Annotated in this window: 58 protein-coding genes, 1 tRNA gene and 1 pseudogene (2 of these 60 cut by a window edge); 24 read left to right on the top strand and 36 right to left on the bottom strand. The window is 69.5% G+C overall.

The features are described 5' to 3' along the window. The 5 genes in view from BKA24_RS06840 to BKA24_RS06820 are tightly spaced (at most 7 nt apart) and all read left to right on the top strand, a layout consistent with a single transcriptional unit that may run on beyond the window. Window positions 1-275, top strand: the 3' end of a protein-coding gene (locus BKA24_RS06840) for an SDR family NAD(P)-dependent oxidoreductase (RefSeq protein WP_184216394.1). 499 nt of this gene lie to the left of the window's left edge; the window shows 275 of its 774 coding nt (coding positions 500-774); its start codon lies off the left edge, out of view; its stop codon occupies window positions 273-275. Beyond that, entirely contained in the window at window positions 275-922 is a 648-nt protein-coding gene (locus tag BKA24_RS06835; RefSeq protein WP_246367051.1) for a TetR/AcrR family transcriptional regulator, read from the top strand. The genes BKA24_RS06840 and BKA24_RS06835 overlap by 1 nt, the downstream gene beginning before the upstream one ends. Next, window positions 912-1,688, top strand: coding sequence for a hypothetical protein (locus BKA24_RS06830; RefSeq protein ID WP_184216392.1), 777 nt, complete (start codon window positions 912-914; stop codon window positions 1,686-1,688). The genes BKA24_RS06835 and BKA24_RS06830 overlap by 11 nt, the downstream gene beginning before the upstream one ends. A 7-nt stretch (window positions 1,689-1,695) precedes the next feature. Continuing rightward, window positions 1,696-2,979: an aminotransferase class III-fold pyridoxal phosphate-dependent enzyme gene (locus tag BKA24_RS06825; RefSeq protein WP_343065992.1), complete on the top strand. Its 1,284-nt coding sequence runs from the start codon at window positions 1,696-1,698 to the stop codon at window positions 2,977-2,979. A gap of 1 nt (window position 2,980) precedes the next feature. Next, complete coding sequence (locus tag BKA24_RS06820) at window positions 2,981-4,129, top strand: MFS transporter (protein ID WP_184216390.1); 1,149 nt, start codon at window positions 2,981-2,983, stop codon at window positions 4,127-4,129. A 25-nt stretch (window positions 4,130-4,154) separates the two neighbouring features. On the opposite strand, the gene BKA24_RS06815 is transcribed toward BKA24_RS06820, so the two are convergent. Further along, window positions 4,155-4,799: a TetR/AcrR family transcriptional regulator gene (locus tag BKA24_RS06815; protein ID WP_184216388.1), complete on the bottom strand. Its 645-nt coding sequence runs from the start codon at window positions 4,797-4,799 to the stop codon at window positions 4,155-4,157. A 47-nt stretch (window positions 4,800-4,846) separates the two neighbouring features. Here BKA24_RS06815 and BKA24_RS06810 point away from each other — a divergent pair, with 47 nt between their 5' ends. Genes BKA24_RS06810 through BKA24_RS06800 form a run of 3 tightly spaced genes read left to right on the top strand, consistent with a single transcriptional unit; the run spans window position 4,847 to window position 7,913 of the window. After that, window positions 4,847-5,521 carry a class II aldolase/adducin family protein gene (locus tag BKA24_RS06810; protein ID WP_184216386.1) on the top strand — a complete coding sequence of 225 codons (675 nt, stop codon included), beginning with the start codon at window positions 4,847-4,849 and terminating at the stop codon, window positions 5,519-5,521. Beyond that, window positions 5,518-6,354 (top strand): aminoglycoside phosphotransferase family protein, encoded by an 837-nt coding sequence (locus BKA24_RS06805; protein WP_184216384.1) that lies wholly within the window; start codon window positions 5,518-5,520, stop codon window positions 6,352-6,354. The genes BKA24_RS06810 and BKA24_RS06805 overlap by 4 nt, the downstream gene beginning before the upstream one ends. Beyond that, window positions 6,351-7,913, top strand: a complete 1,563-nt coding sequence (locus BKA24_RS06800; protein WP_184216382.1) for an FAD-dependent oxidoreductase — start codon at window positions 6,351-6,353, stop codon at window positions 7,911-7,913. The genes BKA24_RS06805 and BKA24_RS06800 overlap by 4 nt, the downstream gene beginning before the upstream one ends. A 48-nt stretch (window positions 7,914-7,961) precedes the next feature. Here BKA24_RS06800 and BKA24_RS06795 read toward each other — a convergent pair. The 4 genes from BKA24_RS06795 to galU form a co-directional block, all read right to left on the bottom strand. Further along, a tRNA-Ala gene (locus BKA24_RS06795) sits at window positions 7,962-8,034 on the bottom strand. Window positions 8,035-8,085: 51 nt separating this feature from the next. Beyond that, window positions 8,086-9,114 carry a large exoprotein gene (locus BKA24_RS06790; RefSeq protein WP_184216380.1) on the bottom strand — a complete coding sequence of 343 codons (1,029 nt, stop codon included), beginning with the start codon at window positions 9,112-9,114 and terminating at the stop codon, window positions 8,086-8,088. 96 nt (window positions 9,115-9,210) lie between these two features. Continuing rightward, complete coding sequence (locus BKA24_RS06785) at window positions 9,211-9,840, bottom strand: GNAT family N-acetyltransferase (RefSeq protein WP_184220543.1); 630 nt, start codon at window positions 9,838-9,840, stop codon at window positions 9,211-9,213. A gap of 22 nt (window positions 9,841-9,862) precedes the next feature. Continuing rightward, the gene (galU, locus tag BKA24_RS06780) at window positions 9,863-10,738 is read right to left on the bottom strand and encodes a UTP--glucose-1-phosphate uridylyltransferase GalU (protein WP_184216378.1); all 876 of its coding nucleotides are present in this window, start codon (window positions 10,736-10,738) and stop codon (window positions 9,863-9,865) included. An 81-nt stretch (window positions 10,739-10,819) separates the two neighbouring features. Between galU and BKA24_RS06775 the strand changes: the two genes are divergently transcribed. Genes BKA24_RS06775 through mscL form a run of 3 tightly spaced genes read left to right on the top strand, consistent with a single transcriptional unit; the run spans window position 10,820 to window position 12,201 of the window. Continuing rightward, window positions 10,820-11,410 carry a 5-formyltetrahydrofolate cyclo-ligase gene (locus BKA24_RS06775; RefSeq protein ID WP_184216376.1) on the top strand — a complete coding sequence of 197 codons (591 nt, stop codon included), beginning with the start codon at window positions 10,820-10,822 and terminating at the stop codon, window positions 11,408-11,410. A 16-nt stretch (window positions 11,411-11,426) separates the two neighbouring features. After that, window positions 11,427-11,711, top strand: coding sequence for an FmdB family zinc ribbon protein (locus BKA24_RS06770; protein ID WP_184216374.1), 285 nt, complete (start codon window positions 11,427-11,429; stop codon window positions 11,709-11,711). A gap of 34 nt (window positions 11,712-11,745) precedes the next feature. After that, window positions 11,746-12,201, top strand: coding sequence for a large conductance mechanosensitive channel protein MscL (gene mscL / locus BKA24_RS06765; RefSeq protein WP_184216372.1), 456 nt, complete (start codon window positions 11,746-11,748; stop codon window positions 12,199-12,201). Window positions 12,202-12,205: 4 nt separating this feature from the next. Here the strand turns inward: mscL and BKA24_RS06760 are convergent, their stop codons facing one another. Next, entirely contained in the window at window positions 12,206-12,382 is a 177-nt protein-coding gene (locus BKA24_RS06760; RefSeq protein WP_184216370.1) for a hypothetical protein, read from the bottom strand. After that, window positions 12,372-16,064 (bottom strand): ATP-binding protein, encoded by a 3,693-nt coding sequence (locus tag BKA24_RS06755; protein ID WP_184216368.1) that lies wholly within the window; start codon window positions 16,062-16,064, stop codon window positions 12,372-12,374. Before BKA24_RS06755 ends, BKA24_RS06760 begins: the two co-directional genes overlap by 11 nt. Before the next feature lie 194 nt (window positions 16,065-16,258). Between BKA24_RS06755 and BKA24_RS06750 the strand changes: the two genes are divergently transcribed. Further along, window positions 16,259-16,768, top strand: coding sequence for a methylated-DNA--[protein]-cysteine S-methyltransferase (locus tag BKA24_RS06750; protein ID WP_184216366.1), 510 nt, complete (start codon window positions 16,259-16,261; stop codon window positions 16,766-16,768). 29 nt (window positions 16,769-16,797) lie between these two features. On the opposite strand, the gene BKA24_RS06745 is transcribed toward BKA24_RS06750, so the two are convergent. Together BKA24_RS06745 and BKA24_RS06740 are read right to left on the bottom strand one after the other, a co-directional pair. Next, window positions 16,798-18,417, bottom strand: a complete 1,620-nt coding sequence (locus tag BKA24_RS06745) for a solute symporter family protein (protein ID WP_184216364.1) — start codon at window positions 18,415-18,417, stop codon at window positions 16,798-16,800. After that, window positions 18,414-18,761, bottom strand: coding sequence for a DUF485 domain-containing protein (locus tag BKA24_RS06740; RefSeq protein ID WP_184216362.1), 348 nt, complete (start codon window positions 18,759-18,761; stop codon window positions 18,414-18,416). Before BKA24_RS06740 ends, BKA24_RS06745 begins: the two co-directional genes overlap by 4 nt. Before the next feature lie 132 nt (window positions 18,762-18,893). Here BKA24_RS06740 and BKA24_RS06735 point away from each other — a divergent pair, with 132 nt between their 5' ends. Next, complete coding sequence (locus tag BKA24_RS06735) at window positions 18,894-19,733, top strand: LuxR C-terminal-related transcriptional regulator (protein WP_343065990.1); 840 nt, start codon at window positions 18,894-18,896, stop codon at window positions 19,731-19,733. A 28-nt stretch (window positions 19,734-19,761) separates the two neighbouring features. Beyond that, window positions 19,762-20,121 (top strand): histone-like nucleoid-structuring protein Lsr2, encoded by a 360-nt coding sequence (locus tag BKA24_RS06730; RefSeq protein ID WP_184216358.1) that lies wholly within the window; start codon window positions 19,762-19,764, stop codon window positions 20,119-20,121. A gap of 18 nt (window positions 20,122-20,139) precedes the next feature. On the opposite strand, the gene BKA24_RS06725 is transcribed toward BKA24_RS06730, so the two are convergent. Further along, window positions 20,140-20,826 carry a LysE/ArgO family amino acid transporter gene (locus tag BKA24_RS06725; RefSeq protein WP_343065989.1) on the bottom strand — a complete coding sequence of 229 codons (687 nt, stop codon included), beginning with the start codon at window positions 20,824-20,826 and terminating at the stop codon, window positions 20,140-20,142. Window positions 20,827-20,910: 84 nt separating this feature from the next. Here BKA24_RS06725 and BKA24_RS06720 point away from each other — a divergent pair, with 84 nt between their 5' ends. Together BKA24_RS06720 and BKA24_RS06715 are read left to right on the top strand one after the other, a co-directional pair. After that, window positions 20,911-21,792, top strand: coding sequence for an ArgP/LysG family DNA-binding transcriptional regulator (locus BKA24_RS06720; protein ID WP_184216356.1), 882 nt, complete (start codon window positions 20,911-20,913; stop codon window positions 21,790-21,792). A 284-nt stretch (window positions 21,793-22,076) separates the two neighbouring features. Next, window positions 22,077-22,388 (top strand): hypothetical protein, encoded by a 312-nt coding sequence (locus BKA24_RS06715; RefSeq protein ID WP_221417291.1) that lies wholly within the window; start codon window positions 22,077-22,079, stop codon window positions 22,386-22,388. Window positions 22,389-22,391: 3 nt separating this feature from the next. On the opposite strand, the gene BKA24_RS06710 is transcribed toward BKA24_RS06715, so the two are convergent. The 3 genes from BKA24_RS06710 to BKA24_RS06700 all read right to left on the bottom strand — a co-directional run bounded on the left by BKA24_RS06710 (window position 22,392) and on the right by BKA24_RS06700 (window position 26,183). Then, on the bottom strand, window positions 22,392-23,225 hold the full coding sequence (locus tag BKA24_RS06710; protein ID WP_184216354.1) for a hypothetical protein: 834 nt from the start codon (window positions 23,223-23,225) through the stop codon (window positions 22,392-22,394). A 45-nt stretch (window positions 23,226-23,270) separates the two neighbouring features. Beyond that, on the bottom strand, window positions 23,271-25,025 hold the full coding sequence (locus BKA24_RS06705) for a nucleotide-binding protein (protein ID WP_184216352.1): 1,755 nt from the start codon (window positions 25,023-25,025) through the stop codon (window positions 23,271-23,273). A gap of 147 nt (window positions 25,026-25,172) precedes the next feature. Then, entirely contained in the window at window positions 25,173-26,183 is a 1,011-nt protein-coding gene (locus BKA24_RS06700) for an SDR family oxidoreductase (protein WP_184216349.1), read from the bottom strand. A 1,276-nt stretch (window positions 26,184-27,459) separates the two neighbouring features. Here BKA24_RS06700 and BKA24_RS06695 point away from each other — a divergent pair. The 3 genes from BKA24_RS06695 (at window position 27,460) to BKA24_RS06685 (ending at window position 31,641) form a co-directional block, all read left to right on the top strand. Beyond that, entirely contained in the window at window positions 27,460-29,187 is a 1,728-nt protein-coding gene (locus BKA24_RS06695; RefSeq protein WP_184220534.1) for an ABC transporter ATP-binding protein, read from the top strand. Then, window positions 29,184-31,229: an ABC transporter ATP-binding protein gene (locus tag BKA24_RS06690; RefSeq protein ID WP_184216347.1), complete on the top strand. Its 2,046-nt coding sequence runs from the start codon at window positions 29,184-29,186 to the stop codon at window positions 31,227-31,229. The genes BKA24_RS06695 and BKA24_RS06690 overlap by 4 nt, the downstream gene beginning before the upstream one ends. A gap of 112 nt (window positions 31,230-31,341) precedes the next feature. Then, the gene (locus BKA24_RS06685) at window positions 31,342-31,641 is read left to right on the top strand and encodes a rhodanese-like domain-containing protein (protein ID WP_184216345.1); all 300 of its coding nucleotides are present in this window, start codon (window positions 31,342-31,344) and stop codon (window positions 31,639-31,641) included. A gap of 25 nt (window positions 31,642-31,666) precedes the next feature. Here BKA24_RS06685 and BKA24_RS06680 read toward each other — a convergent pair whose 3' ends face one another. From BKA24_RS06680 to BKA24_RS06665, 4 genes are all read right to left on the bottom strand, one after another. Continuing rightward, window positions 31,667-32,488, bottom strand: a complete 822-nt coding sequence (locus tag BKA24_RS06680; protein ID WP_184216343.1) for an SDR family NAD(P)-dependent oxidoreductase — start codon at window positions 32,486-32,488, stop codon at window positions 31,667-31,669. 79 nt (window positions 32,489-32,567) lie between these two features. Continuing rightward, window positions 32,568-33,131: a DUF3618 domain-containing protein gene (locus BKA24_RS06675; RefSeq protein ID WP_184216341.1), complete on the bottom strand. Its 564-nt coding sequence runs from the start codon at window positions 33,129-33,131 to the stop codon at window positions 32,568-32,570. Next, window positions 33,128-33,541 (bottom strand): phage holin family protein, encoded by a 414-nt coding sequence (locus BKA24_RS06670; RefSeq protein WP_184216339.1) that lies wholly within the window; start codon window positions 33,539-33,541, stop codon window positions 33,128-33,130. Before BKA24_RS06670 ends, BKA24_RS06675 begins: the two co-directional genes overlap by 4 nt. Beyond that, on the bottom strand, window positions 33,519-34,310 hold the full coding sequence (locus BKA24_RS06665) for a hypothetical protein (protein WP_184216337.1): 792 nt from the start codon (window positions 34,308-34,310) through the stop codon (window positions 33,519-33,521). Before BKA24_RS06665 ends, BKA24_RS06670 begins: the two co-directional genes overlap by 23 nt. Before the next feature lie 266 nt (window positions 34,311-34,576). Between BKA24_RS06665 and BKA24_RS06660 the strand changes: the two genes are divergently transcribed. Beyond that, window positions 34,577-34,840 carry a hypothetical protein gene (locus BKA24_RS06660; RefSeq protein WP_184216335.1) on the top strand — a complete coding sequence of 88 codons (264 nt, stop codon included), beginning with the start codon at window positions 34,577-34,579 and terminating at the stop codon, window positions 34,838-34,840. Window positions 34,841-34,853: 13 nt separating this feature from the next. Here BKA24_RS06660 and BKA24_RS06655 read toward each other — a convergent pair whose 3' ends face one another. Continuing rightward, window positions 34,854-35,543 carry an aspartate/glutamate racemase family protein gene (locus tag BKA24_RS06655; protein WP_184216332.1) on the bottom strand — a complete coding sequence of 230 codons (690 nt, stop codon included), beginning with the start codon at window positions 35,541-35,543 and terminating at the stop codon, window positions 34,854-34,856. Window positions 35,544-35,623: 80 nt separating this feature from the next. On the opposite strand from BKA24_RS06655, the gene BKA24_RS06650 reads away from it, so the two are divergent. Continuing rightward, window positions 35,624-36,565: a LysR family transcriptional regulator gene (locus BKA24_RS06650; RefSeq protein WP_221417290.1), complete on the top strand. Its 942-nt coding sequence runs from the start codon at window positions 35,624-35,626 to the stop codon at window positions 36,563-36,565. A gap of 14 nt (window positions 36,566-36,579) precedes the next feature. Here the strand turns inward: BKA24_RS06650 and BKA24_RS06645 are convergent, their stop codons facing one another. The 4 genes from BKA24_RS06645 to BKA24_RS06630 form a co-directional block, all read right to left on the bottom strand. Beyond that, window positions 36,580-36,759, bottom strand: a complete 180-nt coding sequence (locus BKA24_RS06645; RefSeq protein ID WP_184220914.1) for a hypothetical protein — start codon at window positions 36,757-36,759, stop codon at window positions 36,580-36,582. Window positions 36,760-36,761: 2 nt separating this feature from the next. Further along, complete coding sequence (locus tag BKA24_RS06640; RefSeq protein ID WP_184216330.1) at window positions 36,762-37,562, bottom strand: SDR family NAD(P)-dependent oxidoreductase; 801 nt, start codon at window positions 37,560-37,562, stop codon at window positions 36,762-36,764. Window positions 37,563-37,696: 134 nt separating this feature from the next. Continuing rightward, the gene (locus BKA24_RS06635) at window positions 37,697-38,086 is read right to left on the bottom strand and encodes an aldo/keto reductase (protein ID WP_246367049.1); all 390 of its coding nucleotides are present in this window, start codon (window positions 38,084-38,086) and stop codon (window positions 37,697-37,699) included. A 126-nt stretch (window positions 38,087-38,212) separates the two neighbouring features. Continuing rightward, window positions 38,213-38,932, bottom strand: coding sequence for a Type 1 glutamine amidotransferase-like domain-containing protein (locus BKA24_RS06630; protein ID WP_184216328.1), 720 nt, complete (start codon window positions 38,930-38,932; stop codon window positions 38,213-38,215). A 61-nt stretch (window positions 38,933-38,993) separates the two neighbouring features. Between BKA24_RS06630 and BKA24_RS06625 the strand changes: the two genes are divergently transcribed. Then, on the top strand, window positions 38,994-40,082 hold the full coding sequence (locus BKA24_RS06625) for an alkene reductase (protein ID WP_184220524.1): 1,089 nt from the start codon (window positions 38,994-38,996) through the stop codon (window positions 40,080-40,082). Here BKA24_RS06625 and BKA24_RS06620 read toward each other — a convergent pair. From BKA24_RS06620 to BKA24_RS06610, 3 genes are read right to left on the bottom strand one after another with little or no spacing between them, the layout of a single operon-like run. Continuing rightward, window positions 40,079-40,837, bottom strand: a complete 759-nt coding sequence (locus BKA24_RS06620) for a hypothetical protein (protein WP_184216326.1) — start codon at window positions 40,835-40,837, stop codon at window positions 40,079-40,081. The two genes, BKA24_RS06625 and BKA24_RS06620, sit on opposite strands and share 4 nt — an antisense overlap. A gap of 46 nt (window positions 40,838-40,883) precedes the next feature. Continuing rightward, window positions 40,884-41,183, bottom strand: a complete 300-nt coding sequence (locus BKA24_RS06615; RefSeq protein ID WP_184216324.1) for a Dabb family protein — start codon at window positions 41,181-41,183, stop codon at window positions 40,884-40,886. Between the two features lie 25 nt (window positions 41,184-41,208). Next, window positions 41,209-42,225, bottom strand: a complete 1,017-nt coding sequence (locus tag BKA24_RS06610; protein WP_184216322.1) for a Gfo/Idh/MocA family protein — start codon at window positions 42,223-42,225, stop codon at window positions 41,209-41,211. 255 nt (window positions 42,226-42,480) lie between these two features. On the opposite strand from BKA24_RS06610, the gene BKA24_RS06605 reads away from it, so the two are divergent. After that, window positions 42,481-42,681 (top strand): helix-turn-helix domain-containing protein, encoded by a 201-nt coding sequence (locus tag BKA24_RS06605; protein ID WP_184216320.1) that lies wholly within the window; start codon window positions 42,481-42,483, stop codon window positions 42,679-42,681. On the opposite strand, the gene BKA24_RS06600 is transcribed toward BKA24_RS06605, so the two are convergent. From BKA24_RS06600 to BKA24_RS06570, 7 genes are all read right to left on the bottom strand, one after another. Further along, window positions 42,678-43,505, bottom strand: coding sequence for a DUF6988 family protein (locus BKA24_RS06600; RefSeq protein WP_184216319.1), 828 nt, complete (start codon window positions 43,503-43,505; stop codon window positions 42,678-42,680). The two genes, BKA24_RS06605 and BKA24_RS06600, sit on opposite strands and share 4 nt — an antisense overlap. Further along, window positions 43,502-44,131, bottom strand: a complete 630-nt coding sequence (locus BKA24_RS06595) for a recombinase family protein (protein ID WP_343065985.1) — start codon at window positions 44,129-44,131, stop codon at window positions 43,502-43,504. The genes BKA24_RS06600 and BKA24_RS06595 overlap by 4 nt, the downstream gene beginning before the upstream one ends. Continuing rightward, complete coding sequence (locus BKA24_RS06590) at window positions 44,124-44,966, bottom strand: Fic/DOC family protein (protein WP_184216318.1); 843 nt, start codon at window positions 44,964-44,966, stop codon at window positions 44,124-44,126. The genes BKA24_RS06595 and BKA24_RS06590 overlap by 8 nt, the downstream gene beginning before the upstream one ends. After that, window positions 44,966-45,196 (bottom strand): hypothetical protein, encoded by a 231-nt coding sequence (locus tag BKA24_RS06585; RefSeq protein ID WP_184220912.1) that lies wholly within the window; start codon window positions 45,194-45,196, stop codon window positions 44,966-44,968. The genes BKA24_RS06590 and BKA24_RS06585 overlap by 1 nt, the downstream gene beginning before the upstream one ends. A 374-nt stretch (window positions 45,197-45,570) precedes the next feature. Then, complete coding sequence (locus BKA24_RS06580; RefSeq protein WP_184216316.1) at window positions 45,571-46,152, bottom strand: recombinase family protein; 582 nt, start codon at window positions 46,150-46,152, stop codon at window positions 45,571-45,573. 175 nt (window positions 46,153-46,327) lie between these two features. Further along, the gene (locus tag BKA24_RS06575) at window positions 46,328-46,633 is read right to left on the bottom strand and encodes a transposase (protein WP_036280114.1); all 306 of its coding nucleotides are present in this window, start codon (window positions 46,631-46,633) and stop codon (window positions 46,328-46,330) included. Between the two features lie 109 nt (window positions 46,634-46,742). Continuing rightward, window positions 46,743-49,409, bottom strand: coding sequence for an excinuclease ABC subunit UvrA (locus tag BKA24_RS06570; RefSeq protein ID WP_184216313.1), 2,667 nt, complete (start codon window positions 49,407-49,409; stop codon window positions 46,743-46,745). Window positions 49,410-49,456: 47 nt separating this feature from the next. Between BKA24_RS06570 and BKA24_RS06565 the strand changes: the two genes are divergently transcribed. After that, the gene (locus tag BKA24_RS06565) at window positions 49,457-49,909 is read left to right on the top strand and encodes a DUF488 domain-containing protein (protein WP_221417289.1); all 453 of its coding nucleotides are present in this window, start codon (window positions 49,457-49,459) and stop codon (window positions 49,907-49,909) included. Window positions 49,910-49,949: 40 nt separating this feature from the next. On the opposite strand, the gene BKA24_RS06560 is transcribed toward BKA24_RS06565, so the two are convergent. The 4 genes and pseudogenes from BKA24_RS06560 to BKA24_RS06545 all read right to left on the bottom strand — a co-directional run. Then, on the bottom strand, window positions 49,950-51,170 hold the full coding sequence (locus BKA24_RS06560) for an MFS transporter (protein WP_281385780.1): 1,221 nt from the start codon (window positions 51,168-51,170) through the stop codon (window positions 49,950-49,952). Between the two features lie 32 nt (window positions 51,171-51,202). After that, window positions 51,203-53,032 carry a Na+/H+ antiporter NhaA gene (gene nhaA / locus BKA24_RS06555; RefSeq protein WP_061018826.1) on the bottom strand — a complete coding sequence of 610 codons (1,830 nt, stop codon included), beginning with the start codon at window positions 53,030-53,032 and terminating at the stop codon, window positions 51,203-51,205. Window positions 53,033-53,145: 113 nt separating this feature from the next. Next, window positions 53,146-53,319: pseudogene (locus BKA24_RS06550) on the bottom strand (transposase); the annotation flags it as partial. Window positions 53,320-53,687: 368 nt separating this feature from the next. Then, window positions 53,688-54,052: the end of an NAD(P)/FAD-dependent oxidoreductase gene (locus tag BKA24_RS06545; RefSeq protein WP_184216308.1), read on the bottom strand. 766 nt of this gene lie beyond the right edge of the window; 365 of the gene's 1,131 nt are visible here — the last part of the coding sequence; its start codon lies beyond the right edge, outside the window; the stop codon is at window positions 53,688-53,690.

The following is a 54,052-nucleotide window of genomic DNA, read 5'->3' as shown; positions in this document are numbered from 1 at the left end:
AGGAGACCCGCGGCACCGGTCTTCGCGTGCTCGCCCTGTGCCCCGGACCGACCGAGACGGAGTTCTTCGAGGTCGCCGGGTCCGAGACCTTCAAAGTCGGGCCGAGCGTGTCGGTCGACGTCGTCCTCGACGAGGCGTTCGCCGCACTCGACCGGCGCGACCCGGGCCCCGTGCACACCGTGGGCGCCGGCAACCGCGCGCAGGGCCTGCTGGGTCGGGTGTCGCCCCGACGGCTGCGCCTCTGGGTCGCCTCCCGCGCGGTGGGGAGCCGCTGATGCGCCGGATGCCGGCCGATCAGCGCCGCGAAGAGCTCATCGCCGCCGCGATCCGCGTGATCGCCCGCCGCGGCGTACCGGGCGCCACGACCCGGGCGATCGTCGCCGAGGCGGACATGCCGCTCGGGGCGTTCAGCTACATCTTCGGCACGCAGGAGCAGCTGATGACCGCCGTCGTGGAGTCGGTCATCGAGCAGGAGCGGTTCGCCGCCGAAGTCCGCGCCATCGATGTGTCGTCGATGGAGGCGGCGCTGCGATCGGGCCTCGACGGGTATATCGACCTGTTGCGCACCCACCCCGATCACGAGCTCGCGCTCTTCGAACTGGGACTGTGGGCGCGGCGCCGCGACGCCGACGGCCAGATGCGCGACCAGTGGACGTCGTACTTCGCCGCCGCCGAGCAGCTCCTCCGATACGCGGCCGAGGTCACCGGATCGGTGTGGACCTCGCCGGTGCCGGCACTGGCCCGCGTCCTCGTCGCCTTCGCCGACGGCATCACCCTCGCCTGGCTCGCCGACCAGGACACGGATGCCGCGCGCGCCACGGCCGCCTTCGCGGCATCCAGCCTCGCACGACACGCTGAGCCCTCGACGCGGCGCCCGCTGCCAGGCGACTCGACCCACCCGGAGGACCGCCATGCTGACTGAGATCGACGACCGCGTCCTCGCCGCCGTGAACCTGCACGCCGTGCTGGGCGCCCTCCCCCGGCTCGTGGAGCTGGTGCCCGCCGCCGCGGCGACGCTCGCCACCCTCCCCGGCCCGGTGACGCTCACCGCACGGATCGCAGCGGGAGACCGAGCCCGGTACGTCTTCGACGACGACGGCGTCGTGGCCGGGGCTGAACCCCGCGGCACCCGAGTCACGCTGCTGTTCACCTCCCCCGGGCACGCCAATGCGGTGCTCTCCGGCGCCGGGTCGTCGCCGATCCCGGTCGCAGGGCCTGGCGGCATCCGCTTCCTCACCAAGGTGTTCACCCCGCTGACCGATCTGCTCAGCCGGTACCTGCAGCCCACCGACGCCGACCTTGAAGACCCCGAGTTCGCCGACGCGAGCCGGATGCTGCTGCTCGACGTCGCGGTCAGCGCGATCACCGTCGTCGCCGAGCACGACCGCTCCGGACGCTTCAGCGCCGGCCAGATGACCGACGGCGACCTCGACATCACCGTCGGCGACTCGCTTCGCCACCGACTGCGGATCCGCGACCACCACCTCACCCGGGTCGCCGTCACCGACGACCCGCCGCGCGCGGTGTTCGGTTTCGTCGATCTGCGCACCGCCGGTGACGTGCTCACCGGGCGCGAGAGCGCGCTCGCGTGCGTGGGTGACGGGCGCATCGCCATCCGCGGCTACGTCCCTCTCGTCGACAACACCAGTCGCATCCTCGACCGCGTCGGCCACTACCTCGGAAAGTGAGCACCCCGTGAGCCTCATCACCCCTTTCCCGACCGCGCCGTTCACCTTCACGAAGAGCCTCGAGGCGTTCGCCCGCGCGCAGCGGGTGATCCCCGCCGGCATCCCGGGGCATCTCGGGCCCACGGAGGGCCTGCACCTTCCCCACGACGCTTTCCCGAAGTTCGCCGCCCGGGCGGAGGGCACCCGGTTCTGGGATCTCGACGGCAACGAGTTCATCGACTGGATGTGCGCGTACGGCCCGAACATCCTCGGCTACAACGATCCCGACGTGACCGCAGCGGCGAAGGCTCAGGCCGAGCTCGAGGACGTCGTCTCGCTGCCCTCGACCGTCATGATCGACTTCGCCGAGCTCCTGGTCGACCAGGTCGCCAGCGCCGACTGGGCGGTGTTCGCGAAGAACGGCGGCGACACGACGACCCTCGCCGTCATGACCGCCCGCGCGGCCACCCTCCGCAAGAAGATCGTCTTCATCAAAGGCTTCTACCACGGGGTCGCACCGTGGACGCAGAAGCTCGACTACCCGGGGGTCCTCGAAGAGGAGGTCGCCAACAACCTGTACGTGCCGTGGAACGACCTGGATGCGCTGCGGGCGATGCTCTCCGAACACCGCGGCGAGATCGCGGCGCTCATCTCCACGCCGTATATGCACGGCAACTTCGTCGACAACGAGCTCCCTGCGGAGGGCTACTGGCAGGAGGTGCGGCGGCTGTGCGATGAGCACGGCATCGTGCTGATCGTCGACGATGTGCGCACCGGGTTCCGCCTCGACCTCGCCGGCAGCGATCACCACTTCGGCTTCGAGGCCGACCTCATCTGCTTCTGCAAGGCGCTCGCCAACGGATACAACGTGTCGGCGCTGATGGGCAAGGACTCGCTGAAGGAAGCGGTCAGCAGCATCACCTACACCGGCAGCTACTGGATGAGCGCGGTGCCCTTCGCCGCCGGCATCGCCACCCAGCGCAAGCTCCGCGAGATCGACGCGCCCATCCTCTTCCGCCGCCTCGGCACGCGCCTGACCGCCGGCCTCGTCGCCGCCGGTGCGGCGTCGGGCTTCACGCTCGTCGCCTCGGGGGCGCCCGCCCTGTTCTACCTGCGGGTCGCGGACCCCGCCAATTCGCTCATGCTGCATCAGGAGTGGGTGGCGGAATGCGTGCGCCGGGGTGTCTACATCACCTCGCACCACAACCACTTCCTGAACGCCGCCGTGACGGATGCCGACGTCGACCGCACCGTCGAGATCGCCGCCGAGGCGTTCGCCGTCCTTCGGCAGCGCCACCCCGAGGCGGTCTGAGGTGACGACGACGGCACCGGTGGCGACGCGCGCGAACACCCTGGCCGTCGCGGCAACCTACGGACTGCAGGGACTCGGGTACGCGGTCGTCGTGACCGCTCTCCCGGCGTTCCAGGAGCGCACCGGACTCGACGCCACCGGCATCTCGCTGATCCTGCTGGGCGTCTGCGTCACCGCCGCGCTCGGCTCCCTCCTCGCCGACGTCATCGCACTGCGCCTCAGCAGCCGTCACGGGGTGCTGATCGGCCTCACGCTGCAGGCGCTCGGTCTGTGCGCGACGGCCCTCGCCCCCGACACGGTGACGCTCGCGGCATCCGTGCTCGCCTACGGGCTCGGCCTGGGACTCATCGACGCCGCCTGCAACATGCAGGGCGTCCTCGTGCAGCGGGGGCGGGCGAGCCCGCTGCTCGGTCGCTTCTACGCAACGGCGACGAGCGGGTCGATCATCGGCGCGGTGGCGATGGCCGGCGTCCTCGCGACCGGCACGCCGGCGTTCGCCGCTCTCGGGATCGCCGCCGCCCTCCAGGTGGCCTTCGTCGTGTTCTTCGGGAGGCACCTGAGTCGGGAGCGCGCCGCGCGACCGCACCGCCAAGCCCCCGGACGTGGCCGGCTGGACGCCCGTGCGATCACGGTCGTCGGGCTCGTGATCCTCGCCGCCTTCACCGTCGACTCGGCAGCGAGCTCCTGGAGCGCGGTCCACCTCACCGCCGTCGGCGCGGCCGCGGCGCTCGCGCCGGTCGGATTCGCCGTCTACCAGGGCGGAGTGCTGGTCGCCCGCCTCGTGACGGATGCCGCGATCCGAGCGATCGGCCGGCGTCGCCTGCTCGCGGTCGCCCTCGTCGCGGGCGTTGCCGGCGGACTGATCGTGGCGTTCGCCCCGGTGGCGGCGGGAGCGATCGCCGGGTTCGCGATCAGCGGGTTGGCTGTCGGCGCACTCGTCCCCCTCGCCTTCGGCCTCGCGGGCGGGATCGACCCGGCACGCAGCGACGAGGTGATCGCGCGGGTGAACCTCTTCAACTACGCCGGCGCCGTCCTCGGAGCCGTCGGGGTCGGGGTCCTCACCGACCTCACCGGGTCGGGTCTCGCCTTCCTCCTGCCCGCAGCCCTCCTGCTCGTCGCGGTGCCGGCCTGGCGGCGAGCGTCGCGGTGACCGACGACCATTCCGCACCCCGCGCCTACCGGCGGAACGAGGCCCGGAGCGCGCGTTCGAGTTCGGCGAGCAGCAGCTCCCGCTCGGCCTCCGGCGCCGCGAAAGCCTCATGGAGGACGGCATCCGCCGAGGTGAACGCGACGCGCGCCACCGCCGATGCCTGATCGGCGGCCAGGCCGTCGAGCAGCCCCACCAGCCCGAGCAGGGCTCCCACCTTCTCGGCCATCCGAGCCTTGTGCGCCCGGCGTGCGTCGCGGGCCTCCGCGCTGCCCGCGCGCACCGTGCCGAGCGACCTCGCGAGCTCTTCGTCCTGGTAGATGTCGGCGACGGCGCGGAGCACCCGCCCGACGGCATCCGGTCCGCTCGGCGAAGCCCGCATCTGCTCGATGACCGCGTCGAGGAGGCCCTCCAGGCGCCCGTGGTACCGGGCGACGATCGCTGCCGTGATCGCGTCGCGGTCGGGCAGGTACTGGTACAGCGCACCCACGCTGACGCCCGCCTCCGCGGCGACGCGCGGCAGGCTGATCGCCTCCACGCCCTCACGCCGCACCAGGTCCTCCGCGGCCTCGATGGCGCGAGCGACCTTCTCGCGGGAGCGACTCTGCGTCGGCACGCGGCGGAGCGCGAGAGCGGCCAGGCCGGTCTCGTCGGCAGCGGTCTCTTCCGTCATGAAAATCAAACTTGACTTTGGTTAGGGTCGGGGGCAACGCTAGCACCATGACGACGTCGTCCCCCTATCATGACCTGCGATCCGCCGTCGCCGCGGCCGCGCGCGGTCTCGCGGCCCACGGACTCCTGATCGGCACGGCCGGCAATGTGAGCTCCCGCCGGGGAGACGTGGTCGCCGTGACCGCCACCGGCGCCGTGCTCGCCGAGGCGACCGCGCGCGAGGTGACCGTCGTCAGCCTGGACGGGGACCTCATCGAAGGAGATCTGGCCCCCACCTCCGAGCTCGCCCTGCACCTCGGTGTGCTCCGCGCCGCCTCGCCCGACCGTGTCGCCGCCGTGGTCCACACCCACGCTCCGTGCGCGACCGCGCTCTCTCTCGTCCTCGACGAGCTTCCGGTGATCCACTATCAGCAGCTGCTCCTGGGCGGAGCGCTGCGGGTGGCGCCGTTCCACGCCTTCGGGACGACCGCACTGGCCGGCGCGGTGGGGACCGCGCTCGAGGGGCGCCTGGCCGCCCTCATGGCGAATCACGGTGCGGTCGCCCTGGGGTCCACCCTCGCCGGAGCGGTCGAGAACGCGCTCCTCGTCGAGTGGCTCAGCGAGCTCTACCTCCGAGCGCGCACCGCCGGGATCCCCCGCGCACTCGACGCGGAGCAGCAGCACGACGTCATCGCATCGGCGGAGCGGCTCGGGTACGGAGCCACCAAGCCGGTGCACGCATGATCGCCACGCTCGGCGGCCTCGTCGCCCACGGGCGGTCAGCCGACGTGTTCGAGCTGAAGGGCGGACGCGTCGCCAAGAAGTATCACGACGACTGGCCGGATGCCGCGATCGGACGCGAGATCGGCGACTCCCAGACCGCGTACGACCTCGCGCTCACCCCGATCCGCTGCCACGGTCGCATCGACATCGACGGCGGCCGGGCGGTCGCGTTCGACCGCGTGGACGGGCGTGCGCTGACCACCGTCGCCGAGAAGAACATCCTCCGTATGGGCCGCGTGGCGCGCGCGCTCGCGAACGAGCACGTCCGCATCCACCGCGCCCGCACCGACGTGTTCCCCGACGTCCGCGAGATCGCCGCCGACCTGGTCGACACCGCCCCGCTGTCGGCGCTCACGGTCGACGAGAAGGCGCTGCTCCGCGACCACCTCGCCTCCCTCCCCCGCGGCGACCGGCCGCTGCACCTGGACTTCCACCCGTTGAACGTCTTCGAGCACGCGGGCGGCTACGCCACCATCGACTGGCAGTCCACGGCCACCGGCGATCCGGCCGCCGACGTCGCGATGACGCGGCTCCTGTTCACCGAGGCGGAGCTGTTCCCCGGCGCCTCGGCCGCCCAGAAACTCGTCTATGGCGCCGCGAGGGCGACGATGGGTCGCATGTACCTGAAGGAGTACAAGGCCGTGTCGGGCATGCGCGACGGCGACATCGACCGGTGGGCCACCGCCGCACGGGTCCTGCGGCTGGGAATCCTCGACATCGAGAGCGAACGCGATGCGCTGCTGACCGGAATCCGTGCCGGGATCCGACGGTTCCGCGAGGAGACCCCTCGGTGACGACGACCATCACCCGCGATGCGCTGACGGGTACCGGCGTCGTCGACGTGCTCGTCGTGGGCGGCGGGGTCACCGGCGCAGCCATCGCCTACGAGGCCGCCAGCCGAGGGCTCTCCGTGGTTCTCGTCGAGAAGGGCGACTTCGGCGCCGCGACGTCGGCCGCGACCGGCAAGCTGATCCACGGCGGCCTGCGATACCTGAAGAACCTCGAGGTGGGACTCGTCCGGGAGTCGCTCGCCGAGCGTCGGACGCTCTCGCTCATCGCCCGGGGCCTCGTCTCCCCGATCTCGATGGTCCTCCCCGAGCCGGGCCTCATCGAGCACGTCGGACTGACCGCGTACGACGTGCTCTCGTTCGACCGGAACCGGGTGCCGCCCACCCACCGCATCCCCCGGCATCGCTCGCTCTCGCACGCCGAGCTCGCCGACCGCGGTCTCGGTCATCTGCGCAGCGGCATCCTGTTCTCCGACGCGATGATGCTCTCGCCCGAGCGGCTCACCCTCGCGTTCATCCGGTCGGCAGTCGCCTCCGGCGCCCGGGTCGCCAACTACGTGCGCGCCGATGAGCTGCTCGTGCGTCGAGGGCACGTGGTGGGCGCCGCGGTCACCGACCTCGTCACCGGGCTCCAGACGCACGTGCGGGCGCGGGTGACGGTCAACGCGAGTGGACCCTGGGCACGCGACGTTCTCGCCGCGCAGGCCGGCACGCGACGCGCGGCAGGTGAGGAGCCGCCGGTGCGGTCGGAGGGCATCTACCTCCTGACCCGCCAGCTCAGCGACACGATGGTGCTGACGGTGTCGTCCAGCGGCCACTTCAGTTTCGCGCCCTGGCGCGGTCGGACACTGATCGGCCCCACCGAGACGGCGTACACCGGGGCTGTAGACGACTGGCGCCTCACGGGAGCGGCGATCGAGAGATTCGTCGCGGAGATCAACGCGACGAGCAAGCTCCCCGTCCGCCTGTCGACCGACGACGTCGTCGCCGCCTATGGCGGTCTCCGGCCACTCACCGAGACCCCCGGCGGGGACACCTATCGCGCGTCCCGCGCGTCGGAACTCACCGACCATGCCCGTTCCGGAGTCGAGGGCCTCGTCTCGGCGAACGGCGGCAAGTACACCACGGCGCGTTCGTTCGCGCAGAAGGTGGTGGGGCAGCTGGCCCGCAAGCTTCGCACGCGGGTCGCTCCCAGCCGCACGGCGCAGGTTCCCCTCGACGGCTCCGCGCTCCCGGACACGTCCGGCCTCACCCTGCTCGATCGTCTGTATGGGACGGATGCCGCGACGGTGCGCGCGATCGCGGCGGAGGGCGGCCGCCTGTCGGCGTCGGCCACCGACGACGGCGAGGTGCTCGCTCAGGTCGCCTTCGCCGCCCGCCATGAGGCGGTCGTGCACCTCACCGACATCCTCCTCAACCGCACCGGCATCGGGCGTCGCGGCGATCCCGGGGAGCATGTGCTCTCCGCGGCGGCGGACATCGCCGCCGACGAGCTCGGCTGGACGCCGGAGCGCCGCGCCGACGAACTCGGCGCGGCCGCCGCGGCGGTGCGCCTTCCCGACTGAGACCCCGCAAACGGAAAAAGCCCCCGGTTCTCCGGGGGCTTTTCGTAGTGGACCTGAGGGGATTCGAACCCCTGACCTCTTCATTGCGAACGAAGCGCGCTACCAACTGCGCCACAGGCCCAAGAGCATCAACATTACCACGGTCGATTCGGCGCGCAGACCGCGCGGCGGGTCATTCGCCGACGGCGCGACGCTCCAGCAGCTGGCGGACGTGGGCCTCGATGTGCGCGTCGTCGACCGGGCCCGAGAAGGCCACCTCGGCGGCGCGGGTGCGGCGTGCGACGTCGATCGACGGCGGCGCGGCTTGTGCCACACGCTCCCGCATGGCCTCCTCGACCGCGGCGTGGCGCAACGCCTCCTGAGCGGCCGCTCCGTCGAGGACGGCGGCGGCCCGTGATCCGGCCGACGCGGTGAGCGGCTGCGGCAGGCGGCGCGGGGTCCAGGCCGACGCGTCCGCGTCGAGGGCGACGTCCTGCACGTCTCCGGCGACGCGCACCGCCGGCGCGACGACCACGGGCATGACGGCGCGGCGGGCGACCGCGTTCATGCGCCCCAGGACGGCGAGGCTGCCGACGAGGAAGAGGGAAGCCGCGGCGACCACACCCCACCCGTTCGTCGTGACGGCGAGGAAGGCTCCCCATCCCCCGGCGACGACGGAAGCGAGTGCGACGACGGTGGCCGTGAGCCGGGTACGGCGCCGGGCGCGCGCACGGCGCACCGCGGGCGCGGCTTTCGCCGCTGCTGCCTCGGCGAGGGCGCGTTCCCGCGCGACGGCCGCCTCGGCGCGCGCACGTTCCTGTGCGGCGATTGCTTCTGCACGCGCTCGGCGGGCGGCGGCGTCCGCGTCGGCGGCGGCCCTGCGGCGCTCGGCGCGGGCGAGTTCACGGTCGAGCGACGCCTGCGCCTTCGCGGCGGCGAGCTCGGCTCGGGCGGCTTCGAGCCCGACGCTCTCGTGCTCGGCCTGCACGCGACGAGCGAGTCGCTGCTGGGCGAGGGCGGTGCGGGCGTTGAGCTCGAGCCGCACCTCTTCGGGTGTCTCGCTGGTCTCGGCGAGCACGCGAAGCGCCCGGTTCAGGCGGACGGCGTTGCGCTCGGCGGCCTCGTACTGGTGGCGGCCGTGCCACGACGGCAGCAGGTAGACGAGCCACAGGAGCACGGCGACGAGGACGATCACACCACCGCCGAAGACCTGCTCACCCATGCCGCCAACGGTACGGTTCGCGGCCGTGCCGACGCGGCATCCGTCCCGCGTGTCTAAAGTTCTGGTTGAACCCGAAGGTTCCCCGTGCGGTGCCGCTCAGCCGGTGAGCCGGTCTGCGGGCGGGATGGCGGCCGCATCCGTCGGCGCCCGACCCTCGATCCACCGGCGGAGCACGCCCTCGGGGACGTCCTCGCGCGTGAGGGCGAAGGCGTAGTGGTCGCGCCAGTCCCCGTCGATGTGGATGTAGCGCCGCCGCAGGCCCTCGTATCGGAAGCCGAGCTTCTGGACGACCCGCAGGCTCTTGTCGTTCTCGGGTCGGATGCAGATCTCCATCCGGTGCAGCCGCAGGTCGTCGAAGCACAGGTCCGTCGCCAGCGCGACGGACGTGGGCGTGATCCCCCGTCCGGCGAACCGCTCGCTGACCCAGTATCCGATGGTCGCGGAGGAGAGCGAGCCGCGGGCAATACCCCACACGTTCAGCTGACCCGCGACCTCTCCGTCGTACTCCATGACGAGAGGGATGCCGCTGCCGTCACGGTGCTGCTGGAGGAGGCGCCTCACGCCCGCGCGCATGTCGATCGAGACCGGCCCGTCAGGGCTGGTCGCCTCCCACTGCTGCAGCCACGAGCGGTTCTGCGCCAGCTCGGTCTGCAACGGCTTGGCGTCGCGGGAGCGGACCAGGCGGATCGACACCGGACCGTGTGCGCGCAGCACCGATCCATCCATGCTCACGCGCGCCGACTCGACCTCAGAGGTCGGCGGCGAAGTCCTTGAGCCAGGGGCGGAGCTCGGCGCCGAGGTCGTCGCGGTCGACGGCGAGCTGGACGATCGCCTTGATGTAGTCGGCCCGGTCACCGGTGTCGTAGCGGCGACCGCGGAAGACCACACCGAGCACCCCGTCGGTCGACGCGAGCTCTTCGAGGGCGTCGGTCAGCTGGATCTCGCCGCCCTTGCCGGGCTCGGTGCGCTCGAGGATGTCGAAGACACCGGGGGTCAGCACGTACCGGCCGATGACGGCGTAGTTGGAGGGCGCGTCCTCCTTCTTGGGCTTCTCGACGAGGCCCGTGACCTTGACCACGTCCTCCTCGTCGGTGGCCTCCACCGCGGCAGCGCCGTACATGTGGATCTGGTCGGGCGAGACCTCCATGAGCGCGATCACGGTGAGGCCGCTCTTCTTGTTCTGCTCGAGCATCTTCTCCAGCAGCACATCGCGGGCATCGATGAGGTCGTCACCCAGCAGGACGGCGAAGGTGTTGTCGCCGACGTGCGAGCGCGAGCGGAGCACGGCGTGGCCGAGACCCTTCGGCTCGCCCTGACGCACGAAGTGGATGTCGGCGAGGTCGCTGGAGTGCTTGACGCGGTCGAGCTTCTCCTGGTCGCCCTTCTTGGCGAGGTTCGACTCGAGCTCGGGGACCGAGTCGAAGTGGTTCGAGATGTTGTTCTTGTTGCGCCCGAGGATGATGAGCACGTCGTCGATACCGGCCGACACGGCCTCTTCGACGACGTACTGGATGGCCGGCTTGTCGACGACCGGCAGCATCTCCTTCGGCATGGCCTTCGTGGCGGGCAGGAACCGGGTTCCCAGACCCGCGGCGGGAATGACGGCCTTGATGCGCTCAGACATGTTGATCACCATACCGATTCGGACGGTCCTCGACACGCGCCCCACGCCGGGGCCAGCGGCGTGTCCACCTACAATCGGAGCATGGACGGCTCGATAGACAGCGAGAAGCGCGCACTGCGCGCTGAACTGCGCGAACGTCGCCAGCAGCGCTCCGCCGCCGCCCTCGAAGACGCCTCCGCCGGAATCCGGCAGCAGCTCGACACGCTCGTCGCCGAGCTGGGCGTCAGGTCGATGTCGTGCTTCCTGTCCACGCCCACCGAGCCGGGCACCCGGGAGTTCATCGCGGGCGCGCTCGCTCGCGGCATCCGGATCCTCCTTCCCATCACCCGCGCCGATGGCCTCCTGGACTGGGCGGTCGCCGAGGAGGAGGGCGCGACCGCGGAAGGGATGTTCGGGATGTCGGAACCCGTCGGCGAGCTGCTGAGCCCGGTCGCGGTGAACGACGTCGACCTCCTGGTCATCCCCGCCGCCGCGGTCGACCGGTCCGGAATGCGACTCGGCTGGGGCCGCGGCTACTTCGACAAGACCATCGGCTCGATGGAGAAGTGCCCCCCGGTGTACGCGGTGGTCTTCGACACCGAACTCGTCGATGAGGTCCCCCGCGATCTGCACGATCAGCCCGTCACCGGCGTCGTCACCCCGACCCGCACCGTCACCCTCACCACTCGCTGAACTCCCCGAGGTCACCATGCCCACCTACGCCTATGCCTGCACGCAGTGCGGCCACCGCTTCGATGCCGTGCAGTCCTTCTCCGACGCCTCGCTGACGGAGTGCCCGGAGTGCGGCGGCCTGCTCCGCAAGCAGTACGGATCGATCGGGGTGACCTTCAACGGCGCCGGCTTCTACCGCACCGACTCCCGCGCCGGCGGCTCCACCACGAGCTCGTCCAGCGCGTCGGGTAGCGCGGGCTCGGCCCCTGCGACATCATCGAAGTCCGAGGCGTCCGCCTCACCCGCACCTGCGGGTTCCTGAATCCGGCTCCGTGCCGGCAGCGGAAGGAGGAGCCATGCTCCAGGGCTTCAAAGACTTCATCATGCGCGGCAACGTCATCGACCTCGCGGTCGCCGTCGTCATCGGCGGTGCCTTCACGGCGATCGTCACCGCGATCGTCGACAGCATCATCACCCCTCTCGTCGCGCTGTTCTACCAGCCCACGGCGGACGGCAAGGTCGGACCGACCCTGATCGGCCTTTACGGCCAGAAGGTCACCTTCCCGCTCGGCGGGCTGCTCACCGCGATCATCAGCTTCCTCGCCGTCGCCCTCGTGGTGTACTTCGTGTTCGTGCTCCCCATGAACAAATGGAAGGAGCGTCAGGCGGCGAAGGCCGGTGTCGTCGAAGAACCCGTTCCGGCGCCCACCGAAACCGAGCTGCTCATCCAGATCCGCGACCTGCTCGAGTCGCAGCGCGGCACCGCCGCGGCGCCGACGCGCTCGACCGAACCGCCGTCGCCGTCGATCTGACGCGTCAGTAGTGCGGCGGGACGTCGTTCCGCAGCCGATCGTCGTTCGGGCCGGATGCCGGGGTGTTCCCCGTCTCCGGTCCGTTCGTCGTTTCGGGGGATGGGTCTGTCCCGGGTGCGGGGGTGAGCCGTGCCCGGCGCGCGCCGGGGACCCGGACGATGCGCTGACGGTCAGTCGACATCGATCGGCTGCGTCGACCCGTGCGCCGTGGGCGTCTCGGGCTGGACGCCGAGGACGGCGGCGACGCGCTGCGCCACCTTCGCCGGGTCGTTGAAGATCTCGAACGGGTGCACGCGGATGTAGTGCCAGCCGAGCCGGCGAAGGATCTGTGGACGCCGACGCAGCGCCTCCCGGAGCGTCTCGTGCCGGCTCTCCGGGTCGCAGTCGACCACGATGGCCTTGCCCTTGTACTGGGCGACGAGAGGGAGCTGTCCGCCGCGGTAGTGCACGTCGACCGAGATCGCGAGGCTCCGCAGGTGCTGCGCCAGCGTGAGAGTGAGCGGGTCGGCGAGGTCCTCGAGCCGGGCGTCGCGGCCTCGCGCGGCGACGCTGCCGAGGATCGACATCAGGGTCGCGGCGCCGTGCGCCAGTCGACCCTCGTCGAAGGCCGACGGTCGGATCGAGGAGACGATGACCATCGAGCGCCGCGCGCGGGTCATGCCGACGGTCAGGAGCCGCTCGCCGTCGGGAGTGGACAGGTCGCCGAAGTCGCTGAGGACCCGGCCGTGCTTGGTGAGTCCGAAGCCGAGCGAGAAGATGACGCGGTCGCGGCTCTCGGCGACGGACTCCTCCAGCCCGAGGACGGCGAAGGGCTCCGCCGTCTCGCGACCCACGAAGTCGGCGACATCCGCCCGGCCGGCGAACGCGGCGGCCACGGCGGCCCGGATGCGCTCTGCGTGGCGCGTGGAGGCCGTGACGACCATGAGCGATTCCGCGGGCCGGTTGATGGCGTGCTCCACGACGAGCGTGACCACACGGGCGACTTCGGCGTCGGGGCTCTCGACGGCGCCGGTCTCGGGGTCGGGGGTGCCGGTGCCGCCCTCGACGTAGTCGACGCTCAGACTGCCGCGCCCGAGGTACGAGCCCGCCCACGGCAGGGAGGCGATGCGGCCGTCGTAGAAGGCGTCGTTGACCAGTTCGGCGAGGTCCTCGCCGCCGGCGCGGTAGCTGCGGGTGAGCGTCTCTACCGGCAGCAGCTCCGACAGTCGCTCGAAGACGCTCGTCTCGTCGAACGCGACCTCCGGCTCCTCCAGGTCTTCGCCGCGTCCCGACCACACCCGGAACGGCGTCGGCTTCTGGGTGACCGGGTCTCCGAAGACGACCACTTGTCGGGCCCGGCGGAGCGCGGGTGCCGCTTCGGCCAGGCACAGCGCCGCGGCATCCGCGATGACGACGACGTCGAAGTCGGGGTGATCGGGCACGTGCGGCACTTCGTACGGCGAGGCGAGCCAGACCGGAGCGAGCACACGGAGAAGGGTGGGGGCGGATGCCACGAGCTCGTCGGCCGACGCAGTGCCGGCACGCAGTGCGGACTTCAACGCCGAGGCCTCGCGCGGCTCATCGACGATGGCGATGCGCCACCGCTTCGCGAGTTCGGCCGCGAGGAGCGGACCCGACGAGCCGGCGTGCGCCTCGTCGACCAGGCGGAAATCGCGCTCGAGACGGTCGAGCACAGGCGTGTTGGCGCCGAGCAGGGCCCGGTCGGATCGGAGCATCGCCTCGAGCGCCGAGCGCCACCACGCGTACTCGAACTCGACCGCGACGTCGGCCTCGGGAACGTGACGCACCGACAGCTCGGTGAGCAGGGGCTCGAGCCCGAGCTGGGCGAGTTCGCTGCGCAGCGACGCCCGCTCGACGAGGTTGTCGAAGACGTCGGAGGTTGCTGCCAAGCCCGCGAGCGTGCGCAGCAGGTGCGGGATCGGCAGGCTCGCGAGCGGCTCCGTGCGCCCCAGGGCGACGTCGAGCTCCCCCAGGTCGGCGTTCGCGCGCTGCCAGGCTGCGGCCACGTCGTCGAGCCCGATGGGCACCTCGGGCGTGACACCCGCGTCGACGAGGCGCTGCCACTGCAGGCGCTGATTCTGCACCTTGACGAGCGCCTCGTGCATGTCGGTGACGTGCATCCCGGGGCGCACGTACTCCTTCGACAGCCGGCGCAGGCGACGGCGGTTGGCGCTCGACATCGTGCTGGACTCGCGGCGCGTGGAGTGCGCGGCGATGAGGTCGTTCAGGGGCCGCTCGAAGACGGTGAGGCTGAACCGGTCGAGCGAGGCACGAATGCCCTGCAGGAGATGGATGTACGCACCCATCTCGGCGATCGTCGTGAACGGCCGCATCCGGGTCTGACCGATGAGCTCGTAGCCGCGTTCGAGGATGCCGGGAACCTCGGTGCGGTGGAGCCGGCCCGCCAGGGCGTGCGCGGCGCGCGCCTGGTCGGTGGTCGAGAAGGCGACGCCGTACCAGGGCGAGTCGTCGGGGCCGAACCGGAACTCCCCCAGTCGTGCGGCGTCGGCGAGGGTGCGCGCCGCTTCTGCCCGGCGGGTGGCGAGCTTCTGGACGGTCGGCAGGTCGAACCGCGTCGTGGCGGACGGCTGCGGGTCGTGCGAACCGATCTCGGTCAGTTGACGCAGCGCCTCCAGCGGCGAGACGCCGACCGACGCGTGACGCTGCGTGAGCGCCGAGCGGTAGTCGCGCAGCACGGTGCGCAGGCGCACGAGCGCGTCGTCGACCTCCGCGACCTTCGGCGATTCGGCCTTCTCGTTGCGGGCGATGGCGCGGATGAGGTCGCGGTGCAGGCGTGTGGGCGAGACGGCGAGCCCCGGGAGGCCGATCCCCGCGAGGCGGTGACGGACACCGTCGAGGGTCGACCGGCGTGCACTGACGACGAGCACGCGCTTGCCGCCGCGGACGAGCTCGCCGACGGTGTTGATGACGGTCTGCGTTCCGCCGGTGCCCGGCAGCGTGTGCACGGCGAGCGATTGACCCTCGGTGATGCGGGCGAGCACGGCTTCCTGCTCGGCGTCCGCGTCGAGGAGAAGACGATCGGATGCCGGCGGTCGGTCGTCCGAACTGACGGCCTGAGGCTGCGGACGCACGAACGACAGCCGCTCGCGGTCGGCCGGATGCCCGGCGAGCGCGTTGAGGACGGGGTGGTCGAGGTGCGCGGCATCCCGCTCCATGTCGGAGGCGACGTCGGCGAAGGTCGAGACGACCAGACGCGGGAGCACGGTGAACGTCGGGATGTGCGAGGTGAGCGCGCGGAGGTGGTCGATGACCGGCTGCGGCTGGAAGACGCCGCCGTCGTAGGCGAGGGCGGCGAGCGCGGCGCCGTCGAGGTCGATGCCGAAGTGCGTGCGTGCGGCTTCGACCAGTTCGGGGTTGATCGCGAACGATGCGTGCAGGCGCAGGTCGAAATCGTTGTGGTGCCGGCGGATGGCGAGCGGGCGCAGCAGGACCGGTGCGGTGCAGGAGACGCCGCCGATGCGCCACGACGCCATGCCGATGGCGAGGTGCACGGTGTCGAGACCGCGCGCGGTGCGCAGTTCGACGTCCTTCGAGGTGATCCGTTCCGCTGCCAGCCGCGCCGTGCGCAGCGCCACCTCGTCGCGGAACATGTGCGAGAGGAGGGTCGGTCGCCCGGTGATGAACTGCGGGAGGCTGCCGGGGTGGGCCTTGGTGATGTCGATGCCGGCATCGCCCTCGTCGCGGTAGTGCAGGAGGGTCGAGGTGCCGCCGAGGTGCGCGGCCTCTTCGCGGAGCCGCCGCTGCTCGGGGACCGCGGCGTGCATGACGAGGACGTCAGGGTCGGACAGTTTCACGTCCGCCGGGGTCACCTCGGACGTGTACTCGGCACTCTCGCCGCGCACCGCGCCTCCGTCTGCTCGCCACACACGAGAAACACTAAGCGCGCGGCGCGCCGGAATCCCGCAACGACCTCCGAGTTTCGCGGGATCTGCGCGCGGACCCCCGGCTTCTCCTCCCCAGGCGCCCTCCGATGAGGTCGCTCCCCCGGCCTCCGGTGCCGGCACGGCCGCGCCGCCACGGCGGCCATGATGATGCCATGACGTTCGCAGCGTATGCCGTGCATCCGACACCGATCGGCGAGGCCCTCCTCCTCACGACAGCAGACGGCCTCGCCGCGCTGTCGATCCTCGACGGCCCGGCCTACGCCGAGGTGGCCCGGCTCGGTCTGCTGCTGCACACGGTGCCGGTGCCGGGCACGGGCGAAGAAGCGGATGCCGCAGCGCAGCTGGACGAGTACTTCGCCGGCACCCGGCGCGACTTCGACGTGCCGCTCGACTGGCAGCTGACGTCGGGGTTCACCCGCCGCGCGCTCGAGGCGATCGTCGCCGTCCCGTACGGCGAGACCGCCTCGTACGCGGAGATCGCGATCGCGGCGGGAGCGCCCGGCGCGAACCGGGCGGTGGGAACGGCGTGCGCCCGCACGCCGTGGTCGATCGTCGTCCCCGCGCACCGGATCATCCGCAGCGACGGCTCGATCGGTGAGTACGGCGGCCACCCCGAGCGCAAGCGGTACCTCCTCGAACTCGAAGCGGGGGCGGACGAGTAGGCCGTCCGCCCCCGCTTCGGATCCTGTGACTAGTGGTCGACCGCCTTCTCGGCGCCGTACCCGGTCAGCGAACGGACCTCCATCTCGGCCGCCTTCTTGCGGTCCTCCGCGCGACGCGAGGTCACCGACCCGAGCCAGCCGAGCAGGAAGCCGACCGGGATCGAGACGATGCCCGGGTTGTTGAGCGGCCAGATCGCGGTTCCCACGTCCTTGAACACGCTGGTCGGCGTGCCCCAGAACACCGGCGAGAGCACGATGAGGATGATCGCGGTCGCGAGTCCCCCGTACATGCTCCACACGGCGCCGCGGGTGGTGAACTTCCGCCAGAACAGCGAGAAGAGGATCGTCGGAAGGTTCGCCGACGCGGCGACGGCGAAGGCCAACGCGACGAGGAACGCCACGTTCTGCCCCTGCACGCCGATGCCGCCGACGATCGCCAGGACGCCGATCACGATGACCGTGCGACGGGCCACCTTGACCTCGCCGTCGGCGGGGACGTTGCCCTTCTTCACGACGTTGGCGTAGATGTCGTGGGCGAAGGATGCCGCCGCCGTGATCGTGAGACCCGCCACCACCGCGAGGATCGTCGCGAAGGCGACCGCAGAGATGAACCCGAGCAGGATCGGACCCCCCAGGGCCGCTGCGAGCAGCGGTGCCGCGGAGTTCACGCCGCCGGGAGCTGCGGCGATGGTCTCCGGCCCGACGATCGCGCCGGCGCCGTAGCCGAGCACCAGGGTCAGCAGGTAGAAGAGACCGATCAGCCAGATCGCCCAGACCACCGAGCGCCGCGCTTCCTTGGCCGTGGGTACGGTGTAGAAGCGCATGAGCACGTGCGGGAGGCCCGCAGTGCCGAGGACGAGCGCGATCGCGAGGGACAGGAAGTCCCAAGGGTTGGCGCCGTACTGCAGGCCCGGTCCGAGGATCGCCTCCTGCGGGTCGCGCGTGGACGCCTCGACCGCCGCACCCAGGAGGGTGTCGAGGCTGAAGCCGTTGATCGCGAGCACCCAGATGGTCATGACGACGGCGCCGCCGATGAGCAAGAACGCCTTCACGATCTGCACCCAGGTGGTGCCCTTCATCCCGCCGATGAGGACGTAGACGATCATGAGCACGCCCACGACCGCGACGACGATCGACTGTCCGACCTGCTCGGTGATGCCCAGGAGCAGCGAGACGAGGCCGCCGGCGCCCGCCATCTGCGCCAGCAGGTAGAAGAAGCAGACCGCCAGCGTGGTGATCGCCGCCGCGAGTCGCACCGGTCGCTGCTTCAACCGGAACGACAGCACGTCGGCCATCGTGAACTTGCCCGTGTTGCGCATCAGCTCGGCCACCAGCAGCAGCGCGACCAGCCACGCCACGAGGAAGCCGATCGAGTAGAGGAACCCGTCATAGCCGTTGATGGCGATGGCCCCGACGATGCCGAGGAAGGATGCCGCCGAGAGGTAGTCGCCCGCGATCGCGAATCCGTTCTGCGGTCCCGTGAACGAGCGGCCGGCTGCGTAGTAGTCGGCAGCGGTCTTGTTGTTGCGGCTGGCGCGGATGACGATGAACAGCGTCACGGCCACGAACGCACCGAAGATCGAGATGTTGAGGACCGGGTTGTTGTCGGCGTTCGCGGCGGGCGCCGCCGCGAGGAGGATCGAGCTCATCGGGTCTCCTGCCTTTCGAGGTCGGCGCGGATCTCCGAGGAGATCGGGTCGAGCTTGCGGTTCGCGAACGACACGTAGCCCATCGTGATCGCGAAGGTGGTCACGAACTGGCCGAGACCGAGGAGGAGACCGATCGTGATGTGGCCCCACACCTCCTGTGCCATGAAGTCGGGCGCGAACGACGACAGCAGGACGTACACGAAGTACCAGACGAGGAACAGCACGGCGAGCGGGAAGACGACGCTGCGATGCTTTCGTTTCAGCTCGACGAAGCGCGGCGATTCCTCCACCGCGACGTAATCGATGGCACTCCCTCCGGCGCCATCGTGGGGTGATTGCGACATGTGGCCTCCTTGCCTCATGGGGTGAGCGACGGTGCTCTCACGGCTGTCTCACAGAAACGGCCGCATGGTAGGTTCGACCGTACGAAGGCGGCGCAGGGGCCGTCACCCCCGGAAGTAGGTAAGGGTTTGCCGGTGGAAAGCGACACGGACACGCAGCTCGTCTCGCGAGCCGTGACCGACCTCGCCCGCCAGACCCGCTTCCCCGTGGTCTTCGGCGGCCTCGAGCACGACGGCGCCGTCCACGTGAGCGCCATCTCCGGCGCGCGCACCCGGAGCATCGAGGGTCTCGTCGTCCACACCGGGCGGGGTCTCGGCGGCGCCGCGATGGTGGAGCGACGCCCCCGACTCGCGCTCGACTACCGCACCGCCCGCACCATCACGCACGACTACGACCGGGCGATCCTCGGCGAGGGGATCTCGACCCTGCTCGCCGTCCCGATCGTGGTGACCGGACGCCCGCGCGGCATCGTCTACTGCGGCTCCTGGTCTCCCGGCCCGGTCGGCGACCTCGTCAGCCGTCCCGCCTTCCGCGCGGCGGACATGATCGCCACCGAGCTCCGCGTGCGCGAGGAGGTGGACCGTCGCCTGTCCGCCCTCTCCCCCGCCGAGAACGCCCTGCCCGCGGCAGCACAGGAAGACCTCCGCGAGAGCTACGCCGAGCTGCGCAGCATCGCCGCCGCCGTGGCCGACGCGGGGCTGCGCAGCCGGATCGCCGCCGTCGAACAGCGCCTCGCTGCGATATCGCGCGAGAACGTCGCGCCCGTCGTCGCGCTCGAGGTGAGCCTGTCGCCGCGCGAACTCGACGTGCTGGCGTGCTGCGCGCTCGGCGCGACGAACTCCGAGATCGCGGCATCCTTGTCGCTGAAGGAGGGGACGGTCAAGTCGTACCTGCAGGCGGCGATGGCCAAGCTCGACGCCTCGACGCGGCACGCTGCCGTCGCAAAGGCGCGCCGGGCGGGTCTTCTCCCGTAATTCCGGGCCACGCCACTAGGCTCTGGCCATGGCTCGCAAAATCGTGCATCAGCTCGTCGACGACCTGGACGGCACCGTCCTCGAGGTCGGCGAGGGCGAAACCGTCCTCTTCTCGCTCGACGGCACCGCCTACGAGATCGACTTGACCACCGACAACGCCGCAGCGCTGCGCGATGCCTTCGGTCCCTACATCGACGCGGCCCGTTCGGTGTCGTCGCGCACCTCCGCTCCGCGTGGGGGCAGCGGCGGAGCGGGACGCAAGCAGAAGCGCGCCGGCCAGCGGGACTATGCGCCGATCCGCGAGTGGGCGGCCAAGAACGGGCATACCGTGTCGGAGCGCGGGCGCGTGCCCGCCGCCGTCCTCGAGGCGTACGACGCCGCGCACTGACACCCGCGCGCCACGTCGCTAGCCCGCAACGAGGCTGATCGCGATCACGACCATGACCGCGGCGATGCCGCCGTCGAGGATGCGCCACGCGCGCTCGGTCCGCAGCAGCGGCGCCAGATAGCGGGCGCCGTACCCGAAGACGACGAACCACAGTGTGCTCGCGGTGATCCCTCCCGCGAGGAACCACCACCGGGCGTCACCGTGGGTCGCCGCGACCGAACCCAGCACGACCGTCGTCTCGACGAGCGCGTGCGGGTTGAGCCACGTGACGGCGAGGATCGTGAGGAGCGTCGTGAGCCGCCGCGGACGCGTCCGTGTGGAGACCCGCTCCTCGGTGAGCACGGCGCCCCCGCCTGTTCCGGGCGACGCTGACGGGGCACCGGCCGGGTCGGAGGCCGCCTCGAGCGACCCGCCGCCGCGCCAGGCACGGCGCGCACTCAGGAACGCGAACCCGAGGATGAACGCGGCGCCCGCCCAGCGCGCCACGATCTCGAGCCAGGGCTGGGAGGTCACGAGCGTCGCGACCCCCGCGACGCCGATGGTCTGGAGGATCGCGTCGCTGATGACGCACACCGCCACCACGATTCCGACGTGCTCGCGCCGCAACCCCTGACGGAGAACGATCGCGTTCTGCGCACCGATCGAGATGATGAGGCCGAGGCACAGGCCGAGGCCCGACAGGAGAGCAGCGAAGTCGGGGGTCACGTCATCGACGCTACGGTGACGGTCATATGCAGTCCAGCGCAGGATTCTTCAGTATCTGAAGTAACGCTTCATTAGACTGCCGGCGTGGAACTCCCCCTCGATCAGCTGCGTACTCTCGCCGCCGTCGTCGATGCCGGCACGCTCGAGCGGGCGGCATCCGATCTCGGCATCACCCCGAGCGCGGTGAGCCAGCGCATTCGCGCGATCGAGCAGCGGGTCGGGCGGGTGGTGCTCCACCGCACGAAGCCGGTCAGCGCGACGGAGGCCGGGCAGCCGCTGGTGCGCCTCGCCCGGCAGCTGGCCCTGCTCGAGCACGATGCACGTGCGGCTCTCGGCGATGACGTCGCCGCTCCTCGCGTTCCCCTCGCCGTGAACGCCGACTCGCTGATCACGTGGTTCCTTCCGGCTCTGACGTCGGTGGCCGCGGCGCACGCCGTGACGTTCGAGATCCACCGCGAGGACCAGGAGCGGACCGCGCAGCTCCTCTCCGCGGGAACGGTCATGGGCGCGGTCACCTCGCAGCGGAACCCGGTGAGCGGCTGCATCGCCTCCCCCCTCGGACGCATGCGATACACCGCGATCGCGAGTCGTGCGTTCGCGGAACGCTGGTTCCCCCGCGGCATCGACAGAACGTCGCTGGAGCGGGCGCCCATCGTCGACTTCGACCGTCACGACACCCTGCAGTCAGCCTTCGCCCGGCGCCACGGCGCGCGGATCGCGGCGCCGCGCCACGTCATCAGCGCTTCGGCCGAGTTCGCGCAGGCGGTCACGTCCGGTCTCGGCTGGGGAATGCTGCTTCCCGGCCAATACGAAGACGGCGTGGCGGCAGGCTCCCTCGTCGAGCTGGCGGCCGACACGATCGACATCCCGCTGTTCTGGCAGCGGTGGAACCTCTCCTCCCCACTCCTGGACACTGTCACGGATGCCGTGCGGGCCGCGGCCCGCCACTCGGCGGCGCTCGTGTGAGGCGGGGCCGTCAGGATTCCGGGTCGTACATGAATTCGCGCAGCTCTTGGGAGCAACGGCATCCGATGGCGATCTTCTGGGCCCAGCGCAGCGCCTCCTCCCGGTTCGGCAACTCCAGCACCGTCCGCCGTGATGCCTCCCTCGAACACGTAGATCCCGGCCACCGCGACAGGATTAGCCGACCGCGGAGGCGGCGTCAATCCCCTCCTGCCGATCACGCGCACGCGCGAAGGTGGGCTCACATGGGGATGTGACGATCTGGGTTCAGCGGGACGAGGTGCGGAATGTTTGTGGAATCGGAGATCGTCGAACCCGAGCGTCCGACCGCCATCGCGGTGGATGCTGATGCCCTGCGCGCGCTCCCCGCCCGCCGCCCGGCCGACCCGCCCGCCCGCTCCTCGCGCATCGCCTGGGAGCTCATCGACGTCGACCGTTACGTGGTGACGATCTCGGGCGCGGTCGCGGGCTTCATCGACGTGGTGGGCGCCGTGTACGTCGTGCTGTCGGGAGATCGCTACGCGCGAGCAGTCGAGGTCGCGCAGACCCTGGTGTGGTCGACCGCGGTCGCCGCGCTCGACAACGCTCGCACCCGCTGACGGTCAGTCCTCGCGCGCCAGCCGGTCGGCTTCCTCGCGCGCCCGCGCAGCGTCGCGCCGGCGTGCCTCACTCGCGACCGCCGCCTCGTCGAATCGGCGCCGGCTCTCGTCCAGGTCGGCATCGACCGCGCGGCGCTCCTCTTCGAGCTCGGCCACGCGTCGTTCCAGCCGATCCACCCGGTCCTGCTCACCGCGGACCCGTTCCTCCGCGCGGGCGGCCTCCCGCTCCGCAGCGAGCGCGTGACGCTCCGCCTCACGCAGGGCACGAGCGGCGTCCCGCTTCGCACGCCGCTCGGCCATCTCGTCCGTGGGCGGCGCGGGGGCGGCATCCGCGTCGAACGGACCCGACACAGCGCCCGAGAGATCCGGCGGCTCCATCCCCGAGGCTTCGATGGGTCGGAGCAGACGAGCAGTCATGACGGCGGCGGCGGCCTGCCGGTCGCGGAGCGCAGCGTCGAGCGTCCGCTCCACGGCGTCACGGACGGCGCCGCTCACCTCCTCCCCCGACGCCGCGACCGCCGCGTCGGTGAGAGACCGAAGCGTCTTGCGTCGCTCGGCGTTCACAGCGCCCAGGGCCTTGGCGTCGCCCGCGTCCAGCGCGTCGCGAAGGTCATCTGCCAGCCGCTGCGCGTCCGTCCACAGGTCGGACTCCGACGCCGCGAAGACGTTCACGATCCGGGCGGCGGCGACGGGCTTCCGGAGCTTCCGCACCGCGGCCGCGAGGCTGCGGTCGCCGGCTGCGTCGGCGGCATCCCGGCGGGCTGCGGCGAATGCCTCCTGCGGGGCGACGCACAGTTCACGGGCGATGCGCACCAGATCGTCGTCGATTCCGCTCATCACCGACCTCCGGCATCCGTTCGGATCAGCGTTCCGAGAGAGGGGTCACAGTCCGTCTGCGACGGCAGCCGCCGCCTGCATCCACGCGTCGCGGGTCTTCGGCTGGAGGGCGTCGTAGCGGATGCGCCCGGCCTTCAGCGCATCGTCGAACGGGATGACCTGCACGGCGCGGACGTGCCCCTCGAAGCCGGCGGCGATCTGCTGCACGGCGGCCGCACTCGACTTCTCCGACTGGCCGACGATGACCACAGCGCCCTCGGCGAGACGCCGCGAGTGCTCGTCGCGCTTGCGCAGCGCGTCGAGGAGAAGGGCGGCAGACTCCGCGGACTCGGGAGCGGCGAGCGTCGGCACGACGAGCTGGTGCGCCGAGTCGATCATCCGCAGCCAGCGATCGGCGGACTCGTCGTTGCCGGAGTCGAAGATCACCATCCGGTAGTAGCGGGCGGCGACCTGCGCCAGCAGATCGAAGTCGGCCGTCGTGATCCGCTGGTCTGCGGCGAGCAGCTCCGGGTTGGAGCGCAGCACGTCGTACCGGTCGATCGACTGGTGGTGCACATAGCGCGAGATGTCGGAGACCGACGCGGTCGCCTCGAGCAGCTGCCGCGCCTGCGGCAGGAGGTCGCGGATCGTCGTGTCGTAGTCGCCCTGCTCGGTACGCCATCCGAGGGTGCCGCGGGTGTCGTTGTTGTCCCAGGCGAGGACATTGCCGCCGCCGTGCCGCGCGAACACGGCCGAGAGCACGGCGGTCGTCATGGTCTTGCCGACACCGCCCTTGCCGTTCGCGACGGCGATGGCGCGGCATCCCGCCCACTGCCGCGACACGGCCTTCTCGCGCTCGGCGCGCTCGATCTCCGCCTTGGACGGACCGACGGGGAGACCCAGCTTGGCGAACAGCGCCCGCCAGCCGGTGACGGTCGCGGGGTGCTCGGGAGCGGGGTCGATGAAGCGGGGGCGCGCGACAGCGGCGCCGGCGACCGCGGTCGACGCGGTCGTGGGAACGTCGGGCAGGGTGTCGCCGATTCCCGACGCCATCGGGGAGGCGGACACGGGGACCGGCTCGGGCTCGGGCGCCACCGCAGGCTGGGATTCGAACTCGGACACGGGTTCGGGCGAGGACATGGGTTCGGGCGACGGCTCGGCGGGCACGACGGGTTCGTCGGCGGGGATCTCGGTCACGCGGGGCGCTCCCTCTGGTTCGGGTGCGTCGTCGATGGCGCGCGTCTGGGGCTCGGCCGCCGCGGGGAGGAAGAACTGCGGCACGCTCGGGACCGCCGCCGTGCGCGAGATGGAGATGCGCGCGGTGAAGGTGTCCTCGTCGAGATCGTCGTCGTCGCCGGGGTCGGATGCCGCGCGGGGGGCGATCATGTCGGTCACCTCGTCCTCGTCCGAACGCACCTCAGCAGCGGGCTCCTCGTCCTCAGCAACGGGCTCTTCGGCAGGCTCCTCGTCCGCGGCAGGCTCATCCACGGGCCCCTCGTCCGCGGCGGGCTCGACGTCGGTGACCCACCAGGCGTGCTGGCGGAGCTCGGCGCGGGTGAGGGTGCGGTCGTCGTAGATCGCGATGAGCTCGCCGTCCGGGTCGACGAGCAGTTCGTGGGTGCCGCGGTCGCCGGTGGTGTGCAGCTCGAGCGTCGTGCCGGAGGACGCGGCATCCGCTCGCACCCGATCGACGATGGCGCGACGGAGTCCGTCGGCGTCGGGCGCCGTGACGTTCTCGATGGCACCGTTCACGGTGGTGATCTGCGCGGAGTCGCCGGTGACGTGCGCGTGCGCGCGGGGCGCTTCGCTGGCATTGCTCATCGGGTTTCCTTTCGGGGCGCATCCGGCGGCGGTGGACGATCGTGTCCGGTCCGTGCGCGCGGCGCATCCCCCACGCTATCCTGCGAGGCCCGGATTTCCGGTGCTCACGCCCTCGCCGTCGCCATCGTCACCGGCGTCCGGGCGGGCTCAGCGGCGGCGGATGACGGCCGTCGCCCCGGCGAGCGCCGCCGCTGCGAGGGCGGAACCGGCGGCCGCGAGGGACCGCCGGTGACGCAGTGCCCACGTCTGGACGCTGTCACCGCGTGCGCGGTCGTCGAAGGCGCCGTGCGCGCCGTGGTCGCCCGGGATCGGCTCATACAGGTTCGGCGGCGTCGAAGGGGCCGGCTTGTCCATCGCGAGTTGGCCTTCCCACGTGTTCTTCGCGAGGTACCAGTCCAAGAACCGTCCGGCGAACCGGGTGCCGAGGACGAGGCCGACGGTCGACTCCCCCACCCACGTGCGACGGCGGGGCCGGTCGGCGACATCGGCGACGACGCGCGCGCCGACTTCGGGCTGATAGATCGGCGGGACGGGCTGCGGGTGGTGCGCGAACGGTGACTTGACCCACCCGAACTGGGTGGTGTTCAGCGCCGGCATGTCGATGATCGACACGGCGACGGCGCTGCCGTCGTGCGTGAGCTCCGAGACGACCGAGTCGGTGAAGCCGTCGATGGCGTGCTTGGCTCCGCAGTACGCCGCCTGCAACGGGATGCCGCGGTGCGCGAGGGCCGACCCGATCTGGATGACGTGGCCGCGGTCGCGTGGGCGCATGCGGGTGAGGGCGGCGCGGGTGCCGTTGACGGCGCCGAGATAGGTCACCCGTGTGGCGCGGTCGAAGTCCTCGGGAGCGGTGTCGAGGAACGGGGAGATCGAGCCCGTCATGACGTTGTTGACCCAGAGGTCGATCGGCCCGAGTTCCGCTTCCACCTCGGATGCCGCGCGGTCGAGCGCCGTGTTGTCGGAGACGTCGACCGAGACGGTGTGCGCGCGTCGTCCCGCCGTGCGGATCTCCGCCGCTGCGGCATCCAGCCCGTCCTGTCCTCGCGCGAGGACCGCGACGTCCCAGCCGCGAGCGGCGAGCTCGCGGACGATCGCCCGCCCGAGCCCTGCACTGCCGCCCGTGACGACGGCGACTCCCCGGGGTGCTTCGGCGGTCATGTCGCTCTCCTCTCCACCGGCGGGTCGTGTCCGGCGGAAGGCCATCCTCCGACGGCGGCGACGCGATCGCGCGATGGTTGTCGCGGATGCCCGAATGCGGTACGGGGCTGTGCGCGGTTCGCTAGGGTGAGTGCGAGCGGTGATCGTGATGACGGGGCGACTCCTCGCCGCGCACTGGCCCGCGCTCATCGCCTGGTTCCTGGCGGGCACCCTCGCCCGTTATGCGGGTCTCGAACTCGCCGGATACGTCGGCGGGTACTCCGCGATCAGCGGCATCCTCCTGCTTCCGCTTCCCATCCTCGCCAAGCTCATCAGTGTCGTGGCGATGTTCCTCGTGCTGCGCGACGGGATGGTGCGCCTGGGGGTCATCGCTTCTCCCCCCGCCGACCGGCGGGGTCGGAGCCTCGCCTTCCGCGACGCCGTGCTCTCCTCGGTGCTGCCGTTCATCGCGGTCTACGCGGTGCTCGGCTTTCTTCGCGACGACGTCGCGACGTACCTCGACACCGCGCTCACCGTGAAGGACGCTCGCGGTTTCGTGGCCTCGGTCGAAGGCGTCGAGATCGATACGTCGGGCGCGGTGGACCAGCTCGGATGGGACGTGTGGACGATCGCGGTGGTCGTCCTCGCCTTCGCGGGCCGCTGGGCGTGGAATCGCTGGCGCGCCCGCCTGCCGCGGTGGAGCGCCGTCGGGGCGACGTATCTCGAGGCGCTCTGGGTCTTCCTCGCGGCGTACTTCATCGGCGACGCGCTCGGCCAGGTGTCGGCCTGGGTCGACTCGCGTCAGGCGATCGTCTGGCTGGGCGACGTGCGCGAGACGGTCGGGGGCTGGTTCGCGCCGCTCGGATGGGCATGGGATGCCGTCGGGTATGTGCTGGCCGAGGTCGGCGACCTGATCCTCGTCCCCCTCGCGTGGCTCACGATCGCCGGTGTCGTCTACGGTCAGGCCGTCTCACCCCAGGGCGTGCAGTGGCGGGGCGAACTGGCCGAGCGCGCCAGGCAGCGGTACGGCACGGTGCCGCAGCGTCTGCGACGCCGGCTGGGAGACATCCCGGTCGGCACGCGATCGGTCATGCTGCCGACCCATCGCGCGCCCCGGCGCGTCCTCGCCCCCGCCGGCTCGCCCGCAGCCGGCGCGGACGCGACGCCGGTCTCCGAGTCGGGGCCGGCGGCTGGGGGCGTGGTCACGGCGACATCCTATGAGGCCCGGGCTACGCCGTCAGCGGACATCCACCCGCAGGGGGACGCGTATGTCGGGGGCCGGTGGCACGCTGTTTCTATGCTGTGGACCCTTCTGGTCCGGTACCTCCGGACCTATCGCTGGCTGCTGGCCGGCGTCCTCCTCTTCCAGTTCGCGTCCGCGATGGCCGCGCTCTACCTCCCCCGCCTCAACGCCGACATCATCGACAACGGCGTGACCCAAGCCGACATCGGCTACATCTGGTCGCACGGCGTGCTCATGCTCGCAATCGCGCTCGGCCAGATCGTGGCATCCGTCATCGCCACCTACTTCGCCGCCCGGGCCGCGATGGCCCTCGGTCGCGACATCCGGCGCGACGTCTTCGAGAAGGTCAGCGGCTTCTCGGAGCGCGAGGTGACCCAGTTCGGCGCCGGCTCGCTGATCACCCGCAACACCAACGACGTGCAGCAGGTGCAGATGCTCGCGATGATCGGCGCGACCATGCTCGTCACCGCTCCCCTGCTGGCAATCGGCGGCATCATCATGGCGCTGCAGCAGGATGTCGGGCTCAGCTGGCTGATCGGCGTCTCCGTCCCGACCCTGCTGATCATCGGCGCGCTGATCATCAGCCGCATGATGCCGCTGTTCCGCAGCTACCAGGTCAAGCTCGACAACGTGAACCGCATCATGCGGGAGCAACTGACCGGCGTGCGTGTCGTCCGCGCCTTCGTGCGCGAGCGGATCGAGGAAGAGCGCTTCCGCGGCGCGAACACCGACATCATGATCGTCGGTCGCAAGGTCGGTTCGCTGTTCGTGCTGATGTTCCCGCTGGCGATGCTCGTGCTCAACGTCACCGTCGTCGGGGTCATCTGGTTCGGTGGGATCGAGGTGGACGAGGGCAACGTGCAGATCGGCACCCTGTTCGCCTTCATGCAGTACATCGGGCAGATCCTGATGGGCGTGCTGATGGCCACCTTCATGACGATCATGATCCCGCGCGCCGCCGTCTCGGCCGATCGCATCGGCGAGGTGCTGAGGGTCGAAGGGGGCCTCACGAAGCCGGCGAACCCCGTCCGCGACTTCCCGTCCCCCGGGTCGGTGGAGTTCGACGACGTGACCTTCACCTACCCCGGCGCGGACTCCCCCGTTCTCGAGGGCGTCAGCTTCCGCGCCGCTCCCGGCGAGACCGTGGCGATCGTGGGGTCGACGGGTGCGGGCAAGACCACGCTCGTCTCCCTCATCCCCCGCCTGTTCGACGTCACGAGCGGATCGGTCAAAGTCGCGGGCGTCGACGTCCGCGAAGCCGACCTCGACGTGCTCTGGCAGGGCATCGGCCTCGTCCCGCAGCGCCCGTTCCTGTTCACCGGCACCGTCGGCTCGAACCTGCGATTCGGTCGAGAGGATGCCACGGACGACGACCTCTGGCACGCGCTCGAGATCGCACAGGGTCGCGACTTCGTCGAGGAGATGGACCACCGACTGGACGCACGCATCTCGCAGGGCGGCACGAACGTGTCGGGCGGGCAGCGGCAACGGCTTTCGATCGCCCGCGCGATCGTGCATCAGCCCGACGTGCTCGTCTTCGACGATTCGTTCTCGGCGCTGGACCTCACGACCGATGCACGGCTGCGGCAAGCCCTCTGGAAAGAGCTTCCGCACGTGACCAAGATCGTGGTGGCGCAGCGCGTGTCGACCATCACCGACGCCGACCGCATCGTCGTCCTCGATGCCGGGCGGATGGTGGGAGTGGGCACGCACGACGAGCTGCTGGCGTCGAATGAGACCTACCGCGAGATCGTCGAGTCGCAGCTGGGAGTGGACGCATGAGCGCGCGTCGAGTGAAGACCGCGGCTCCCGAGGTGGAGCTCAGCGAAGACGAAAAGCTCGAACTGGAGCTGGCCGAACAGGCCCGCCAGACGAGCGGCGACTGGGATTCCGTCGCCCCCGGCAAGGCCTCGAACTTCGGTCCGAGCTTCGTTCGCATGATCGGGCTGCTCGCGCCCTACAAGTGGGTGTTCGCCCTCGTCTCACTGGCCGGCGCCATCGGCGTCGTGCTCGCTGTCATCGCCCCCAAGGTGCTCGGCGAGGCGACGAACCTCATCTTCGAGGGCGTCGTGTCGCGTGCCATCGGCGGCCAGGACGCCTTCGCCGGCCTGACGCAGAAGCAGACCGTCGAGGCGCTGCGTGCGGCGGGGCAGGACGAATTCGCCAACATCGTCGGCGCGATGCAGAACTACACGCCGGGCGCCGGTGTCGACTTCGACGCGCTGAAGGTCGTGATCACCTGGGTGCTCGTGATCTACGTGGCATCCGCTGTCCTCACCTGGCTCCAGGGCTACGTGATCAACGTCATCATGGTCCGCACCATGTGGCGCCTGCGCGAGAGCGTTGAGGCGAAGCTCAACCGGCTCCCCCTGTCGCACTTCGACAAGGTGCAGCGCGGAGAGCTGATCTCGCGGGTCACGAACGACATCGACAACATCACCCAGACGATGCAGCAATCGCTCTCCGGTGCCCTGACGGCGGTCCTCACCGTGGTCGGCGTGCTGGTCATGATGTTCTCCATCTCGTGGCAGCTCGCGGTCGTCGCCCTCATCGCCCTTCCGCTCATGGGCGTGATCTTCGGTGTCATCGGCCCCAAGTCGCAGAAGGCCTTCGGCGTGCAGTGGCGCAAGGTCGGCCGACTCAACGCACGCGTCGAGGAATCCTTTTCGGGGCACTCGCTCGTGCGGGTGTTCGGCCGCGAAGCGGACGCGCAGGAGAAGTTCCAGCAGGAGAACGAGGAGCTCTACCAGGCCGCGTTCAAGGCGCAGTTCCTGTCGGGGATGATCATGCCGAGCATGACCTTCGTCGGCAGTCTGACCTACGTCGGCATCGCGGTGCTCGGCGGGCTGATGGTCGCGAGCGGCCAGCTGCGGCTGGGAGACGTGCAGGCGTTCATCCAGTACTCGCAGCAGTTCACCCAGCCCCTGTCGGAGCTCGGCGGCATGGCGGCGGTCGTGGAGTCGGGCACCGCTTCGGCGGAGCGCGTCTTCGAGCTCCTCGACGCCGAGGAGCAGGACCCCGACGCAGATGACGCGCCGACGCTGCAGGGCGGTCAGGGCGTCATCGAGTTCGAGCACGTGCGGTTCGCGTACACGCCCGAGCGTCCGCTGATCAGCGATCTCTCCTTCCGGGTGGAACCGGGCCAGACGGTCGCGATCGTGGGACCGACCGGCGCGGGGAAGACCACGCTCGTCAACCTGCTCATGCGGTTCTACGAGCTCGACGGCGGTCGCATCCTCCTCGACGGTCAGGACATCGCCGCGCTCACGCGCGATCAGGTGCGTTCGCGCACCGGCATGGTGCTCCAGGATCCGTGGCTGTTCGCCGGGACGATCCGCGAGAACATCCGGTACGGACGCGCGTCGGCGAGCGACCAGGAGATTGAGGATGCCGCCGTCGCGACGCGCGTGGACCGCTTCGTCCGTTCCCTTCCCGAGGGTTACGACACCGTCCTCGACGAGGACGCCTCGAACGTCTCGGCCGGTGAGAAGCAGCTCATCACGATCGCCCGGGCGTTCGTCGCGCAGCCGGCGGTGCTGATCCTCGACGAGGCGACCTCCTCGGTCGACACCCGTACCGAACTGCTGCTGCAGCATGCGATGGCGGCGCTGCGCGAGGGACGCACCTCGTTCGTAATCGCCCACCGCCTGTCGACGATCCGCGACGCGGATCTCATCCTGGTGATGGAGCACGGCGACATCGTCGAGAAGGGCACGCACGACGAGCTGATCGCGGCCGAAGGCGCCTACTACCGCCTGTACCGGTCACAGTTCGAGCAGGCGCACGACGACCTCGTGGACGAGTCGGCCGTTCCGGCGAAGTGAGGCGGGGCGCGGGCCCTCAGCGCTTCGGCGCGAGCAGCTGTCAGAAGCCGCCGACGAGGCCACGGACCCTCCCCCCGCATCCGTTCCGCGATGGATACGCGAAGATGGGAGCATGCATTCGATCACCACGGCGCAGCTCGCCGCAGCCTCTCCCGCCAACGTCATCGACGTCCGCGAGCCGGACGAATTCGCTTCGGGTCACGTCCCGGGTGCGCGCAACATCCCGCTGGCCACCGTGCCCGACCACGTGGACGAGCTCCGCGAGCTGGAGGACCTGCACCTCATCTGCCAGGCAGGCGGTCGCAGCGCCCGTGCCGCAGCGTTCCTGGAGCACCACGGCATCGAGGCGACCAACGTCGACGGCGGCACCGGCACGTGGATCGCCGAGGGTCGCCCGGTCGCGCACCCCTGACGCAGCGGCGTCGGCGCCTCGACGCTCAGCCGAGACGGACCATCTCGGCGCTGCGCTCCCAGAGCTCGCCGGCGACATGCTCATCGAGGGCGAGACGGTGCGACCTCGTGGGGACGTCGCGTTCGTAGTACGCGCCGGGCAGCCAGTCGAGGCGGGGCGTGCCGGCGGCGAGGAACACGAGCCTCGCGCCGCCTTCCTCGGTCGTCGTCAGCAGTCGTCGAGTGAGCGGGTTGTGGTACATGAAGCGGAACGGGCCGGGAACGTTCGCCGCGAACTGGGTCGCGACGACACCAGGGTGGAACGCCGCGGCATTCACTCCGTCACTCCCCCACCGACGTTGCAGCTCGCGGGTGAACAGCACGTTCGCGAGCTTGGCGTTGCCGTACGCCGTTCGGCCGGAGTAGCGCCGTGCGCCGTTCAGATCGGTCACGTCGAAGCGGGAGAAGAAACGGGCGGCCGCGCTGGAGGTCTGGATCACGGATGCCGCTCCCGCGACCAGTCGCTCTCGGAGGAGGTTCGTGAGGAGGAAGCCGGCGAGGTGGTTCACCTGGAAGGTCTGCTCGAACCCGTCGGCGGTGAGGGTGCGGGCACCGAAGATACGACCGGCGTTGTTGGCGAGGACGTCGATGCGGGGGTGCTCGGCGAGTAGCTCCGAGGCGAGGCGGCGGACCTGTGCGAGCTCGGCGAAGTCGGCGAGATGGTGCGGCATTCCGAGTTCGTCGGCGAGTCGCCGCGTCTTGTCTGCGGAACGACCGACGAGGACGACTCGGTCGCCGCGAGCGACGAGCTGGCGCGCGGCTGCGGCGCCGATGCCGTCGCTGGCTCCGGTGATGACGATGGTGCGCATGGTTCGAGTGTGTCAGTCGCGGCTGCACGCGAGCGCAGAGCCGGGGCGGGATCCCTCCCGCCCCGGCTCTGGACACCGCTCAGCTGTGGGTGACGTTGCCCTGCGCCTCGGAGGCCCGGTCCTGCACCTGACCGGCGGCATCCGAACCCTCGGCCTTCACCGTCTCGACCGCTTCCTGCGCGCGGTCCTGGACGGCGGCGACGGCTTCCTGCGCCGGCTCCTTGAGGTGCTCGGCGGCCTCCTTCGCAATGTCGCGCGCCTCGTCGATCAGCGGCTGCGCCTGCTCCTTGGCGGCTTCCGCCAGCTCCTTCTCCTTGGCAGACGGCGGCACGAGGGAGGCAGCGAGCAGCCCCGCCCCGAAGGCGATGAGGCCGACGGCGAGGGGGTTGCCCTCTGCCTTCGCCTTCACGTCGTGGGCGACACCGGATGCGGAGTCGGCCAGGTGCGAGGCGGACGAGCCGGCGTCGTCGGCAGCCCCCATGACCTTGTCTCGGACGGAGCCGAAAGCGCCCTTGATCTTGCTCGTCTGACGGTCGACGATCTTCGACGGGCTGACCTTGTCGGCCAGTGCGTCGACGTCGAGGCCGAGTTCGGCTCGGGTGCGTTCGATGTCGGCGCGGATCGCGTCGGGTGACTCACTCATCGGTTCTCCTCGTTTCTCTTGAACGTTTCGGGGATCTCCTGCAGCGTCTCCACGGTCTGCGGTGCCCCGTTCACTTTCTTCATCTGTGCGCGCCCGACCACGAAGAGGATCGCGGCGATGATCGCCCAGAGGACGGCGACGATGACGCCGGACCATCCCCAGCCGACCAGGTAGGCAAGACCGGCCCAGAGGGCGAGCGACAGGAACAGCACCACCATGGATGCCGCGTATCCCGCGCCGCCGAACATGCCGGCGCCCTTCGCGGATGTCGTCGCCGTCTCCTTCAGCTCCGCTTTGGCGAGGGCGATCTCCTGACGCATGAGCGTCGAGAGGTTGCGTGTGACCTCGCCGAGCAGATCACCGAGCGACGTCGAGGCCGCCTTCTGCTCAGAAGGTGTCGTTTCGCTCATTCGGAGCCTCCTGGCGTGCCTGGTCGAACGATGCGGCGGACTCGCTGTAGAGCGGGGTCTCCTCCGCGTCGAGTGCGGCGGGTGCCGACGCCGTGTTCGCGGGACCGCCGCCGAGCGGGTCGGCGGGGGTCGTGGTGGCGGCGCCGTAGCCGACGCCGGTGGCGGAGGCGGCGGGGGTGGTGCCGGCGGGGGTGGATGCCGGTGCGATCGCGGGAACCGCGGGGGTCGTCGACACTCCGGCCGAATCCTGTCCCGCGTCGTGCTGGTTCGAAGCCACGGCGCGCACGAGGCGCCCGGCGACGAGACCGGCGATCGCCGCTCCGGCGATGAAGACGAGCGGGCGCTTCCGGGCGAACCGCTTTACCTCGTCGAGAACGGAGGCGGGGTCGCGGGTGTCGAGCCAGCTCGCGGCATCGGACACACGGGTGGCGATCTGCTGCACGATGTCGGTCGCGACGCCGCCGCCCTCAGAATTGCGTGCCATCGACCCGAGCTCATCGCCCATCGACTTCAGGCCGGTGGCCAGACGTGCCTGTTGGGTCGCCGCCTGGTCACCGAGCTCGGTGCGGCTCTGTGCGTATAGGTCCTTGAGCTGCGACTTCGCTTCACCGGCGACCGACGCGGCTTCGTCCTTCGCGGTGTGCGCGACGTTCTTCGCGGCATCCGTGGCCGTGTCCTTCACGGCGGCGGCCTCCTGCTTCGCGGTATCGACTTTTCCCGATCCGGCGTCGGGTTCCCCGTAACCAGCGGGTGCGTTTCCGACTGACATGGTTGCTCCTTCGTTGGGGGGACGGATGTCCTGAGGAGGCAACTGTCGGAGCGTTCGATCCTGCAGTGGAGGGGCTTGCGTCGAGGTGCGATCCGTGGCACAGAATGCGCGCGAGCGCGGGTCCCGCGCAAGCGCCCGGTGCCCGTGCCCGTGCCCGGTGCCTGCGCGAGCCGTAGGGTCCGCCTCCGAATCGATGCTGTCAAGCCCCAGTGCGCCGAGGGGGTGCCACCGTAACGTCGCCGCGAGCGAAGGGGGAATGACACCGCATGGGCAGACCGATCATCGCCATCGACGAGGACCGCTTCGAGTTCGACGACCCCGGCGCGATCCCGGGGCTGAAGCAGCACATCGAGGCTGCGCTGCTGGCGGGCGGCGGTTTCGTCGACTTCACGGCCGCCGGCGGTCGGCCGGTCGCCGCGCTCATCACGCCGGGAACGCGAGTCGTGATCACCACGACCGTCGAGGCGGAGCCAGTGGATCCCGACGAGGCCGAGCTCCCCTTCGGCATCCACCTGCTCGAGGATCTCTAGCTGATGCTCGGCCTCAGGTGAGGGCCATCTCCACCGCGGCGGCGACGTGGATGGCGGCGGTCGGGAAGACCGGGACTGCGCAGTCGTCCTGCCCGACGAGGAGTTCGATCTCCGTGCAACCGAGGATGACGCCCTCCGCGCCGCGGGCCACCAGGCGTTCGACGACCCGGCCGTAGGCCTGCCGGGAGCGAGGGTCGACGACGCCGTGCACGAGCTCGTCGAAGATCACACGGTGAACGAGAGCACGGTCCTCGGCGTCCGGGGTGATGACCTCGATGCCGTGGCCGGCCATGCGATCGCGATAGAAGTCCTGCTCCATGGTGAATGCGGTGCCGAGCAGCCCGACGCGACGGATGCCGCAGCTCGCGACGGCGGCCGTCGTGGCGTCCGCGATGTGCAGAACCGGCACATGGACGGCCGCTTCGATGTCTCCGATCACCTTGTGCATCGTGTTCGTGCACAGCACGATCAGGTCGGCGCCGATGCCCTCGAGCCGGCTGGCGCGTTCGGCGAGCGCCCGTCCGGCGGATGCCCAGTCGCCGCGCCGCTGGAGATCGGCGATCTCGGCGAAGTCGACCGAGTCGAGGAGGACGGGCGCGGAGTGCAATCCGCCGAGGCGCTCACGGACCGCCTCGTTCGCGAGCCGGTAGTAAAGCTCCGTCGATTCCCAGCTCATCCCGCCGAGCATGCCGATCGTCTTCATGCTTCGATCCTCCGGGCCGCGAGCCTGGTGGTCTACGTCATAGTTGTTGGGCGAGACCAAACCGCCGCTTGGAGATCACCATGAGTCATGCCGATGACACCATCGCGATCGTCGACCGGGGGGACGACGGTGCGCCGGTGGATCCGCGATCGCTGCTCGTCTTCCGCGCCGTCGGCCAGCACGGGTCGATGAGCGCGGCTGCCGACGCTCTCGGCTGGACGCAGCCGGCCGTCAGCCAGCATGTCCGGCGGCTCGAGCGGACGCACGGCGTGCCCCTGATCGCCCGCCGCGGCCGCGGCATCGAGCTCACCCCAGCAGGGCTCGAGTTGCTCCGCCATGCGGATGCCGTCGCGGCCACCCTCCGCGATGCCGAGCGTGCACTGCGGGCGCACGCGCAAGCCGAGGCGGGCCGGGTTCGCGTCGTCGCATTCCCGTCGGCGATGGCGACGCTCGTCTCCCCCGCTGTCCGTGGGCTGGCGACGCGGCATCCGGGGCTGGATCTGGAACTCACCCAGCTCGAACCCCCGGAAGCGCTCCGAACCCTCGGCCGGGGCGACTGCGACGTCGCGATCGTGTTCGCGTACCCGGAGGAGGAACTCGACCTCAGCGGGTTCGAGGCGCTCTCACTCGCCGATGACCCGCTGCTGGCTGTCCTTCCGGCATCCCATCCGCACGCCGCGAACAGCGAGGTCACGCTGGCTTCACTGGCGGATGCCCGCTGGGTGGCGGGCTGCGTGAACTGCCGCCGGCACCTGCTGCACGCGGCGGCGCGGCATGGATTCGATCCCGACATCCGGCACAGCACCGACGACTACGTCGTGGTCCAGGCACTGGTTGCGGATGATCTGGCTGTGGCTGTGCTGCCGGCTCTGGCTCTCTCCGCGAGCCGCAACCCGGCTGTGGCGACGGTGCCGATCGTCGGCGAGCCACCCCGACGGGTTCTGGCTCTGACCCGCCCGGGCGCCGCATCGGTTCCCGCGGTGTCCGCGATGCTCGCGGCGCTGCGGATCGCGGCCGGCTGACTTCCGCGGCGGCGTCAGCCGTGGTGCCGGTAGTGACGCACCCGCTCTTCGCGCTCGAGGAGGAAGCGGTCGTCCTCCGGGTAGAACACGGCTGCATCGATGTCGGATCCGGCGAACGCGGCGATGGCGTCGCGACTCTCCCACCGCGAGACGGTCGTGATCTCGGTGCGGCGGACGATCTCTCCTCCGGCCATGATCAGATGGTGGCGACGGAGCCGGAGTCGACGCGGTAGTTGGACCCGTTCACGAACGATGCGCGGTCGGAGCACAGGAAGGCGATGACGGCGGCCACCTCCTCCGGCTCGCCGCGGCGCTTCAGCTCCATGTAGGGGCGCTCCTCGTCGAGGAAGCTCTCGATCGCCTCGTCGACCGAGACGCCCAATTCGTCCGCGCGCTTGCTCATCATCGCGTCCGTCATCGGCGTGTGGATGAACGCCGGTGAGACAGCGTTCACGAGCAGACCCTCGCGAGCGTAGGAGCGAGAGAGCCCCTTGGCGAGAGCGAGGATGCCGGCTTTCGCGGCGCAGTACGGGAGCTCGTCGTCATAGGGCTGGACGGCGTCTTCGGAGGCGATGAAGACAAGCCGGCCCCAGCCGCCGACCCGGAGGTCCGGCAGGAACTCGCGGACGAGTCGCACCGGCCCGAGCAGGTCGACCTCGATGGTCTCCGACCAGCCGGCGTCGTCGATCTCGTGGAAGAGTCCCTGCGCTCCGGTGATCCCGGCGGCCTGGACCAGAATGTCGATCGGCCCGACGGCGTCGAGCGTCTGCCGGTGGAGGTCGGCGACCGCTGCCGGATCGGTGAGATCGGCCGCGAAGGCGTGGAGGGCACCACCCCCGGCGTCGAGCTTCGCGGCGGCGGCATCCAGCTTCTCCGGATTCCGGTCGCTGATGACGACGGTGGCCCCCTCGGCGAGCAGGAGACGCGCGGTCTCCCACCCGATGCCGGAGTCGCCTCCGGTGACGAGTGCGGTCTTCCCGGCGATGCCCAGGTCCATGGCGTGTCCTCCCGTGTCCGTCGCCGGATCAGCGTGATCGGCGAGTGCTCGTCGCCACGGTAGGCGCGTCGGCCCGCGAAGGCCGAGGGGTTGCGCCGCCTCCCGGTCGTGGGTAGACGGCGCACCCCGCAGGCTCAGCCTCCGAGAGACGACAGCTCGGCGAACTCGTCGTCGGTGAGCTCGATCGTCGCGCCCTGCAGGTTGTCCTCCAGGTGGGCGACGCTCGACGTCCCCGGGATGGGGAGCATCACCGGCGAACGCTTCAGCAACCACGCGAGAGCGATCTGTGCAGGAGTGGCGTTCTTGCGCTCCGCGATGTCGGTCAGCAGTGAATCGGGACCGGTGAGACCGCCGGTCGCGAGCGGGAACCACGGGATGAACCCGATGCCCTGCTCCTCCGACCAGTCGAGCAGCTCCTCCGCGTCACGATGCTGGAGGTTGTAGAGGTTCTGGACGCTGACGATCTCGGCGATCTGCCGCGCGGCCTTCACCTCGCCCCAGACCCCGGGGCCGGTGAGCTGCATCGTGCCGTAGCCGAGGCGGGTGACCTCGAGGTCACCGCCGAGGCGGAACGTTCCGGACCACTGCGCAGGCTGCGTGGTGTTCGTCAGACGGGGGTGAGGACGCCGCTCCGGCCGAGTGAGCCGGTCTCACCCGCGGGCGGTCCGCCGTGTCACGACGGCCGACCGCCCGTCGGGTGCGACGTGCCAAGCGGCGCCGACCCCGGCGACGGTCGGATCGCCATCCGGGTCGGTGACGACGAGCGCGGTGTGCTCGTCGACGGCGTAGCCGACCGGGACGAGTCCCGCGGCCACGGCGGCGGTCAGCCGGGTGACCGTCCCCCACTGCGCGGCGTGGACGTCGATCGCGAAGGGCACGAGACCCAGTCCGGGGATGACGAGGAGCTCGTCCTCCTCCTCGCCGGCATCCGCACTCGCGACGGGCACCCTGTCGAGCAGCCACCCGCCGACGAGGGCCTCGGATGCCGCGATCGCCGCGCCGGCCGAGAAGCCGACGTACGGCATCCCACCCGCCACGCGCTCCCGCACGAGCGGCGCGATGTCGGCGAACGCGTGCGCGTAGGTCGGGGTGAGGCCGCCGCCCACGACGAGCGCGCCGACGTCGTCCAGAATCTCGGGGGCGAACCGGTCACCCTCGACGAGGCTCACCACGTCGGCGTCGGCCGAGCCCGCGAGGTCCATGAGCCGACGCCACCGCGGCACCGATTCGTCGTCGTCCGCTTCGATCACGAGCAGCGCGCGCACCCGTGTCGCTCCGGTGAGCGCGTCCGCGAGCAGGGGGACGAGGAGCGCGTCGTCCCGCCCGCCGCCGAGGAGGTGGACACGAGCGGGGTGGGCTGAGGTGGGCATGTCGGCGATCGTATCGGGCCGCCCGGAATACGACGGCCGGCCCGTGTCGTTCCCCCTCAGCATGAGCCTGTACGAATCCGCTGTCTTCGGTGATCTGGACCTCTCCAACCGCGTCGTCATGGCGCCGCTGACCCGCACGCGTGCGGGCGACGACGGCGTGCCGACCGACGACATGGTCGAGTACTACCACCAGCGCGCCGGCATGGGACTCATCGTGACGGAGGGCACGTGGCCGGTGCGCGAGGGGATGTCGTACCTCGGCCAGCCCGGCATCGAGACGCCCGAGCAGGTCGAAGGCTGGCGCCGCGTCGCCGAGGCCGTGCACGCCGAGGGCGGCACGATCGTCATGCAGCTCATGCACGGCGGTCGCGTGTCGCATCCCGAGATCTCGGGCGTCGACCGTGTTGTCGGCCCGAGCGCGATCGCCTCGCCGGGCGAGGGACGCACCCGGGACGGCAAGGTCGCGCTGCCGGTCCCCCATGAGCTGAGCACGGCGGAGGTCGCCGAGGTCGTCGAGCAGTTCGTCCAGGCGGCGCGCAACGCGATCGCCGCGGGTCTCGACGGTGTCGAGGTCCACGGCGCGAACAGCTACCTCGTGCACCAGTTCCTCTCCCCCGAGTCGAACGTCCGCGACGACGCCTACGGCGGGTCCCCGGAGAACCGCGCACGTTTCGCCATCGAGGTGACCCGCGCGGTCGCCGACGCGGTCGGTGCGGGGCGCACCGGCATCCGTCTCTCCCCGCAGCACCAGATCCCCGGGGTCCTCGAGACCGACGACGCCGACGCGCTCGCGACGTACACCGCGCTCGCGCAGGGCCTGGCTCCGCTCGGGCTCGCGTTCGTCGACCTGCTGCACGCCGACCCGAAGAGCACGATCGTCCAGCGGATCCGGCACGAGGCGGCCGCACCGTCGATCGTGAACTCCGGCTTCGGCACGGTCACGACGCGTGAGGAGGCCGAGGAGCTCGTGCTCGAGGGCTGGGCCGACGCCGTGGCGGTGGGCCGACCTGCGATCGCGAACCCCGACCTCGCCCTCCGGTGGGAGCAGCGGGCCGAGCTCAACGAGCCGCGGCCGGAGTTCTTTTACACGGGTGGGGCCGTCGGCTACACCGACTACCCGTCGCTCGCCGAGGTGCGCGCGGAGCGCTAATCCCACTCGGTGCCGTCGGGCTTCGGAGCCCCCTCGAACGGTGCGATCGCTTCTTCGAAGTGCGCGCGCCGGTCGTCGGGGATGACGACGGCACTGTACTCCACGCGGATGGACGGGCCCACCGCCTTCTCCTCCGCCGTCGCGTCGAGACGCCGCGTCGGGTCCTCGATCACCAGGTGCAACGACTGGGCCTCCGTCATGCTGAACGCCGAGAGCATCGAGTACTCGCCGTCGACGGTGGTAGCCCACCACTCGGCGAACCGGGCCTGCTGCCCGGGGTCGCCGCGGAACCCGGGTTGGTCCTGCTCGAGGACGAGAGGCCCGACGCCCGCGTCCTCGGCGAGCGCCGACACCCGCTGATGGATGCGGACCCACGTCGCGTATTCGGCCGCTACGGCCTCGGCCGCGAGGGTCGGGAGCGAGAAGGTGACGTACTCGCTCTCTCCCCCGTACCCGTTCGAGAAGGTCTCGGAGTACGGGTCGGTGAGGTCCGCGCGGCGCAGGACGATGCCGCTCTCCTCCTCGACGATGTCGCGGATGCGATCGGACAGCTGCACCGCGTGCGATTCGAGGTCGCCGAGGTCCGAGACGCCGCGGACTGCATCGGCGTCGGTGCCCGCGTTCCCCGGGTAGTCGGCCCAGCGGAGCGTGCGGGTGGAGCCGTCGGGCGCGCTGAAGACCGTCACGGGCGCGCAGGCCGAGAGCATCGCGGCCGCGATGACGAGCCCCGTGACGGCGACCCCCCGGCGGTGCATGCGGCCAGTGTCGCAGACCGCCCGCGGCGACGGAAGTGCGGCCGGGTCAGTCGCTGGCGACGAAGTCGTATTCCTGGAAGTCGCGCACCTCGTGCTGCCAGCGGCTCTCGACGAACGCGACGTGGTCGGGGTGCTCGTTGTACGCGTCGTAGGCGGCCTGGTCGTCGAAGAGCATCGTGAACTGCCAGCGCAGGTCGCTCTTGTCGCTGACCTGACGGTTGATGCGGAACTGCTGCACGCCGGGAACCGCCGACAGCGACCGTTGGGCGTCCGTCAGGAACGTCTTCTCCTCCGAGGAGGCCTCGGCGTGGTGCAGCGCGAACACGACGGTGTGCTGAATGGTCATGGCGACCAAGGCTAACCCCGCCCGGTCAGTCGGCGGCGATCTGTCGGCGCACCTCGTCGATCGTCGCGAGCACCGAGACGACCTCGTCGTGAGGGTGCAGCGGCGATTCGACGAGCCCTTCACCGACGAACGAGGCGAAGGCCGTGGCCTGATAGCCGAGGCCGTCGTGGACGGTGGGGAGCGCGTCGTCGTGCCACATCTCCGCGTCGGCACCGTGCAGCTGCAGCCGCAGACCGGTGGGGCCATAGAACGGTGCGAGGACGTCGAGCCGCCCCCGTGAGCCGAACACGGTCGCTTCGACGGGGGTGACCGCGCCGAAGGTGGTCGTGAGCGCGGCCTGCGCCCCGGCATCCGTCTTCAGGGCGATCGTCGCGCTGTCGTCGACACCGGTGGGAGCGAGGGTGCCGACGGCGCGGATCGTGCTCGGCGGCCCGATGATGGACGACGCGAACGCGACGATGTAGACGCCGAGGTCGAGCATGGCACCGCCGCCGAGGGCGGGATCGAACATGCGGCCGGTGGGGTCGAACGGGACGAGCGAGCCGAAGTCGGCGCGGACGAGGTCGATCTTGCCGAGGGTGCCGGCGGCGAGCACCTGCCGGATGACGTCAGCCTGCGGCAGGTAGCGCGTCCACATCGCCTCGGCGACGAGGACCCCGGCGGCGCGCCCCGCGGCCAGGATCTCGGTCGCGTCGGCGGCAGTGAGGGCGATCGGCTTCTCGATGAGGACGTGCTTGCCGGCCGCGATGGCCGCCAGCGCCTGCTCCCGGTGGAGCGGATGCGGGGTGGCGACGTAGACGACGTCGACCTCGGGGTCACCGACCAGGTCCGCGACCGACCGGTGCACGCGGCCGATGCCGTGGGCGTCGGCGAACGCGCGGGTCTTGTCGGCATCCCGCGCCGTGACGGCGACCGCGCGCTGCCCCGTGTGGACGTGGAGGGCGTGCACGAACCGGTCGGCGATGCCGGTGCCGACGACACCCCACCGCAGGGCGGGGACGGCGGCGGGGTCGATCAGGCGGGGTGCGGGGAGGAGAGGCATCCCGCCATCCTGTCGGAACCCGGCGTCAGGCGTCGAGCAGTCCACGGGGTTGCACTCCGCTACGAGCCCGTCAAGGGCGCTGCGCGTCCCTTCGGGAGAGCCCCGCGGGCTCCCCTTGACCGCCTCTCCACTCCGTGCAAGGCGGCAAGTGTTCCAACGAAAGCCGGCAGCTCGGCGTACCGCCGAACTCCCTACTTTCATCGGACACACAACAAGGAGAACGCAATGCAACCTCGCGCGAATCGACTCCTTGCCGTGCGCGTCGCACGACGCATCCTGGCGGTCCTGGACGCTCGCGGGAGGTCACCGGAATGGCTGGCTGAGGTCACGGGGATCGCGGCGCGAAAGCGCGACCGGAGGCTGCACACCACGACGCCTGCCGGCCTGACGGTCGACGAGCTGAATGCGATCGCGATCGCACTCGATGTGCATCCCTCCGAGCTGCTGCGCGACTAAGCGGTGGGCTGCTGGCGACGTGTCGAATGACGCTTCCTGTACGTCTCGCTCAGCCCTATCTCTGCGTTGATGCCGAGATGACGGGCCGCATCCCGCAGGATGCTTCGGTGCGCCTTGTCGTGGCTGGTGTACGTGTACGCCCGTCCGCCCCACACCATCGATATCGCCGCGAAGAACAGCATCATGTCTGCACTGATCGGTGTCCGCGGAACGGGCCTCCGATGCGGAGCGTAGGTGCCATCGGGACTCGGGGCGAAGTACAGGTCAGTGACACCGAGAGAGGCGTGGCTGAACGTCGAGAGAAGCCGGTAATAGACGTAGGCGTCAACGCCTCCTGGTTCTAGATCGAGGCAGATCCCCTTGAAGCTGCGAACGCTGTCGAGGGAACCGATGAACGGCGTCGGGTCTGTGTCGGGTAGATCTTCCGCACCTTCCCGGAACACCGCCGACCGCGCCTGCGCAATGTCGCCCTGCAACGCGCGGCGGTTCCGCGTGTGCTCAGCAAGGAGCGCTTTCACCCCGTGCTCGTCTTTGCTCTGAATGAGCCACACGGCGCTCAGAGCACACTCGTACATCTGCCGAACGAGGGGTGCAGCGGCGGTCACGTGGCCGCCGTCTATCAGGGTGACGACCGCGGCGGCCGTCTTGTGAATATGACGAGCGAAACCGTCGACGATCGCAACCCGCGCGACGTCGGGACCGGTGAAGGACCGCCCCCGGCGGGCCGCCGGCTGCCGGTAGGTTCCGCCGTCGGAGTGCAGCTCCCATTGGGTCAGCAGGTGCTCGATCAGCTCTCGGAGCTCGTCGAGATTGAGCGTGGTCACCGTCGACCGCTCGAAGCACCCGCGGCGACGTCATCCTCGGGGCGAGACAGCGCGCGGGCGACTGTCGACTTTCCCACGCTGAGCACTCCGGCGATGTGGTCGAGGCTCGCGTTCTCGGCGCGCATCCGCTTGGCCTGCGCGATCTTCTCCGGCGTCATCTTCGACGGCCGGCCACCGACACGGCCCTGCGACTTCGCGTGAGCAAGACCGCGCATGGTGTTCTCCCGAATGGTGTCGACGCGGAGCTGCGCGAACACGGCCACCATTCCGAACAGGGCGCGGCCCATCGGGGTCGTGGTGTCGATCATCGGCTCCGTGAGGCTCTTGATGTTCACCCCTCGACGGTCCAGGTCATGCAGCGTCTCGATGATGATCCGCTCCGTGCCACCGAGGCGGTCGAGACGACGCACCACAAGCGTGTCGCCCTCGCGGAGGTAGTCGAGGCAGGCAAGCCATTGCGGGCGGTCAGCGATCCGGCTCGACTCGCCGTGGTCGACAAACACGCGGCCCGCGCCGGCCGCGCGCAGCTCAGCCTCCTGAGCTGCGGGGTTCTGCTCCCGCTTGGACACGCGCGCGTAGCCGACAACGTTCGCGTGCTGTTGCACTTGGTCGCTCGTGTTAGTCACGTTCACGTCCCCGCACGTCGTTCCCCTGCCGGCTTCCATGGCGCGTCGTAGGTAAGCGGTTGGCCTTGTTCGCAACCGACGTCGAGGAAGGGCGTCCGATCGCCTTTGCGCTCTTGGGAAAGCTCGCTAGAAGGGCTTCGGCTACCCCACTGTCGCCCATACGAGCCGGAGACGATTTTGGAGCTAAAGGGCTGATCGCCTTCCCAAGCACCGCAGCGAGTCGCTGATTGTTACCGGTGTCCTGCGACTCATACCGGGCCTGCACGAACTCGTCGCGCAGCGGCGAACCTGGGGCGAATTGCGCTGTGTCGATCCGGTAGCCGGCTTGCTCTGAGAGCTGCGAGAAAAACACGAATTGGGTGCGTGTGTTGCCTTCGCGGAAACTGTGAACGACATTCAGCTCCCCCCACGCCTCGGCTAGCTCGTCGACGAACTTGTCTTGCGGCAGCCCCCGCAGGTAGTCCTTCGCAGCGAGTCTCCTGTACTGCGCCTCCGCCGCCTCCGTCAGCACCTCGCCAGCTGGGTAGTAGGCGTGACCTTCCTTCGTCATCCGCTCCCCCACCGGCGCGACGCGTTCCTGGCCGGCCCACTCGTAGACGTCCTGGAACACGTAACCGTGGATCGCCTTCATGTGGTCGTAGTCGAGCTTCCCCTGAATCGGGTTCTCGTGCAGCTCTTGGAGACGGCTGTGCGCCATCGCCTCCTCCAACGTCCGCAGCTTGTCGGGATCGGTTTCGCCGTGCGGCTTGCCGGGTTCGGTGAATTTGTTCCTCAACACAGAAGTACCTGGGATGAAGTAGTCACCCCAGGTACGAAAGGTCGTGCCGCGCGGCATCAGCCCTGGACGTGCCGGCGGATCGCAGCGCGTGCCTCATCCCCCGACAGCTCGTGACGAGCTGCACGCTCGAGAATCGTTCGCAGCGTCGAGTCGGTGACCTCGTGGCCGGCGAGAGCAAGAGCAGCGTCAGCAAAAGCCATACGCTCGTCCGCACCAGCAGCGGTCGAGGTTGCCGGCCGCGGCGTCGCGGCGGTGTGCGTCGTCCTTGCCTTGGTGATCGTGGCCATGATTGCCCCTCTCGTTGCGTGCATCGATTCTATCAGTTTTGGACCAAAAACGGTCCTACGAGGTTTTGGAACATAGAGGGTTTTGGCACACGGTTTCGGCACGGCGTGTCGGCCTCCATGAAGTCACGCGAACCCTCGTGCCGTAATCGATCGTTTTCGGTGGGTGCACATCCTCGTTGCTAACGTGCCCACCATGGTCCTCACCGCAGCCCAGCGAGCAGCTCTGACCCAGATACTCGATACAGCGTCCGATCTTAACCGCTGGCGTCTCAGGGCTCATCGCGTCGAGGAGCCCCAGCGCGGAAGTGAGCTCGGAGTCGACGACCTGTGAGCAGCTTCGCTCGGTGTCGTCCTTCTCGCTTCGCTCGGTGTCGTCAGGCGGCGGGTGGGTTCGCTCCGCCGCGCTGGATCGCTCGGTACACGGTTGAGCGGGCGACACCGAAGAGCTCGGCGATTTCGCTCGTGGTGTGCGTGCCGGCACGGTGCAGCGCGACCAGGTGCTTCTCCTGTGAGACGGAGAGCTTGGGCTTCTTTCCGCGGAGCTTGCCCGCGGCCTTAGCGATCGCCATCCCCTCGCGCGTGCGGGCACGGATGAGGTCGGCTTCGAACTCCGCGACCATCCCGAGGACGTTGAACAGCAGTCGCCCAACGGGATCGGTTGGGTCGTAGACGGAACCTCCGAGGTTCAACGTCACGCCCTTGCGCGTCAGCTCGTCGGCGATATCACGAGCGTCGGGGAGTGATCTTGCGAAGCGATCGAGCTTGGTGACGACCAGGACGTCACCTTTGCGGACCGCGGCAAGCGCTTCGCGGAGCCCCGGGCGTTCACGGTTCGTTCCGGTCATGCCGTGGTCGACGTGCACGTTCTCGGGATCGACGCCGAGCGAGTGGAGGCCGTCCCGCTGCGCGGCGAGGTCCTGCCCAGAGGTTGAGACGCGGGCGTATCCGACAAGCATGCGACGACTGTAGCGTTTAGGGCACCTTCACCGGGCATTTTTGCGGGACAGTCTTACGGGAATCGAAGGCTTAGGTAGTTGCTGGGTTCTGGTCGTTCACCCGGATGGTCCGCACCTGTGCCGGTGGACGACCGGCTATCGGGACAGCGGAAGCGGTGTGCGCGGGGCAGACCCGTCAGGAGCGGTCGAGTTCCTTCGCGAAAAACACGCTCGCGGCTTTGAGGACTTCGTTCGCCTTGCGCAGCTCAGCGTTCTCACGCCGCAGGCGCTTGTTCTCCTCGGCAACATCGGTGGGCACACCGGGACGCTGCCCGCCGTCGACTTCGCGACGGCGATGCCACACCCGCAACGTCTCCGCGCTCATACCAAGAAGCCCAGCGACATGACGCACCGCGGTCATGAGATTCGGATGCGAGGGCTTCGCCTCGTCCAGCATCCGCAACGCCTTCTCCCGCATCTCGGGCGAGTACTTCTGATTCATCAATTCCATCCTTGCTTGAAGAACGGAACGGAACGAAACCCAGAGCGATTCACCTTACCCGGCCAACGACGCACCCTCGACGTCTACACCCTCATCTGCGAAGAGCCGGTTATGCCCCTGACGTCAGCGTCGCGGCCTCGGCGAGGGCGGCGGCGAGATACGGTGCTGAAGCGCTGTTTCTCGACGCGGCGACCTCTGCTGGCGTTCCGGACGCGACCACTGTGCCGCCGTTGTCACCGGCTCCCGGCCCGAGATCGATGACGTAGTCGGCGGCGCCGACCACTCGCATGTCGAGTTCCACCATCACGACCGTGTTGCCCGCATCGACGAGAGTCTGAAGGTGGGTAACTAGACGGTCTGCGTCGGCACAGTGCAATCCGGAGGTCGGCTCATCGAGCACGTACAGAGTGTCGCCGCGCTGCGCTCGTTGCAGTTCGGTGGCCAGCTTCACACGCTGCGCCTCCCCACCGGAGAGCTCTGTGGCCGGCTGTCCCAAGCGCAGGTACCCGAGCCCGACATCGACCAGCGAGGTGAGTGAGCGCATCACGTCGTACTCGCCGGCGAAGAAGTCGTGGGCCTCTTCGACGCTCATCGCGAGGATTTCCGCGATGTTGCGCCCTCGCCAGGTGATCTCCAGGGTGCTCGATTGATAGCGGGTGCCATGGCAGTCGGGACACACGGTGTAGACCGAGGGCAGGAAGAGCAGCTCGACCATCACGGAGCCTTCACCCTCACAGGTCGGGCAACGGCCGCCTGCGACATTGAAGGAGAACCGACCGGGCTTGTATCCGCGTGTCCGAGCTTCCGGCGTCTCGGCGAACCGGCGCCGCACATGATCGAAGAGTCCTGTGTAGGTCGCGACGTTGGAGCGGGGCGTGCGGCCGATGGGTTTCTGGTCGATGCTCACCACACGCCGGACGGTCGTGAGATCGCCCTCGACCGACCCTCCGAGTTCATCGGACTCGTCAGTGAGGAGCAGGGCGTCGGCCTCAGCGCTTTCCTCCTCGACGCGAGGGGCGTCTCCTTGCCTGGCGCCGATGAGGGCAGGCAGGACTTGACTGACAAGGCTGGACTTCCCCGACCCTGACACGCCAGTGACAGCAGTGAGCGTTCCGAGCGGTAGCGCCACAGATACGTCCCGCAGGTTGTTGCGGGTGACGTGCTCCAGCTGCAACCAGTCGTGGGCGGCACGGGGCTGGTGCGGTGGAAGGCCGCTGCCCCCGAAGATGTATCCGCGCGTCACCGACTCGTCGACCTCCGCGAGCCCGTCCGTGGGTCCGCTGTAGATCACGCGCCCGCCGCGTTCCCCGGCTCCGGGGCCGATGTCAACCAGCCAGTCCGCGTGCCGCATGACGTCGACGGAATGCTCCACGACGAAGAGGCTGTTGCCGCGCTGCTTCAGCCCGTCGAGGATACCCAGCAGCGCGGTGACGTCGTGCGGATGGAGACCGGCTGACGGTTCGTCGAGGACGTAGACAACACCGAACAGTTCCGACGTGAGCTGCGTGGCGAGTCGAAGTCGTTGTAGCTCCCCTCCGGACAGTGTCGGCGTAGTGCGACCTAGCGAGAGGTAACCGAGTCCGAGATCGATGATGGGGCGCAGGCGGTCCAGCAATTCTGCGCCCAGGCGGGCTGCCGCGGCGCGCTTCTCGACAGACTGATTCGGTGTGCGACGGACATCCGGCGCAGCGGAGTGAGCGGAGCCGCCAGCAGCAACGCGCTGCTCGACGGCTTCACGTTTAGTCGCGACGTCTACCACGGCGGCGGAGGTCTCGCTCTCGCGGTCAGACTCGGCGACGACGGACTCGAGGAGCTCAGCCAATTCACGCAGTGGCAAGGCTGAGAAGTCCGCGATATCGAGTCCTTCGAACGTCACCGTCAGTGCTTCGGGTTTGAGCCGCTTCCCATGGCAAACCGGGCAGACCGCCGCGCTCATGAACTGGGCTACGCGGCGCTTCATCGACGCGCTCTTCGTGTTCGCGAAAGTGTCGAGCACGTACCGCCGCGCGCCGACGAAGGTGCCCGAGTAGCTCGGTTCGATTCCTGCTCGGATTGCCCGGCGCGCCTCGGCGAGTGTGAGTCGAGAGTGGACGGGAACGAAGGGGGTCTCGTCGGTATAGAGGATCCAGTCCCGATCCTTCTTCGGCAGATCCTTCCACGGTACGTCGACGTCGTAGCCGAGCGCGACGAGCACGTCCCGCAACTGGTGGCCGTGCCAGGCGGTCGGCCACGATGCGATGGCGCGCTCCCGGATGGTGAGTGAGGGATCGGGCACCATTCGCTCCTCAGTCACCGCGTACACTCTGCCAATGCCGTGGCACTCGGGGCACGCGCCCTGCACGGTGTTCGCGGAGAAGTCCTCGGCGTAGAGCATCGGCTGACCATCTGGGTATTCACCTGCTCGCGAATAGAGCATCCGAACCACACTCGACAGCGTGGTGATGCTGCCTACAGAGGAGCGCGCGCTGCGCCCTCCGCGCTGCTGCTGCAAGGCGACTGCGGGCGGCATCCCGGTGATGGAGTCGACGTCGGGGACACCCGCCTGGTCGATCAGTCGCCGCGCGTACGGGGCAACTGACTCCAAGTAGCGCCGCTGCGACTCCGCGTACAACGTGCCGAAAGCCAAGGAGGACTTCCCGGATCCGGACACGCCCGTGAACACAACCATCGCGTCACGCGGAACCGTGAGATCGACGTCCTTGAGGTTGTGTTCGCGGGCACCACGCACCCGGACATCGGGCTGGACGTGGGTGGACACTGAGGAAAGGTGATCCATTTCAGAACTGTACCAAGCGGGTCTCGTGGTAAGCAGGTTCATCGACCGTGGGAGGCAAGATGATGCGGCTGTTTACCATCGGGTTCACGAAGAAGAAGACGCGCGAGTTCTTCGGTCTGCTCTCCGACAGCGGCGCGACGGCTCTTGTTGACATACGGCTGCGGAACCGTTCGCAGCTCGCAGGATTCCGAAAGCGAGACGACCTCGAGTTCTTCCTCAGTGAGATTTGCGACATGCATTATCGGCAGGAGTTGCTCCTCACCCCGACAGAGCAAGCGCTACGTGACTACCAGCACGGGGCTGTGCCGCGGGAGCAATACGCCGCTGAGTACGTGCGCCTCTTGGAAGGTCGCCAGGTCGAAGCGGTGCTCAGTCCTGCTGACTTCAACGAGGCAGTGCTCCTTTGCTCAGAGGCCTCTCCTGATCGTTGTCATCGGCGTCTCGCCGCGGAGTATCTCGCGTCCGCCTGGGGTGACACAGGGATCGTGCATCTGTTGTAACAGGTGGTGGCGTCGTCCTCACCCGTCGGATGCGGACGGGTTAGGCTCCGGCTTCAGTCTCGTCGGGAGCGAGAGCGAGCACACGGGGCGGCAGCGCGCGACGTAGCCACGGAAGCAGTACGAGCGCCCCCGCAGGCCCCAATACGAGTAGCACCCACGGCAACCAACCCGACAACGCGAAAGCCGACATCAGAAGAGGCGCGGTGAGGCTGGCGACGCTGAATGAGTACTGGAACGCAGCGAGGTAGCGTCCAGCCTGTTCCGGTGGGGCGGCCTCACTCGCGGCCGCGTTCATCCTCGTGCCGAGCACGACCGTGCCGACTCCGAAGATCAGCGCCGATCCGAACAGGGCTACCGCAAGCCACGCTGAAGGAACCGCGTAGACGGCCACCATTGAGGCGATCCACGCCAAGAGCAGCACTGCTCCGAGCCGCACAGCGAATGCCCGAGAACGTGAGCTCGTCAGCGCCACCGCGACTCCTGTGAGGGTGCTCGACAGCATGGCCAGGCCGGCGTTTGCGAGGCTCGGCAACCATGCCGGCGCGCCGAGTTGTTCGACAGCGATCACCGGAAAGGCAACCGGGAAGAACTCCATCACCAGGGTGATGAGAAAGCCCAGAAGGATGAGCCCGAGAAACGGGCGGTTCCGTAGCACTCCTGGTGCGGCGGACGTAGCCTTCACCGAGCGAGATGACGTGTGCGGCGGCATCCGCATCGTGAACACAAGTATGGCTGCCATCGTCGACGTGACGAGTTTGACCGCCAGCAGCCAAGGCAACATGGCGGGGTCCCAGGCCAGCAGCACGGCACCGAGGAGCGCGCCAGCACCGTAGCCAGCCGAACGCACCATCTCAACGCGAGCGAACTGCGCATCGTGAAACCCGTCGCTGGGACGCAATGCTGTCAGGAAGGCGTATAGCGATCCGTAGTGCAGCTGCATCCCGGCGGCGCAGATCGCGCTCCCGGCAATCGCCCCGGGCCAACCGGGTACGAGTAGGTAGACGAGCATCGCGATGGCTCGGAGCAACTGTCCGGTGCCGATCACCCTGCGAGGGCCAACTCGGTCGACCAGCGTCCCGGCGAGGACGGGGAACAGCAGACCGACGCCTGCCCCGATGCCCAATGCGAGGCCCGCATCCGCAACCGAGAATCCGCGAACTTGGATGAGGAAGAGTGCCGCAACGGGGAGGTACATTCCCGCGCCAGCGCTGTCGAGGGCGACGAGCGCCCTGCCATCGGGTGTTCTTGTTCGCTCGGGCAGGTGTACCGACGCGCCCCGCGACGCTTGACGACTCAGGAGCGCACTTCCTGGGTTCGTGTGCCTCGGCGGCTGGCTTCGAGGGCTGAGGTGAGCGTTCGAGCGTCGTAGCTACCCAGCAACCGTCGGCCGTCTACGAAGAACGTCGGGGTGGCGTGCGCCCCGCTTGCATCGGCGCTTTCGAGATCCCGCTCCACACGGGCACGTACGGCGGCACTATCGAGGTCAGCCGTGAACTGGGCGACATCCAGGCCCAGCTCTTCGGCGTAGCGGATCAGATCTTCGCGCTCGAGCGCATCTTGCCGCGTGAAGACGAAGTCCAGCCACGGCCAGAACATCCCCTGATTCGATGCCGCCTCCGACGCTCGTGCGGCTATGGGGCCGTGAGGGTGATGTGGCAGCTGGCGAACGACATACCGGAGATCGTCCCCGAACCGGCTGCGAAGGTCCTCCCAGGAACCCGTTGCGTGCGCGCAATAGGGGCATTCGAAGTCGATGTACTCGACGAGCGTGAGCTGAGCGTCCTCTGGTCCACGGATGTGGTCGACTTCAGGATCCACGGGCGGTGTGAGCACCATCGGCAGATCTGCCGTCTCCTCTCCCCAGCGTTTCGCAGCAACCCGGAAAATCAGCCAACCAAGCGCGGTAGCGAGCACCATCGCGACCAACACGCCGACGGTCGCTTGCCGACCCAGGTCGGACGTCGAGCCGAACGCGAGGCCGATCACCAGGAGCGACACGGTGAACCCGATTCCCGAAAGCGCCGCGCCGCCAAACACGCTGCCCATCCCGACACCCTCGGGTAGCCGACCGGCTCCAAGCTTCACAGCGACGAAGGTGGCGAGACCGATGCCGAGAAGTTTGCCGAGCACGAGACCCACGATGACTCCCCACGTCACGGAGGACTGGAAGGAATCGACGAGCACGCCGCCGCGCAGGTCGACGCCAGCGTTCGCGAGCGCGAAGATCGGGACGATGACGAGCGCGGTCGGCATGCGCAAAACCTCGTGCATGCGTTCATTTACCGAGATACCTCCCGCCAAGCCTCGATCGACTGCGCGGGCCGATGCCGCGCTCGGCGACTGCCAGAAGTCGCGGAACAGCTGACGAGCCGCGACCACCTTGTGCCGACGCGTCGGGTAGGCGGGGATAAGGAGCCCTGCGACCATGCCCGCGAGGGAGGCGTGGACTCCGGAATCAACGGTCGCGAACCAGAGCACAACGACAATCAGCACGTACGGTGTGGCGCTCCATTGCCGCGAACGACCCAGAAGCCACAACCCGGCGAGGCAGGCAACTGCGATCAGCAGCGGAACGAGCCGGATCTCGTCGCTGTAGACAATGCCGATGATGGAGACGGCGAGGAAGTCATCGACGACGGTAAGGGTGAGTAGGAACACCCGCAACTGGCCGGAGAGTTTCGGGCCGACGAGCGCGAGGGCACCCAACAGGAACGCGGTGTCGGTACCGACCACCGCGCCCCATCCACCGAGCCCGTCGCCGCCCGCGGCGGCCACGATCAGGATGTAGAAAACTGCGGGCAGTGCCACGCCAGCGACGCCAGCGATCAACGCGAGACGCGCGCGGCTGGCGTCTCGGAGCGACCCATGCGCGAACTCCTGTCGCACCTCGAGGCCAACGACGAAGAAGAAGACCACCATGAGGCCGTCGTTGATCCAGTGGTGCAGGTTCATGTGCAGTCCGAACCCTCCGACATCGAACCCGATCTCGACATCCCACAGCCCGAAATAGGCCTCGGAGAGTGGCGAGTTCGCCCAGAGCAAGGCGACCGCTGCGACGACGACCAAGAACACAGCCGAACCCGACTCCGTGCGAATCGTTCGCCAACTCGTGCGCCGTTCCATCTGCCCACTCGTCATGCGGGAAGCGTATCGGAACCCAAGGGCAGCGCCCGACGGCGAGACTTGTCGACCGGGCAGCGCGCAAGGCGGAATGGAGACGAAGCGGGTTATGGGGCTCATCGCATTTGAGGGTGTAGCAGTGGTCTGAATCCTCCGGTTTCGAGGAGCGATCGGGAGATGTAGTTGGTGAGGTTGCGGAAGCCGAGGGCGGAGCCGTGGAGGTGCTCGAGGCGGCCGTTGATCGCCTCGGTCGGGCCGTTCGAAGTGCCGGTCCGGTCGAAGCAGGCGAGCCCCTCGTAGTCACACTAGGGCCCGGTGCGGGCGACGCCAGCGGGACCATGGTTGCAGCTGGCACGCCCGAGCACGTCGCGGACAAGGGCGTCGGCGCTTCCGCGAGATACCTCGCCGCGGCATTGGAGGAAGCCACAGGCGTGACCCCATCGTGACGGCAGAACCATCGCACGGGTACTCGCCGCACCGTCGCCGGTACCTCACCCGTGGACTATGCCAACAAGGGTGAGGTACCGGCGACGCTCGACGAGATCATGGTCTCAGGCGGGGATTTTGGAGCCCCGGACGTCCAACTTTTCGATCGTGGGCTCGCTGAACAGTTTGCCGGCCAGAATCGCGGGTCACCCCCCCGATTGGGAGACACGCCCTAGCTCTGGGCCTCGCCGAGGCGCGCTTCGGGCGTGAGCTCGGCGCGGAGACCGCCGCCGGTCGCAGCCCGGGCAAGAGCGCGACCCAGCACAGGTGCCTGCTTGAACAAATTGTGACCGGCCACAAAAAGGACAGAGCCTGCCTCCCACACGGCCACGCCGTCCTCACTCCACGGGAGGTCGGTCACCCAGCAGTGAAGGAAGTCGCGCGGCTCTGGGTGGAGACCGGGCAGCGCCCGTGTCACGTATTCGCGTGCGCGTTCGTCCAGCGATCGAATCGCCGCCGGGTCGATGAAAGTTCCGTCGTCGCGGACGCCGACGGTGTCGCTGAGTCCGACCGAATAGCTGCTGTTGCCCGGTAGCG

Source organism: Microbacterium marinum (genome assembly GCF_014204835.1).
GTDB lineage: Bacteria > Actinomycetota > Actinomycetes > Actinomycetales > Microbacteriaceae > Microbacterium > Microbacterium marinum.
Note: the sequence above shows the minus strand (reverse complement) of the source record. Positions and strands in the feature narration are given on the sequence as shown.

Bases quoted from the DNA above. Each gene is read 5' to 3' on its own strand.
- BKA24_RS06760 (WP_184216370.1), bottom strand. From the start codon at position 12,382: ATGTCGACTGACCGTCAGCGCATCGTCCGGGTCCCCGGCGCGCGCCGG.
- BKA24_RS06655 (WP_184216332.1), bottom strand. From the start codon at position 35,543: ATGAAGACGATCGGCATGCTCGGCGGGATGAGCTGGGAATCGACGGAG.
- BKA24_RS06830 (WP_184216392.1), top strand. From the start codon at position 912: ATGCTGACTGAGATCGACGACCGCGTCCTCGCCGCCGTGAACCTGCAC.
- BKA24_RS06695 (WP_184220534.1), top strand. From the start codon at position 27,460: ATGCTGTGGACCCTTCTGGTCCGGTACCTCCGGACCTATCGCTGGCTG.
- BKA24_RS06705 (WP_184216352.1), bottom strand. From the start codon at position 25,025: ATGAGCAATGCCAGCGAAGCGCCCCGCGCGCACGCGCACGTCACCGGC.
- BKA24_RS06690 (WP_184216347.1), top strand. From the start codon at position 29,184: ATGAGCGCGCGTCGAGTGAAGACCGCGGCTCCCGAGGTGGAGCTCAGC.
- galU (WP_184216378.1), bottom strand. From the start codon at position 10,738: ATGTCTGAGCGCATCAAGGCCGTCATTCCCGCCGCGGGTCTGGGAACC.
- BKA24_RS06700 (WP_184216349.1), bottom strand. From the start codon at position 26,183: ATGACCGCCGAAGCACCCCGGGGAGTCGCCGTCGTCACGGGCGGCAGT.
- BKA24_RS06790 (WP_184216380.1), bottom strand. From the start codon at position 9,114: ATGGGTGAGCAGGTCTTCGGCGGTGGTGTGATCGTCCTCGTCGCCGTG.
- BKA24_RS06715 (WP_221417291.1), top strand. From the start codon at position 22,077: ATGTTTGTGGAATCGGAGATCGTCGAACCCGAGCGTCCGACCGCCATC.
- BKA24_RS06665 (WP_184216337.1), bottom strand. From the start codon at position 34,310: ATGTCAGTCGGAAACGCACCCGCTGGTTACGGGGAACCCGACGCCGGA.
- BKA24_RS06815 (WP_184216388.1), bottom strand. From the start codon at position 4,799: ATGACGGAAGAGACCGCTGCCGACGAGACCGGCCTGGCCGCTCTCGCG.
- BKA24_RS06685 (WP_184216345.1), top strand. From the start codon at position 31,342: ATGCATTCGATCACCACGGCGCAGCTCGCCGCAGCCTCTCCCGCCAAC.
- BKA24_RS06710 (WP_184216354.1), bottom strand. From the start codon at position 23,225: ATGAGCGGAATCGACGACGATCTGGTGCGCATCGCCCGTGAACTGTGC.
- BKA24_RS06805 (WP_184216384.1), top strand. From the start codon at position 5,518: ATGATCGCCACGCTCGGCGGCCTCGTCGCCCACGGGCGGTCAGCCGAC.
- BKA24_RS06670 (WP_184216339.1), bottom strand. From the start codon at position 33,541: ATGAGCGAAACGACACCTTCTGAGCAGAAGGCGGCCTCGACGTCGCTC.
- BKA24_RS06585 (WP_184220912.1), bottom strand. From the start codon at position 45,196: ATGGCCACGATCACCAAGGCAAGGACGACGCACACCGCCGCGACGCCG.
- BKA24_RS06620 (WP_184216326.1), bottom strand. From the start codon at position 40,837: ATGCACCGCCGGGGGGTCGCCGTCACGGGGCTCGTCATCGCGGCCGCG.
- BKA24_RS06580 (WP_184216316.1), bottom strand. From the start codon at position 46,152: ATGCTTGTCGGATACGCCCGCGTCTCAACCTCTGGGCAGGACCTCGCC.
- BKA24_RS06610 (WP_184216322.1), bottom strand. From the start codon at position 42,225: ATGCCTCTCCTCCCCGCACCCCGCCTGATCGACCCCGCCGCCGTCCCC.
- BKA24_RS06645 (WP_184220914.1), bottom strand. From the start codon at position 36,759: ATGGCCGGAGGAGAGATCGTCCGCCGCACCGAGATCACGACCGTCTCG.
- BKA24_RS06625 (WP_184220524.1), top strand. From the start codon at position 38,994: ATGAGCCTGTACGAATCCGCTGTCTTCGGTGATCTGGACCTCTCCAAC.
- BKA24_RS06785 (WP_184220543.1), bottom strand. From the start codon at position 9,840: ATGGATGGATCGGTGCTGCGCGCACACGGTCCGGTGTCGATCCGCCTG.
- BKA24_RS06680 (WP_184216343.1), bottom strand. From the start codon at position 32,488: ATGCGCACCATCGTCATCACCGGAGCCAGCGACGGCATCGGCGCCGCA.
- BKA24_RS06835 (WP_246367051.1), top strand. From the start codon at position 275: ATGCGCCGGATGCCGGCCGATCAGCGCCGCGAAGAGCTCATCGCCGCC.
- BKA24_RS06660 (WP_184216335.1), top strand. From the start codon at position 34,577: ATGGGCAGACCGATCATCGCCATCGACGAGGACCGCTTCGAGTTCGAC.
- BKA24_RS06570 (WP_184216313.1), bottom strand. From the start codon at position 49,409: ATGGATCACCTTTCCTCAGTGTCCACCCACGTCCAGCCCGATGTCCGG.
- nhaA (WP_061018826.1), bottom strand. From the start codon at position 53,032: ATGGAACGGCGCACGAGTTGGCGAACGATTCGCACGGAGTCGGGTTCG.
- BKA24_RS06590 (WP_184216318.1), bottom strand. From the start codon at position 44,966: ATGCCGCGCGGCACGACCTTTCGTACCTGGGGTGACTACTTCATCCCA.
- BKA24_RS06750 (WP_184216366.1), top strand. From the start codon at position 16,259: ATGACGTTCGCAGCGTATGCCGTGCATCCGACACCGATCGGCGAGGCC.
- BKA24_RS06675 (WP_184216341.1), bottom strand. From the start codon at position 33,131: ATGAGTGAGTCACCCGACGCGATCCGCGCCGACATCGAACGCACCCGA.
- BKA24_RS06635 (WP_246367049.1), bottom strand. From the start codon at position 38,086: ATGCAGCTCACCGGCCCCGGGGTCTGGGGCGAGGTGAAGGCCGCGCGG.
- BKA24_RS06730 (WP_184216358.1), top strand. From the start codon at position 19,762: ATGGCTCGCAAAATCGTGCATCAGCTCGTCGACGACCTGGACGGCACC.
- BKA24_RS06810 (WP_184216386.1), top strand. From the start codon at position 4,847: ATGACGACGTCGTCCCCCTATCATGACCTGCGATCCGCCGTCGCCGCG.
- BKA24_RS06770 (WP_184216374.1), top strand. From the start codon at position 11,427: ATGCCCACCTACGCCTATGCCTGCACGCAGTGCGGCCACCGCTTCGAT.
- BKA24_RS06775 (WP_184216376.1), top strand. From the start codon at position 10,820: ATGGACGGCTCGATAGACAGCGAGAAGCGCGCACTGCGCGCTGAACTG.
- BKA24_RS06640 (WP_184216330.1), bottom strand. From the start codon at position 37,562: ATGGACCTGGGCATCGCCGGGAAGACCGCACTCGTCACCGGAGGCGAC.
- mscL (WP_184216372.1), top strand. From the start codon at position 11,746: ATGCTCCAGGGCTTCAAAGACTTCATCATGCGCGGCAACGTCATCGAC.
- BKA24_RS06745 (WP_184216364.1), bottom strand. From the start codon at position 18,417: ATGAGCTCGATCCTCCTCGCGGCGGCGCCCGCCGCGAACGCCGACAAC.
- BKA24_RS06740 (WP_184216362.1), bottom strand. From the start codon at position 18,761: ATGTCGCAATCACCCCACGATGGCGCCGGAGGGAGTGCCATCGATTAC.
- BKA24_RS06575 (WP_036280114.1), bottom strand. From the start codon at position 46,633: ATGAATCAGAAGTACTCGCCCGAGATGCGGGAGAAGGCGTTGCGGATG.
- BKA24_RS06630 (WP_184216328.1), bottom strand. From the start codon at position 38,932: ATGCCCACCTCAGCCCACCCCGCTCGTGTCCACCTCCTCGGCGGCGGG.
- BKA24_RS06615 (WP_184216324.1), bottom strand. From the start codon at position 41,183: ATGACCATTCAGCACACCGTCGTGTTCGCGCTGCACCACGCCGAGGCC.
- BKA24_RS06650 (WP_221417290.1), top strand. From the start codon at position 35,624: ATGAGTCATGCCGATGACACCATCGCGATCGTCGACCGGGGGGACGAC.